Genomic DNA, 57,671 nt, shown 5'->3' with positions numbered 1-57,671 from the left:
CTCGTTCCATATCGTGTTTAATCTCTTCGATACATCGTAGCTGATCTTCTGTTTCCTGATATGGAAAGGACGCTTCAAACTCTCGTTGCATTTCGGTATCCTCAGAAAAGGCGTAACCTTTTTTTGCTTCTCTTTCTGCATATAATTTAATTAAATCGTCAGCAATATCTTCTACAGAAGACTGTACCTTCCGTTTTACTTTTGTCCATTCACTCCCGCCCAACTTATATAGTTTGGGCTCTTTTCCTTCCGATCCAACAAACTTTTGAACTTGATCGATTTGATCAATTGGCACAAACAGTTTATCGTCCCCAGAATATTTAATAAGCATATAATCTTTGTGTAGATCGTTTACTTGTAATGTTTCAATTCCTAGATACTTACCGATACCATGGTTCGCATGGACAACATAATCTCCAACTTTTAGCTCTTGGTAGTTTTTAATACGTTCTGCATTTGATATTTTTTGTTGCTTTCTTTTCCGCTTCGTACGCTTCTTAAAGAGTTCTTGTTCTGTTACCAATACCAATTTATGCATTGGTAATTCGATCCCATTCGTTACATTACCTACCGCAATCACTGGTTTATCAGATGGGAGAACCAATTTATCCGAGATAGGTATCTCCAAATTATAATCTATAAAGATAGAGTGAATCTTTTCAGCTCGCTGCTCATCTGGCGCTAATATAACGACAGAATAGTCTCCTTTTTCCCAACGCTTTAGCTCATTTTTAAATAAGTGCATTTGACCATGGAATTCTTGCATTGGTCTTGAAGATAAATTAATAATATTTTGAGGCTGCGTATTCGGTATATGACGCAAGAAGACCGACATATACACACGAGGCTGCTTAATATTCGCCCAAATACGATACCAATCAAATGAGAATATACTTTTTTTCACCATCTGGTTTGACTCTAAGAGGCTACTATACCAATCAGCTTCCTCCTTATCTAGATGTACAGCTGTATCTTGTATGCGGCTCATCTCATCAAAAATAATCTGTCCATCTTGAGGGAGATAATCTAGTAGACTAGCAGGATTCTGATAAAGATATCCAATATATTTATACATTTCAGGGAAATGTTCGAGGTTTTTTAACCGTTCGATGTCACCTTTGATCGACTCCATTAATTTTTCTTTGGCTTCAGAAGATTTCAACGATTTTAACGTTTCAGACAGTGCTTCCTCTAAACGTTCGCCACCTGCATAAATATCCGATTCCGTTAAAAGTAACTCTGTTGCAGGCCCTACCGTAATATTTTGCAATTTATCTAATGAACGTTGTGTTTCTGCATCGAAATAACGAATAGAGTCTATCTCTTCATCAAATAGCTCAATGCGAATTGGATGTTTTTCGGTTATCGGATAAATATCTATGATTCCCCCACGTCTGCTAAACTCCCCTGGCGTAGTAACCATAGAAGCGCGTTCATACCCCATATCTACTAATGATGCTAAATAATGCTCTACGTCTATCTCTTCTCCAAGCTTAAATGGCAGTTGATAATTATTCCAATATTCCGGTGGGGGAAGTATTCGCTTAAGGGCAGCAACTGGCGCAATTAATATACCCGATTTATTTCTAGTCCAAGCAGTTAATGACTCAATCCGCTGACTTCGCAATTCTGGACTAGCAATTGCAATTTCTGACGCAATTAATTCATTAACCGGATAAAGATGCACATTATCCTCGCCATTGAATGCCGTGAGATCATCGTATAATTGTTGCGCTTGCACCAATTGATGTGTCACTAACAGCACAGGTTTATGGATAGCACCATGAATAATAGAGACAAGCAAGCTTCTCGCGGAACCGGATAGTCCAGCAACAAGTTGTTCTTCCATTCCATCTGATATTCCATTAATTATTGACTGTATATCCTCTTTCGACTGTAAGTAATTCTGTATACCTTTCATTCCTAAACCTCCACTTACCCTAGTAAATAACTAGAAAACCCTTACACCTATTTCATGGCCATCTTCTAGCATTCAGCAGCTTATATATTATCTTCATTTAAACTTATGGTAAAAACGCAAAAATGCCTTGGCTAAAAAACCAAAGCTGCTCTCTCTATTTTACTGTATAAAAAAATCTAATTCATGATAGTGTGGATGATGTCCTAAGGCATCCTCACAATTCTCGCAAATAGCCTTGATTTGTACATCACCGTTAGGTTTATAAGTAACCATCTCTTCTTTTTCCTTTGCTGTTAATTGATCTAACCCCAGCATAGATGTATCAACACGTTGCTGCTTTAGTTGCCCTATTTCCTGACCACAGTGTCTGCACATATACACAATAGACAAACTGGGAACCTCCTCGAATAACTTTAGCTAACAGTTAAAGTTTATCCGAATACCAAGTAAAATATACAAAAAGAGCTTTGTTAATGTGTGTTTCAACTTACTTCTTTTATGCTTATGAGCGGATTACTGATTATATTCATTCATCACTTCTGGAAAAGGAGCTTGCAACCAAGCTTCACATGCATCAGCAGCGCGTTTTATACTATCGCTAACGTCATCAGCTTCCCCTTTAGAAAAATCACTTAGCACATAATTTACAATGGAAATAGTTGAAGCGGTCGGTCTACCCACACCAATTCGTATTCGTTTGAATTCTTTTGTCCCTAAATGGTCAATAATTGAACGAATACCATTATGTCCACCATGTCCACCTTTCTGGCGTAAACGAATTCTTCCAGGAGACAAATCTAAATCGTCAAAAACAATTAAAACATCAGCTATATCTATATTGTAATACTCCATCAGCGGTCTGACAGCGTCCCCTGACAAATTCATGAAAGTCTGGGGCTCTATGAGCATGACCTTCTCACCATGCAGCGTAGCGATCGTATAATCTCCTTTAAATTTTGATTTATTTAAGTCCCATTGATGCCTTCTAAGTAATTCATCAATAACCATAAAGCCAACATTATGTCTTGTATGTTTATATTTTTTACCAGGGTTACCTAATCCTACAATACACTTCATAATCTTCTTCCTTTACTACAAAGTCTTCGTCACCGTTATCATACAATACAACAAACCCTCCTGTACAGGAGGGGTATATTGTAATATAGTTTAAAATATTAATTTTAATCTTCTTTTGATTCGTTCTCAGATTCAGGCTCTGCATCTACTAATTCAGGCTCTGCATTTTCGTCAGGAGCTTCTTCTACATCCTCCAACGTATCCGGCGGTACAATGGTTGCAATAGTAGTATCGGCTTCATCTAATAATTCGAAGTTTCCTGTTGTAGTTATATCTGAAATAGCAATGCTATCTCCTACCTCAAGTTCGGAAATATCTACTACAATTTCTTCTGGAATATCAGCAGGTTTAGCACGAACCTGTAACTCGTACATTGGTTGTTGTAGTACACCGCCATCTTTGGTCCCTTTTGCTTCACCTTCTAGGCGAAGTGCCACTTCAACATCCATTTCTTCTGCCATATTAACGATATAGAAATCAGCATGAATGAGCTCATCTTTCAACGGATCGATTTGATATTCATGTAACATAACATTTACTGGCTTATCATTGCCAACATTAAGTGAGATGATCGCATTTCTTCCTTCATCTCTTACTGTTTTTACTAGTTCAATGCTATCTACTGAAATCGATTTAGGATCGATTGCCTTTCCATATAAAACAGCTGGCACTCTACCGCTGTTTCTTATTTCTTTCGTTGCTGATTTTGTTTGATCCTCTCTTAAAGTTGCTGCTAATTTAACTGCCACGTTGATCACCCTCCAAATTATTTGAAAAACTTGACTTATCAAGATTTACGAATTATCAAAGTCTTACTCTTCTGTTTTTGTCTGTGTAACTCTTGTAGTAGTTATATTAAAAACATCCATAATAGAGAATACCCATATCTAACATACTCTAAACATCTAATCGAACAGGATACTTACAGATTGCAATTCATGTACACGAATAATCGCTTCTCCAATAAGTGGTGCGACGGATAATTCTGTGATTTTTTCAAGTTGCTTCTCTTCCGGTAATGGAATGGAATTAGTGACTACCAGTTCCTTAATTCTAGAATTATCAATTCGCTCAATAGCTGGACCAGATAATACAGGATGTGTACAACAAGCATACACCTCTTTAGCACCATTTTCTACTAAGGCATTAGCAGCAAGCGTAATTGTACCTGCTGTATCAATAATATCGTCTATAAGGATAGCTGTCTTTCCTTCAATATTACCTACAATGTTCATCACTTCTGCCACATTAGGCCTTGGTCTACGCTTGTCTATAATACCGATTGGAGCTTTTAATCGATCGGCCATTTTACGTGCACGTGTAACGCCTCCATGATCTGGAGACATAATGATGATGTCTTCTAGATTTTTCTTTTCAAAGTAGTCGGAAAGAATTGGTACACCTTGTAAGTGATCTATAGGAATATCAAAGAAACCTTGAATTTGCGGTGCATGTAAATCAAGCGTTATTACTCGGTCCGATCCCGATGTCTCTAATAAATTAGCAACAAGCTTTGCTGCAATTGGCTCTCTGGAACGAGCTTTACGGTCCTGTCTAGCATAACCATAGTATGGCATCACAATATTAATTGATTTGGCTGAAGCCCGTTTTAAAGCATCAATCATAATTAATAGCTCCATGATATGCTGGTTTACTGGTGAACAAGTAGATTGAACTACATAGACATCGCAGCCGCGGACGCTTTCCTCAATATTAATTTGAATTTCTCCGTCGCTAAAACGAGACACGGTACATTTTCCCAAATTTGTACCTATATGTGCTGCTATATCTTCTGCTAGTTTGGGATTAGAATTAAGTGTGAATACCTTCAAAGATGTATCCTTGTACGTAGATGCCATGAGTAAGAACCCTCCGTTAGTCTTTTTGTCTGTTTTTTATTTTAGATGCGTATCCTTCTTTATTCGTTTGCCTAGATCTTGCTACTGACAAAGAATCTTCAGGGACATCTTTTGTAATTGTTGAACCCGCTGCAACATAAGAGCCTTTTCCAACAGTTACTGGTGCAATTAGATTCGAATTACACCCAATAAATGCATCGTCTTCAATGGTAGTTAAATATTTATTCTTCCCATCATAGTTTACAGTTATTGTTCCACAGCCGATATTAACATTTCGTCCAACGTCTGCATCGCCAATATAACTTAAATGGGAAACCTTGCTCTTTTCAGCTAGTTCAGTTTTTTTGATCTCAACAAAATTGCCGATCTTAGCCTCATCACCGATAGAACTTGATGGACGAATATGTGCATATGGGCCTACCTTTACATCATTTCCTAGTTTACTGTCACTAGCAACACTTTGTTTAACAATCGTACCTTCCCCAATATAACAATTTGTTATTTCTGAGTGTGGTCCAATTGCACAATTTCCTTTTATAACCGTGTTTCCTTTTAGAATGGAACCCGGATAAATGATCGTATCTGCTTCAATCTCGACATCGGGTTCGATATACGTATGATCAGGATCTATAATAGCAACACCGTTACGTAAATGCTTTTCATTAATACGATGTTTCATTAACCTTTCGGCTTGAGCCAAAGCAACACGATCATTTACGCCCAATGTCTCGTCAAAATTCGTTGTCATAAAAGCACTAACCTTTTCTTCTTCCTTTTGAAGAATTTCAATAACATCCGGCAGGTAATACTCACCTTGCGAATTATCATTCGAAACATTTTGTAAAGCGTGAAATAAAGCTTGATTATCAAAACAGTATGTACCTGTATTTATCTCATCTACAAGAAGTTCTTCCTCATTGGCATCTTTTTGTTCTACAATTCTTTCCACTTCGTTAGTTGCTTTGTTACGAATTACTCGTCCGTAGCCAAAAGGATTTGGGGCCTTAGCAGTTAGTACTGTTGCTTTCGCTCCAGTTCGTTCATGATGCTGAAAGAGATCTTGATATGTTTCACCAGTTATAAGCGGCGTATCTCCACAAACAACAATCGTTGTACCTTCTTTATCTTTTAACAACTCTTCTGCCTGCAGTACAGCATGACCCGTGCCCAATTGTTCTTCTTGAACGACGAACTCACATTCACTCCCGATCCGCTCTTTAACCTTATCTGCTCCAAAACCTACTACGGTTACTACTTTATTTAAATGAACCGTGTTTATCTGATTTATGACATGTTCTACCATTGGTCTGCCCGCTACGGGATGGAGTACTTTGTATAGCTTTGATTTCATTCTCGTACCTTGCCCTGCTGCCAGCACAACAGCATATCGATTCGACATAAAGGAAACCTCCATCATTTCTAATTATCCATTATGAATATATCTTAAAAACCTTTCCATTTCAACAAATAAACCGTGTGAAACAAGGTCTTACATGATGTAAAAGTTTCCATTAAATGCGTATTTAAGCATTTTTATACCTATGTATTCCAATAAAATATTATATAAGTTATGTACTTTCAGACAAAAAAAGAAGGCTAACCTGATGTAGATTAGACCTCTAGTTGTATTAAAAAATGTGCGTTTTACGAAGCTCCAGCTTCTTCATACTTCACTTCAGCTTCACCAGCACGATGGTATTCTTCTAAAACAGCGTCTTGAATCTTTGCACGTGTACCGGAATTAATCGGATGTGCGATGTCTCTAAATTCACCATCTGGAGTACGCTTAGATGGCATTGCTACAAATAGTCCATTGTTCCCATCAATAACACGGATATCATGGACAACAAATTCCTGATCCAAAGTAATCGATGCAATCGCTCGCATTCTACCTTCTGTATTAACGCGGCGCAATCTTACGTCAGTTACTTCCATGATGTATCACCACCTTTTCCCATTTGAATCTATATTAACTAGTTCAACAAAACTATTAAAAGTCCTGCTAAATTATTAAAAAAAATAAAATATTTTCAAATGTAAGGTGATTAACAGGTGATTTTCCTCATATGGTTCCTCCTAAACGCTTCACAAAAGCAGAAATCACACTTATATAACAACAATCACATTAATTCCCGTCCATGCTATTTGTAAGAAAATTACCTGGATGGACATCTATATTTTTTTCTTTCAAATCGACATTGGAAATTTTAATTAACGATGTATAATTCTCTACTACGCGTTCCTCTTCTTCATCGTCTGCTTCAGCTAGTACACCAATTGCTTTTACTTGAGCATTAAACTCCTCTAACAAATTAATCATTCCTGTAATGGTGCCTCCTGCTTTCATAAAGTCATCGATAATACAAACATTAGATCCTTCTGTTAAGCTTCGCTTAGGCAAAACCATTGTTTGAATTTTTCTTGATGACCCAGAAACATAGTTAATACTTACAGATGAGCCTTCTGTTACTTTTGGATCTCTCCGCACGATAACAACCGGCACTCGAAGGAAAGAGGCAACCGAATAGGCTAAAGGAATTCCTTTGGTAGCAACCGTAACCACAACATCAATATCCATTTTGGAGAATGACGATGCAAATACACTTCCAATCTCTCTTACTGTCTTTGGATCACCTAGCAAATCACTCATGTAGAGATAACCACCGGGTAGAATTCGCACTGGATCTTCTAGCTTTCGGCATAGATCATTAATAAAAGCTTTATTTCTCCCATTATTGAACTCAGGAATGTATTGAACGCCGCCGCCAGCGCCAGTAGTTCGTTGTAAATAACCAATGCCCTCTTTTTGAAATACCGTGTCAATTATATCAAGATCTTCACTTACAGAAGCCTTCGTTGTCTCCAAATTGGATACAAAGTAAGGCAACTGCGTATGTTGCCGTGGATTCTCTAGAAAAAAGTTTGTTAAAGCAACCAAACGATTACTTCGTTTCATAACCACACCTCAAAACCGAATATTTCTCTTTAATATACCATTAACATATGCTTTTTATCAATTTTTAACCTAATAATCGAACATAATATACTTCTTCGCAAAATCCTCGCATCCCATTATAAATTCTCCTTGCCTTGCTTTCCTGCTCTACTAAGCCATATACAGTCGGTCCACTTCCACTCATCAGCACACCTTGAGCCCCTGATTGACGCATGGCCTCTTTAATCCGTTGTACTTCCGGATATAACTCAACGGTTATCGATTCTAGCGAATTTCCTGAATGGATGCAAAGTTTTTGAAAATCATTTTCTCGTAACGCTTGGATTATTTTATTTGTCTGCGGATGGGCAAGCTCATTTATAATTATTCGCTGGAATATTGTTTTAGAGGATACGCCGATATCAGGTTTCGCTAAAACAACCCAACACGGCGGAGGCGAAGGGAGTGGCTCAATAATCTCGCCACGTCCTTTCGCAATACCGGTCTTTCCATATATACAAAAGGGCACGTCCGTTCCGATAGTTGAACCTAACCTCGCTAACTCATCATTCGGTATGCCTAATGACCATAATCGATTCAGCCCTCTCAAGACGGCAGCTGCATCTGTGCTACCGCCCCCTAATCCTGCTGAAACGGGTATGTTCTTTTCTATATTGATATGAACCCCTGCTCGGATTCCATATATTTGCTTCAAGGCATATGCTGCCTTAAAAGCTAAGTTTCGCTCGTCACTAGGCACAAACCTGCTTTCCAACGAAATTTCAATACGATCCTGCTTTAGCTCGTATAATTTAATTCGATCTGACAGATCTATCGTTGTCATAACCATTTCTATATTATGGTAATTATCTTCTCTTTTACTTAACACATCGAGTGATAAGTTTATTTTAGCAGGGGCTTTCTCAAATAGCGCCATCACCCGTCACCTTCTTGTACATAGATAATGAAATTGTAACATATTAGAAATCACCAAGCGAATTCAAAGAAAACACATCCATTCAGCTTTCTCTAGCAGCAAAAAGGCAAATCCTATTAGGATCTGCCTTTTTGCTGCATGTTCGCTTCGGCCATTTCAATAGCACGTTTAACCATATTTCCAGCATCCCTAGATTTTATGCCGCCCCAGCCTTCGCTTTGCACCGTGTCGTAAAATCCTAACTCTTTGGCAATTTCTTCTTTCAAATGGTCTGACATCATCCCTCTTCGTCTAGCCACGAAAGAACAACCCCCTTCATTTAAATGAGTAGTAATTCCCTTACGACATGCTTAGTATGGCTTAATAGGTTCTCGAACAATCCCGTTATATGTATACAAAAAAGGAAAAATTTTATGGTTCATCCCAAATAACTTTTGGATAGATTTTAAAGTGATTGTTAAACCTAAATGTACGTCATTAATATATCGAAGTATTATTGACGAATAATTCAGTTATTTTAATGTAAAATAAAAGCAGTAAACCTTTAGGGCTACTGCTCAATCACGGAAGCAATGGTATGTTCGTCTGAAAAACTTAGTTCCACTGTTTCTGTTAAAACGTCTGCATAGCTGTATGAAACACGTTCGAATGCATTTTCTTCTTGGTCAAGCTCAACGATAAAGACAGAAGGATATGTTTCTGCTAATACGCCTGAACGTTCAATCGTTTTCCTTCTGCCACCGTTCGCTTTAAGCTTTAACCGTTCACCAACATGACCTTCAAGACCTTGCTTTATTTCGATTAATGTTTTCGCCACTATACTCCACCTCACTGCAAATAGTGTACCATAAACTTGTACAAATGTCAAATAAAACTTATCATTATAACAAGTTACCAAATTTAATGTCAACAGTTTAATTTGTCGATTAACCCTATTATTTGTATATGTTAAATTTTTATGTATATTTTTTTCAAAAAAGTGGTAGGTATAGTTCGGTAAAACGCTTGTCCTTATTTCATACGGCAACCTTACCTGCCAAGGTAAGTTGCTTAATCCATCGATTCTTGCTCCAAATAAGGCATACCAGTCCGCAACAGTCCTTTTGTCTCTACGCCCCCCATACCCTTATCTCCTGTCAGCGTGTTCCTCAATGCCTCCCAAACACTAACCCTTTCCATAAATGGTGTATAAGCTATCTTTGCTGCGATATATACCGGGTCTAATGCATGTATATTGATCCGTAGTGGCGAACTGGCAAAGTTCGCACCAGCACGTATTAATGACTCAAAGTGAGATTGACATGCTCCCGCAAATATGATGAGCTGGTCTAGGTTAGGGTTAATTTTTCTGGCTTCACGTACTGTCTCAACAAAAAATTTGGAATGTCGATATGCACGAATATCACTTTTCTGCCCTTTATTTTTAGAGAAGGCATCATGGCCGGTAATTACAATAATATCTGGCTGTATCTTCTCCACTAACTCTCCAATTTGAAGCGGCATTTCACGCTCTTGTAAATGAACACCATGCACTTGCAGTCCTATACGCTGATATAGTTCAATACACTTTCTTAAATACATCTGATCGCCATCAAGGTGAAGTACTTTCGCAGGGAGTTGAAAAAACATGGTTTCATGCTGGTATCCATCGGTTGCCTGGTACTCCCGTTTTTCTTTCATTAATTGATAATCTTGTCGAAATAATCGATAGGAGAATTCCTCTTTTTCCTGCTCTCTTTTTCTCCGTTTCTCAAGCTCCCTCTGCTGAACCATTTCCAAATCAGTTACCGGCGCATCTGCTTTGAGACGGATATCCTCGCCATATAATTCAACGTTTTCTCTTTTTACCGAGGCTACTCGAAATAATAAATCATGATTATACGATTGTCTCGTTACTAAATCACCTTTTGCAAAGCTCATACCTTCTCCTCACAGCCTTCCTACCAAGCATTCTGATATAGCCTATGAGGAGGCAGCTAAAACTGTGCGTTTATCTAAAATTCAGCCTTCGTTTTTATCTTCCTTTGGCTGGATCCGATATAAGGTATTAGCCAACAATGCAAACTCTTCCATCGTCAACGACTCTCCACGTCTATTGCCATCAATCCCCGCCTTTTCTAAGTACTGGGTAACCTGTTCTTTCGTAAACAAGCTTTGAAAATGATTGGTTAAATTATTGCGAAGGGTTTTTCTTCGTTGTGCAAAGCTAGCCTGAACCATTCGAAAGAAAAAATCCTCATTATCAACTTGGACAGGTGGTTGAATGCGCTTCACTAACTTCAGAATACTTGAATCGACATTTGGCTGTGGCATAAACGCGCGTTTAGGCACATGCATAACTACTTCTGCTTTTGTGTAGTATTGGATGGCAATACTCAGCGAACCATAGCTTTTATTATTGGGGCCAGCTGCCATGCGTTCAGCTACTTCTTTTTGTATCATGACAGTAAAACTATTCACTGCGAGATCCTCACGTAATATTTTCATAAGAATTGGCGTGGTAATGTAATACGGTAAATTAGCAACAAGATGTATCGGTTGCTCATGCTTAAAGTACGTTGTGATCATATTCGCAACATCGGCCTCTAATATATCTTGATGTAAAATAGTAACATTTGGATAGGGTTCTAATGTGTCTGCAAGAACAGGTAACAGTCGTTGGTCTATTTCAAAAGCGATAACTTGATCAGCATGAATGGCTAATTGTTCTGTTAACGCTCCAATGCCTGGACCGATTTCTATAGCTCCAGCACCTTTCTCAATACCAGCATGTTCAATAATGTTCTCCAAGATATTGCTATCGATTAAAAAATTCTGTCCTAAACTCTTTTTAAAGGAGAAATGATACTTCGATAAAATTTCTTTTGTACGTGACGGTGTTGCTATAAATTTATTCGTTGTCATGCTTATCCTCCTGCCAAATCTGCGCAATAGCTGCCTCAAATTCTTGTTTGGTTATCTGAAACATGGTGAGCCGCTTTAGTAATTGTTTGCCATTCATATGACCAATTTGAAGTATCTCTCCTAAGCGTTTTCTTTTTTGAGCTGCTTGTGCGCCGCCAATTAAGCCATAGTTAATTAAATCTTGTTTGGTAATATCGCTGGTTTGTGTTTCATTCAATTCATAAACTTCTGAGAGAGCTTGTTGAATGGACTTCATCGAGGCATGCTCGATTCCTAAACTTTTATTTATACCAGAATGCTTCGCTGTTGCTTCTTGTCGCGTCAAAAAAGCATGTTTGCAGCCAGATACTGCTTGATCAATAATATGACGAATACGTTCCCCTGGATAATCTGGGTCTGTAAAAATAATGACTCCTCGCTTATCCTTGGCATGTTGTATTTGGGTTAGAATCGTTTGATTAATTGCTGAACCATTTGTTTCAATTGTATCCGCATCAACTGCTTGGCGGACTTTTGCTGTATCATCTCTTCCTTCTACCACTATTACTTCTTTTATCCTCACATTATTTCCTCTTTCTACACTCATTCATTTTAGCCTTTTTTACTTTCCTCTAGTTCGATTAAAGCTATACACTTATTATAATACAAAAAATGCTCTTACCTCTATGGTAAGAGCATTTTTATTAATTAATGACCTTTACAGTAACGGTTTTTCGACCCCAATTGTAGGCAGCTTGTTTCGAAGGTACATGAACATCAATACGATTGCCTACAATATGACCACCGGTATCTCCAGCAATCGCCTCCCCATATCCTTCAACCCAAACTCTTGACCCTAACGGAATAACGCTTGGATCTACAGCAATCACTTTTTTATTCGGATTCGCGTTTAAATTTATACCTGTCGTAGTAAATCCACTACAACCACTACAGCTTGCAGTATAGGCACTTGCAGACATTGTATAGGTTTTTCCGCCTTGCGAACGATCATTTGCGTTTTGTGCGTTATTACTCTCTGAACTTGCTTCGGATTGCTTGGGCTTTTTAGTTGATAACGTAACCAAATTATTATCTTTCTGTTTCGTACCGATAGCTACTACTCGATCTTCACTTTCTTCGATGACGTTCTCATCTACTAGTTCTTTACTTACTTCTTTTCCATTTTCTTTAACAATTTCATAAACTTTCTCTACTTTGCCTTCTTTCCCTTCAGAGAGGACCCTTTTCTCTCCTTTTGGAAGACTGCTATCATTCTTCTCTTCCGTCGAAAAGGCTATTGTTTCAGTAACTTCATCTTTTTCTGTTTCAACACGTACAATCGAGACGGTTGTATCTTTCGTAACTTTTTCACCCAGAGCCGGTTTAATCTTATCCGCTCCATCCTGGTCAAACTTCACCTGAGATTCTTCTAACAAATCGGCTACAGTGCCGCCTGTTGTCCATACTGTTTTCTCTTTTCCGCCATTATTGATGGTAACTTGGTAGGCTTGCTTAACTTTAATATGTAATCCATCTTCTATTGCATCTTCTGGCTTAAAAGAAACATCATCTCGTTGCTTAAAAGAAAGGTTATTTTCTTCTAAGAATTCATTTATTGTATCTACCGTTGTATAGTAATTCTTCTGTTCATCGTCAATTGTAACAGTCACTTGTTTTGCTTGTTTGTACGAGATTTCCATTCCATTTTCAACGGAATCTGCTTTGTTATGAGATAAGTAATCATGTTCTCCAACAGTAATTCCAACTTCAGCTAGTAATTCTTCTACGGTGTTTTTATGCGTCTTTACAGTTTGTTTCTTGCCGTCTTCAGCAATAACCACTTCTGCTTTAGTAGCATCAAATAAGACGAGTCCGGAAAACACAACAAGTGCCAAAACACCAATGCTCGAAATAACCAGCTTCATTGTCGACGCCGGCATTAGCTTTGAAATTATTCGCATGCTTCTGCCTCCCTCTTAATGCATTTTGATTATATTAACACTTATATGCAAAGTCAAAGTAATTCCGTTTACGTTTAAGTTACAATTAGATTACATAGAAAAAAGAGAGCCCTTTTTTATTAGTAAAAATACCTCATAACCATTGATACATAAGGGGTTTATTAGAATCGATTATTTCATAAAAAAAGAAGCTTAACATTTACGTTAACCTTCTTTTTATACCGTATTTTTCCTATTTTTTTACAAATTATTTTTCTTTTTTTACAACCGTCATAAGTTTAAACCAAAGAGAGAAATAGCGTTTTTTGTCGTGTTTTCACAAATTTCGTCCAAGGTTGTTTCTCGAAGTTCTGCTATTTTTTCTGCTACTAATTTAACATAAGCTGGTTCATTTCTCTTTCCTCTATTGGGGTGAGGAGCTAGGAAAGGTGCATCAGTTTCAATTAACAACCGATCCATAGGAACCTGCACCGCTACTTCCTTTGGTAAAGTAGCATTTTTAAAGGTTACTGGTCCTCCTAAAGATATATAAAAATTCATATCTAAACATGTTTGTACATAATCTGCTGAATCGTTGTAACAATGCATGATTCCACCAATCACTTCCGCATTTTCTTGTTTGAGAATATCAATAATATCCTCGGTAGCTTCACGATTATGGATAATAATTGGCATATTTACTTTTTTAGCCAATCGAATTTGCTTTCGAAATACTTCTTTTTGTACATCCTTCGGTGATTTATCCCAATGATAATCCAAGCCCATTTCACCGATCGCCACAACTTTTGGATGGGAAGACAACTCTTCAATCCAAGCAAGCTCTTCACCTGTCATATCAATGGCATCAACCGGATGCCAACCAACTGCTGCATATATTGTTTCATATTGTTCAGCAATTTCAATTGCTAAGGGAATGGTTTCACGATCAAAGCCAACAACCACCATATATTTAACTCCAGCATCAAAAGCGCGCTGAATCGTTTCTTCTCGATCTTCAAAAAAATCTCTTGCGTTTAAATGAACATGGGTATCAAACAACAACTTCTTCACTCCTCAGTTATAAACATAAGCTCTTCTTATTGTTGAAAAGACCAAACTCGTTGAGATTGGTCTTTTCTGCTTCATTATTTTACAACGGAACCGTTTGGTAAGTTTTCTTCTACAGAAGCAAGTACAAGCTTCCCATTTTCATCTTCACCACATAGAATCATACCTTCTGATTTTTCACCACGCAATTTAGCTGGCTTCAAATTAGTGACACAAATTACTTTTTTTCCTACTAAATCATCTGGTTGATAATATTGTGCGATTCCTGAGACTACTTGCCGCTTTTCAGCACCTAAATCCAATTGCAATTTTAATAATTTATCCGCCTTTTTTACTGGTTCTGCTTTAACTACCTCAGCTACTCGCATATCTACTTTCATAAAATCATCAAAAACAATTTCATCTTTATTTGTTACTTCTTGATTGCTTGTCTTTGGCTCTTGAGCCGGTTTTTGCATCATTGCCTTGATGGTTTGTACTTCTTTCTCTACATCGAGTCGTGGAAAGATTGGACTTCCTTTTTGAACAATTGTACCAGTTTTAATCTGTCCTTCCTGATAAAGGCTATCCCACTCTTTTAATGTTTCATCTGTTATATGAAGCTGCCTGAAAATTTCTGCCGGTGCTTCTGTTAAGAATGGTTGAAGCATGACCGCTGCTTTACGTAGATACTCCGCAAGATGGGCCATTACATTTCCTAATCGATCCTTATTTGCTTCATCCTTAGCTAATACCCAAGGTTCTGTCTCATCAATATATTTATTGGTGCGGCTAATCAGATGCCATAACGAAGATAAGGCGACAGAGAACTGCATATTTTCCATCGCTTCCTCTACTTTGCGAATGGATTCATTGCCAAACGCTTCAAGTGACGCTTCAAATTCTGTTTCCTTGGCAGTATATGCTGGAATTTCCCCATTAAAATATTTATTGATCATCGCAATCGTACGATTCAATAAATTTCCTAAATCATTTGCTAGGTCATAATTCGTTCGCTCTACAAATCCTTCGGGAGTGAACACACCATCTGACCCAAATGGTACTTCGCGTAGCAGGTAGTAGCGAAGTGCATCTAATCCATATCTATCCGTAAGCTTAACGGGATCGACTACATTTCCTTTTGATTTTGACATCTTGCCATCTTTCATTAATATCCATCCGTGCGCAAAGACTTTTTTTGGCAATGGAAGATCTAAAGCCATTAACATAATTGGCCAATAAATGGTATGGAAACGAACGATCTCTTTACTCATTAAATGGACATCGGCCGGCCAAAATTTTTGATATTTGCTGTCATCATCCGTCCCGTAGCCTAAAGCTGTAATATAGTTTGTCAATGCGTCAATCCATACATAGATAACATGCTTGGGGTCCCCAGGTACTTTAATTCCCCAATCAAATGTCGTTCTAGAAACAGCTAAATCCTCTAGGCCTGGCTTAATAAAATTATTCAGCATTTCATTCTTACGGCTTTCCGGCTGAATAAATTCAGGGTTATCTTCATAAAATTGCACCAATCGATCTACATATTTACTCATTTTAAAGAAGTAAGATTCTTCTTTCACCTTCTCTACTGGTCCGCCACAGTCTGGACAATGTCCATCCTCTAGTTGTCTTTCCGTAAAAAAGGATTCGCAGGATGTACAATACCATCCTTCATATTCATCCAGATAAATATCGCCTTGCTTAACCAATTGATCAAATATGTTAGCTACAATTTTTTTATGTCGTTCTTCCGTTGTTCGAATAAAATCATCATTTGATATTTTTAACTTTGACCATAAATCCTTTATACCGCTTACGATTTCATCTACATATGTTTGTGGAGAAACACCTTTTTCCGTAGCTTTTTTTTGTATCTTCTGCCCGTGCTCATCCGTTCCGGTTAAATACATAACATCATATCCACGCATCCGCTTATACCTAGCAATCGCATCGCCAGCCACTGTCGAATACGCATGACCAATGTGTAAATTTCCACTTGGATAGTAAATCGGTGTTGTTATATAAAATGTTTTTTTATTATCTGCCATTTATCTTACCTCCTATTTCCACCTGCATCCATAAACTATTACTATTGTAGCTTTTATCCTGCAATTTGCCAAATAGAGTGCAATATCATCTAATTTGGACAATTATTAGAAAAACAAAATCGAATTATGTCGAAAAATATTACTTGTTTATTTCCTATTTTTTCCTATACCTCTTCAGTATTGCCATAATCACAGTGGATAAACCTTGTCATATCAAGGTTTATAAGTTGTTTATAAATAATTAAATTTTCAGGTAAATATTTATTGACAGAAAAAAGAAACACTGGTATTCTATTGCTTAGAGCGATGTCGAAATATGACGATTTTTTTAATACAACAAATTTTAGGAAGAACGAAGGCCTCACTGACAAGTAAAATGCCGCGTTTTTCTAACCTTAGGGGGAAAGAAATTGAAATCTACCGGAATTGTACGTAAAGTTGATGAGCTTGGACGTGTCGTTATTCCAATGGAGCTTCGTCGTACACTGGAAATTCAGGAGAAAGATGCGATGGAAATCTATGTAGAAAATGACAAAATCATTCTTAAGAAGTATAAGCCCAACATGACTTGTCATCTTACTGGCGAGGTCTCAGATGAGAACCTTTCTTTAGCGAACGGCAAACTTGTCCTTAGTCCTGAAGGCGCACAAGAACTGGTTAAAGAGATAGAATCACGACTTAACAAATAAGTATAATAAAGGTATAGTGTGATGGTACATTACACTACATAAAATGAATTATACTTATCGCTATACATGTAATAAAGGTCTGACGTTCATCACTACGTCAGACCTTTTTTATCTATAACAAATTTTATTCTTGAATGTGGTAGGCTTGGTAAACGTCTCGCTTCGGCAATTGTCTTTCCTTAGCGACTAGTTTAATGGCCTCTTTACTTGAATTAGTTTGACTTTCTAAATAATGGTTTACATGCTCAATGATAGATAGATTACTCCACCATAATCGGTCCATATCCTGATCTTCTTCCGCTCCATCCAAAACAATACAGAATTCGCCCTTCATTTCTTTTTCACTAATATGTGAGATTACTTCAGCTAATGTTCCGCGAATAAATTCTTCAAATCGTTTGGTTAATTCTCTAGCAAGGACAACCTGGCGATCGCCAAGCTGCCCATGTAGAGCCTTTAAAGTATCCTTTAAACGATATGGGGACTCATAAAATAATAATGTCGCACGCAGGGGTTTCAGCCGCTCGATCTCCGTTTCTTTTTCTTTCTTTTTTCTTGGCAAAAACCCATAGAAATAAAATTCACTTGTTGGAAGCCCGGATCCAACTAATGCACATAATGCAGCATTAGCCCCTGGCAAGACCACGACGGGTATTCTCTTCCCAATTGCTGCTTGTACAAGGTCATGTCCTGGGTCAGAAATCGCTGGCATCCCTGCATCACTTACAAGAGCAATCGATTCTCCATTTTCTACTTTTGTTAATAATTGATCTTCACGAGCCAACTTATTATGTTCGTGATAACTAATGAGCGGTGTGTTCAAATCAAAATGCCTTAGTAGATTTTTTGTATTCCGCGTATCCTCAGCTGCTATCACAGATACGGATTGGAGAGTTTTTAGCGCTCGATAAGTAATATCTTCTAAGTTCCCTATTGGTGTAGGAACAATATATATTGTTGCCGTTACTTGATCATAACTTTTTTGAATCTGCATGGTTCATCACTTCTTTCAACTTGTCACGAATCATTCGAAATTTCTCTTTTCGTGTCAATTGTTTAATTTCGTATTCCTTTCTCATTGCTTCCGTTTTACTGGCGAACCGTTCAACATAAACAATTTGAAAAGGGCCCCTACCTCTGGTGTATTTTGCACCTTTTCCCTCTTCATGCATCCTGACTCGATGCTCCAAATTATTGGTATATCCAGTATATAATGACCCATCATTGCATTTTAATATATATACCACGTGGTTATTTTCTGTCATATATAATATCCTCAGCTTCTTCTGTATATGATCCATTGGCTTGATAAATATAGAGTGGAGGTAAGATTTTTAAATCTGCCTTCCCATCCCTTGTTCCTTCAATTAATAACATATTTGCTTCTTTTCCCTGCTTTGGATAAACAAATTGCAATCGTTTTGGCTCCAACTTATATTTCCGAAACAAACGGATGATATCGACTAACCTACCAGGACGATGTACCATGGCCACTTTGCCTCCTGGTCGCACATAGCGTTTACAGGCTTTGATAACATCCTCTAATGTACAATATACTTCATGCCTGGCTATCGTTAAATATTCATTATGGTTATGCTCTGTTTTAGATGGTGTTGGAAAATAAGGAGGATTGCAAGTAACTACATCAAAATGACTTTGGAGCAAACGCGTTTGTAAATGGTTTAAATCACCGTGAATCAGCTCAATTTGACTCGTTAACTGATTCATTGCAACATTTCTCGTTGCCATTTGATAAATTCGATCCTGGATTTCAACTCCAGTAATAGAACCCTTTGTTTTTCTCGATAGTAGTAAAGGAATAACACCATTGCCCGTACATAAGTCAAGTATTTTTCCTTTTTTAAATGGAACATAAGCAAAATGAGCCAACAACACGGCATCAAGAGAAAAAGAAAAAGCCGAAGGACTCTGTATAATTTTCATGCTGTTATCTGCTAGTAAATAATCTATTCGTTCATCATCATATAACTCAACCTCAACCATTTAGTATTTCCTTTCTGAATGAACATGAAGCTTATGATTCAGGAGCTGCTTTACTTTCATAGCATTAACTGTAACAAAGGCTGCCCCGAAATCGAGACAGCCATACATCATGTATCTTACTTCGTTTTATTTAGGAAGTCTAAGCAAAAAATGCAATCTTCATTTCTTCTTGGACTGCCGAATTCCAAATTACAAATATGAAAGCCTTCCTCGTATAAACGAGCCAAATTATCATACCCTTCACCAGGAAAACCTTTGTTCACTTCTGCATGATTATCATTGTCTGCGTTGTCCTCTTTTGTATGTTTTAAGTGACTACGTAAATTATGATTCTCCATGGCTAGTCGATGATTCTCTTCTAAAAGGTCGCTCAGTTTACCTTTCAAATCACCTAACTGTTCGTATAATTCGCCAATTTGCTTTTCCATATCTGAAACTTGATCAAAAATTTTCCTGTTCTTCACGCTACTCACCCCGTTATTCTGTGGCTTGCGCTAAAATTCCTTCATCAATTAGTTCATCTAAAGTATATTCGATTACTCTTTCTTTTTCAGGTATTTCGATTTGGATGAGTCGTTCTAAGATGTTTAAACCAACTACTTTACCCTTTCCATATGGTGTCTCCATTGATTGTCCGATATCTGGTAATTCACGTTTGGCTACTTCATAATCATCGTTTTCATATTTTAAACAACACATTAACCTTCCACATAGACCAGAAATTTTTGCAGGATTTAAGGAGAGATTTTGATCTTTTGCCATTTTTATAGATACAGGTTCAAAGTCACCTAGAAAAGTGGAGCAGCATAGCATTCTGCCACAAGGACCGATTCCTCCTAACATTTTTGCTTCATCACGTACACCAATTTGACGAAGTTCTATTCTCGTCTTAAACATTGCGGCAAGATCTTTTACCAAGTTTCGAAAGTCTACACGACCATCAGCAGTAAAGTAGAAAATAATTTTATTACGATCAAATGTATACTCCACTTCTACTAAATTCATATCTAAGTCATGTTCTCTAATTTTTTCCAAGCACGCTTGAAATGCTTTTTGTGAGCGTTCTTGGTTCTCCACTACTGTTAATTTATCCTTATCGTTTGCGAGTCGAATAACTTTCTTTAGTGGAAGAACAACATCCTCCTCATCAACCTGTTTATTGGTAAGGACAACTTTACCAAACTCAATTCCACGGATGGTTTCAACGATGACATAACTATCTAACAGAATCGTCTCTTCCCCCGGATCAAAATAATATATTTTACCCGCTTTCTTAAAGCGAACACCGATAACTTCTATCATTCCTTATCACCTCTGTATTTGAAGTGTGAGCTGCTCCATCACTAAGGTTGGATGGACATTTTGCTTTAACTTTCGCTTTGCCTGCAACACCGTTTGTAAGACGTCTAATAATTGCTCCTGCGAAAAGCGTCTTGCTGCCTTTTCAAGCAATTCATCAGAAGGGGCGAAAAATACCATCCCAGCTTCGTTTTCTATATGGTAATAAAGAATATCTTTGAATGCGAATAGTAGGAGATCCAATCCTTCTTCATGCTCACTTCTTTCCTTGAAATGAGTCACCCAATGCTGATGAATAAATAAGTATACATCCTCTGGATTGGATGAAAGTACCTCTACTAATTGTACCACTATCTTTCTTGCGGAGGCAAACCACTCGTCGTTATTTCTAGTAAAGGCATCGTCTAAATTATTCGTTAGTGCACTCATTAAAACTGCATTTCTATTATGCATCCCTTTTTCTATTAATTGCTTTTGGAAGTTTACTGGATTAAGAGGCTTTAAATCAATGACCTGACATCTGGAACGAATGGTCGGGAGAATTGATTGACTATTGTCTGTCATCATAATCGCCGTTGTTTTTTTATTCGGCTCTTCTAAAAATTTCAAAATACGGTTGGCAGCATTAACGGTTAACGTATCAGCACCTTTGATAATATAAACTTTTTGATCCGATTCTAGACCAGAATACATAAATTCTTTCTGCAAATTCCTGATTTGCTCTATTTTAATCGATTGTCCATCTGGTTCAATCCAATGTACATCCGGATGATTTCCAGATGCAATACGGTGACACGCATTACAATGTGAACATGGCTCATCAGCTGAATTATTCTCACAAAATAACCCTTTAGCGATGAGCAAGGCGATCGCTTCTTTACCCGTGCCTCGTTCACCTTGAAGTAAATAAGCATGGGAAATCCGGTCTTTCTTTATGCTATTTGTTATTATCCTGCTTGCTAACGGCTGTATTTCGGCAACCTCAGGCCACGTTTCCATATGTATCCCCTTCATATTATCATGCTTCTTACGTATATATGTTAACCAGCAGACCTTTAATCTCACCAATTAAACCTAGTAGATCTACTGTCTTTTTTTCGTTATTCATGACTTCTTCGGTTAGTTCCATTAATTTTTCATTAACAGCTTTTACGATGGTTAGGTTTCGACTTTGTTGATCCACCCCAAAACGATGAGACTTTTCCAAGTCCAACCCACTATTAACTGCTTCCTGCAAAAAACCTTTGACTAACCGCTTAAATTTTGCTAAATCTCGGAACGAACGGAATCGAGCTAGCTTGTCTCCCTGCAGACTAATATTTTTTATTAAAACTTGGAATTCTTGCTGTTTAAGTTGTTGGGCCTGGGACTGCAGCGATTTCTGGAAAGTCCGGTTCTCTTCTCCAGCTGGTCTAATATACTTTGTTTCAGGTTGGGGTCTTAAATCTTGACTAATTTTCAAATGCTCAGTCCCTTCCGGCCTACAATCTCTTTTATCAAGACAGCTTAGCCTTAAAATTGATAAAACGATTCGATCGGCAAAATAAACACGGTGGCTCCACCTACTTCTACCTTAACTGGCTTTGGAATATAAGAATCAGCATTGCCTCCCATTGGCGAGATTGGTGCAACCATTTGTTCACGATGCGAACAGTTGTCTTTAATGATATCTAATGCTTCATCAACATATTCGTCTTCACACCCGATCATTAAGGTGGTGTTTCCTTCCTTTAAAAAACCGCCAGTAGTAGCAAGCTTGGTTGTCTTAAAATTCTCTTCACCTAGTGCATCCACCAGACGATTAGAATCTTTATCTTGAACCACTGCGATAAGTAACTTCATTTTTGCCAGCTCCTTTAGATTTTCTTATTTTCCTTAAATAAAGATAAGATATGACGTAAAGCTTCTTCTTCCACATCTTCCATTGGTTGATCCGCATTTATGAATTGAAATCGATTAGGAAATCTTTCTGCAAGTATATGATAAGCATCATAGACATGTTCATGAAATTCAAGATTTTCCAGATCCAAACGATTTTGCTCTCTATTTTTATTCGCCGCGATCCGCTCTAATCCTTTTTTGGGCTCAATATCGAAGAATAAAGTTCGATCAGGCATGCAATCACCAATGGCAAATTGATTAATTTTTAGTACCTCATCCATTCCTAGACCTCGCGCATAACCCTGATATACAAGGCTGCTATCTATAAAGCGATCGCATAACACTATTTTACCCTGATTTAATGCTGGCAACACTTTTTCAAAGAAATGCTGACTTCTTGCTGCTGCATATAACAACGCTTCTGTATGCTCTTCCATCTCTGTGTGAAGCGGATCAAGGATAATATTCCTTATTTTCTCAGCTATCTTGATACCACCTGGCTCTCGAGTAGCAAGTACATCATAGCCTTCATTGCTTAACCGTTGACTTAAAGCATGGTGAATCGAGGTTTTTCCAGCACCTTCCCCACCTTCAAATGTGATAAATAGTCCCCTCAACTTCCTTCTTCTCCTTCTTCCAATCCTATATTTATAAATACTTGGATGTCTTCTGTATACCGGTGTTGCATACGTACTCCTTGTTCACGCAGTAGGAATAGCGTGTTTATATGTGTAGTTGTGATTACTTCCCCTTTTAGTATTAATGCGATTCCAGGTGGATATGGAATAACCGATTCTGCCGCAACATACCCAACTGCATCTTGAAGCGAGAAGTAATTCGTTTGCAACTGATCCATTGTTTGATAAGACAAAGCTAATTCCTGAACCTTCTCAGTAAAAAGTCCTTGTATGTCTATTGTATCATGTCTAGCAGTATTTTTTAATTGATCATTCACGGTTTTTACTGCTTTTTTCAAGCGATTTACTTCAGTAAATGGAGCTAATCCGTGAATGAATAATAATTGGTTATGTGTTGCTAATTCTGGATAAATTTGCTGTTCCTCAAAGTAGCTAGCAACTTGTGTTGCAGTAATCCCTTCCTGCATTTCCAATGTAATTTTTAATGGATCATCTGCTGTTACAATACTCCAGTAATTGGTTTGACTTAACGCCCCTTTGACCTTGTCGACGCTATCTAATATGGCATGTATAGCTTTTGGAGGCATGTTTGCCAGAAAAGCACGTGCGATATCCAACGAAGCCATTAATGGATAAGAAGGGCTACTGGATTGAATCATTTGTAAATAGTGAGCAACTTGCCGTTCAGATACATACCTAGAATTCATATGAAGATACGATCCCATTGTCATCGCTGGAGCCATTTTATGAGCCGATTGAACAACGATATCAGCACCTAGTTTTATAGCAGAAGGAGGCATGGGAGAACCCAAAGAAAAGTGAACACCATGCGCTTCATCAATTAGAACAGGAATGCGATGGGAATGTGCCAGTTCTATCATCTTTTTTAAAGCAAATGTATGTCCAAAGTAATCCGGGTATGTAAGCACGACTGCCTTCGCATTAGGATGCTGTTCTATGGCTCGCTTTAATGTGTTTATATTTGGATTGTTATACCGATGAACAGCTTCATTATAATCTGGCGCAATAAATACCGGGCTTGCTCCACATAATTCTAATCCGTTCATAATTGATTTATGAACATTACGTTGTACAATAACCTTATCAGATGCCTTACATGTAGCTAATATCATAGCCAAATTGCCGGCCGTACTTCCTCCTACTAGAAAAAACGTTTTCTTTGTTTGAAAGAAATCGGCAGCCAACTGTTCCGCATCAGCAATAACCGTTTCTGGTGCATGTAAATCATCCAATCCTGTTAACTCTGTCATATCAAATTTAAGCAGTGTATGAAAATATTGTTTCACTGCTTCAGGAAATATATTCCCGTTTTTATGACCTGGTACATGAAAGGAAATGGGACGATTCACTGAAAATTGTTGTAGTGCATGAAATAACGGCATTCGTTGTTGGTTCATTTATCTTCGCCTCAATATGATGAAATTAACTGATCATATCTTATCATATCAGCACTAGACTTTCATTTAGATAACAAAAAAAGCCTTTGCGGACAAAGACTTTACCGATCTAGGAATATAGTTTTGGTTTGTTGATATTTTTTAATTTATGGAGATAATAGTTATACTTTTCTTCACGTGGTTCCGTATGAATCATATTATGCTCACATTCTGAACAGATAAACAATGTGTACAAATGAATACCTGATTCCTTTTCTTCTTCACAAATACCACAACGTTCATGTGTTAAGCTTTGTTTCATTTCTCCACCTCCGTTATGAATTAGTATCTCCTAATCTAACGGATCTTATACAAAAAAATCTTTGAAAATGAATTGAAAATAGTAAGCTTTAAGAATTTCTTTTATATTTGCATTTAATCAATCATGAAATAATAAACAAATGAATTGCTGATAACGATGCCAACCCGAAGATGCCTAGAAATCCAGCTATTACCGCTGTGAATAAATTTATTGGAATATGCAATCCAATTGCCCCACCGAACACATTAATAAAAAACAGAAATAATATCCCGATTCCAAGCTTTACCGTCGTATGTCCAATAAAGCGCATTGGTTTTACGGGCGCCCCTACAAATAATAGGATAATAATTAATGCAACCATAATAGAAATTACTAGTGTCGAATTCAAACTAATCAACCCCTCTTTCTTGTCCCTTTCTACTACTTATGCATAAAATGAAAGAAAAAGAACCAGACATAGTAAAAACACTACACAGTATACATTGCGTTCTTCTAATCAGATATTAGAAGTCTCTGTATTCAATTTCACTGCCGTTCCTTCAAGTAGGAGGTGGATCAAATGAAACAATGATAATTTCATCAATAAAGGAATTAAATCCTATTAAATGAAAATTTACTTGCTCAGCTTCACAGGACACCTTTCTTGTAACTACTTCCGAAAATAACTCACCCGGTGATAATTGTAGTTTCTTTTCATCTAGCTTAATTGGTATCTCTACATCTGCAATATTCTTAATCTTTATTTCTATGTTAGTAACACATGCTGCATCAAAAGATAAAAGATCAGCATCAATATCTAGAAGATCTTTTGTAGTTGCGTTGACTACCTTTCCGTATGATTCAGTTTCACTCATAAACCAAGCCTTTGTAGTAGATGAAGATATAGATATACATAGTGTATAAACGAGTATGCAGCTAAGCAGTATAATAAAAGCTCTTCTCCTTTCCACTACACGCTCACCCCTCTAACTCGCATTACTCATACGTTGCACCATCATCTGTTTGTTTACCAATCACATGAAAAGTTGCATCATACTGTGCACCTTGGTATTCATTGCCCGCACTCTCATCTAACTTAATAGCTATCATAATATCAATATATTGACCTTCATCAAGTTGCCAGAAGGAATCTTCACTCCCCTCACCGAACGTAATCTCACCTGAATCAACCTCTTCGTCTGTTAATAGTTCTCCAGAAAGTTCTACTCCTTCAGTATTAGCAGTTGTAAATGTCCGTTCATTTGTTTCCCCATTAAATAGATTTTCTAATTGTATTTTTGATTTTTCATAGGTATCCTGATCGGGAGTAGTTGTGTACTTCATAGCCATGTATCCAACCTCATATGCATCTAAGGATGCTTTATCAATTGAATGTGTATAAGTAGCATTTAGATACGTATCTAAGTCACCACTGTTCTCAATAGTCACCCAATTTCCATATTCAAGCTGTGAGGGGGCAAATTTAATTCCGGAAAAAATCGGTGTTTCTATATTGCTATCATTATTAATTTGTAATACTCCATTCTGCATGTCACCTTGCGCCTCTGTTTCTGAAGTAAACCAAGAGTATGTTCCTATCCCAGCTGAAGCTACCAAAATTCCAGCAAAAGTCGTACCTAATAATGTTTTCTTTAATTTTTTCATAAAAGTTCCTCCTCATATCTTTTTAATATTCTGTTTTGATGGATGCCTTTTTGCGGATTTCTGACTCCTTTCATACACCTCCAAACAAATATATCCAGTAAAAGGGAGAAGGATAAGCAGAATAAACCCTACCGGTCCACTGATAAACTTAGAAATAAAACCTACATTCGGAATCATAAATACCTGTTTTCCTATAACATTCTTTGCAGACACCAGCGTCTCATCAACAACATTATTATTGTCCCCCTTTGTAACAAACTGGATATTCCCCTGTTGCAAAATCACTTCACTTACTCGGTGAGTAATATATTTATCCGCTGCTTCTTTAAAGGTAATAACGTCATTTTCTTGAATCTCTGATGCTTCCAATCTTTTTACAATGACCATATCACCAGTTTCGAATGTCGGATTCATACTATTAGACAAGACTGTAAAAGGCTGAAAACTAAACAAAGAAGGAGGCTGTCCAGGATTACGAAGCAATTGAATCACAATAAATAGAACGAAGATAACCATTAGAACAAATAAAAGACGCAGCAATATCTTCAGTGCTCTCCTAAATTTATCTTTGATTTCAACCATCCTCTCCCTCCTGACAGCTCATTTTTATAAATAGGAACTCACACACCGAAGTGTGTAGCATTCCCAATTCATACTTTTCTCTCTAATTATTTGGTTCTAGCCCTATTGATTTAAGAAAATCATTCAACCCTTTATTTCCTAATTTTTCTAACGGGGTTTTATTCTCTGGTGCGTCAAAACCAATATCTAAGAAATTCATTTCAATGAAACGAATGTCTGCTTCATCAACAATTCCGTCCTTGTTTACATCCGTTTTATCATTTTCTTTACCATAATGGGCTACAACACGCATTACATCATGGATGTCGACAACTTTATCGCCATTGATATCTCCAGCAGTGTTCATGTCTGGATGCACTCGCTTGGATTCGCCAATAACTTCACCATTCTCTTCTATCCCTACTTCTGTCTCCAATACATTATTTAAATGACCGGGGACTTCAACATAGACATTGTACGTTCTTTCAGATACCGGAAGCCCCTTGATCGTAAAATTCCCCTGCTCTGTAATCGTACCTCTGTATTTTTTACCATCTTGATCTTTTGCATATATCTTAACGCCCATTTCTTCATAATCTTTCTGTAATACAAATCCATCCTCATGAAGAAATGCTTCTGGCTCGATAAAACCTGTAATAGTAGAATGCTTTGGAACAATCGTATACTTGTCATGTGAGAAAACAGAGATCGATACTGGTTCTGATTCACCGGCTTTCTCATAACTAAAATCGTCAACAGATAGACTTGTTGCGCCACCGTAATAGTGGTCATCAATTAATTCAAATGTGACATCAAGAAATTTCATATCTTTATCAATGCCTGAAAACGCATTACCTTCGATAGATGCTCCTACTTTCACAAAATCTGTCCAATAGTCTTCTCTAAATGAAGGTTCGTTCAAGTTTATTTCTAAGTCATTCTCTTCTGCATATGCTGCAAATGCTTCATTTACCTGAACTCCATCAAACTGATAAAGATCCTTCGCATACTCTACTTCAAATTCCCCAGACATTAACGCCTTCACGTTGTTTAGACTTAATGTCAAGGTAAATGTATTGCCTTTCTTTATTTCCTCTTTGTCATAAGTAGACATGCCATAGGCTGTTCCTTCTTCAACAAATGTGTACCTCGTTTTATTAACAATATCGGCATTCGTAGCTAAATCAACAGGCAATAAATCTAAATTTACTGGTCCATTCTCAATTTCTTCAGGCAATAAACCAAACTTCATATTTCCGTTTGCTTCAACTGGAATCTGACCTGGAAATGGAGAATTCTGATAATAGGCGACAATATTTTCCGATTGATCATAATCCAAGCCTTTTGATTTTAAAACATCAATTGTAGAATCATACACATTCGTATGAACCCATAGAGCATGATGCCCATCCTCATCTGTATACATAGACTCATCCACTTCATGTACTCCTGGTTCCAAATCATTAAACGTTAATTCCGGTGGTGTATTATCGACAATAGCAACATTCTGTATGGTGTACGTATCTCCATTCTCATCGTGACCAATCACTTCAAGGATATAATCATCTTCTGGTAATTTGACTCTTTCTTCTGCTATTGGATTTTCTGTGTCATCGGTAAATGGAAAAACGCTTCCCATAAATGCTTGCAACACGTAATACTCTCTACCAACTTCCATATTACTGCTATCTAATGTACCGACTAATCCAATCGGCTCTTGTGTTTCTCCATCTTTCACAATAACATCCATTGTTTCGATTGGACTTTTTATTTTTAAGGCCATATTGATAAATGGAAGTAAAAATGGATGAAATGTCCATTCATTTGGAACTGCTTGGCGGTCTAAATCGACATAATCAATCCCTTTATCGGTAACACGAACAGCGAATGGTACTTGGAAATTCTCTTCACTAGCTTCGTTTTCAACATGGATATATCCCTCAAACATGCCATATTCTGCATTTTTTGGTACTTGAATCGTTGCATTGATTTCCTCTGATTGTTCAGATCCAACAGTTATTGATTCAGGTACGTTTAACTCGATCCCTTCTTCATTTCCGTGTAGGAATTCAACATTTATGGCATATGATTTCTCCTCGGCTGAGTGATTCTCAATGCGAATATCTTTCTTTTCTTCCAAACCTTCCCCTTCCTCTAAATAATAGCTGCCATAGCCAATGGAACCAGTAACCTCGTCGATCATAGTGGTTTCTTCCCCATCCAACATCTCTGTTTTATCAAGGACTTTAACCGATGTATTAGTATGAACAGCATTATAAGCATTAATTCTCCCCGATCCTACTTCATAGACAGAGTAATTTTCTTTTAGATCAACAGAGGTATTCATTAAGGCGGCTTTTACTTCAAAGGGACTGTAATTTGGATTCTCTTGTAAAATAAGTGCTGCTGACGCTGCAACATGTGGAGAAGCCATGGATGTACCCTGTATACGTGCATAAGCTAAATCATAATTATTATGTTCTGGATCATTAACATAGGATGGGTAAGTAGAGAAAATTGCCACCCCAGGTGCAACAACATCTGGCTTGATATCATAATTTTGTGCTGCAGGTCCTCTCGAACTGAAATCTGCTAAATGGTCACCTTCTGATTCCGTATTTGTTAACTCGCCAAACGTTAGTAAAAGTTCATCTGAAAGAACCTCTTTCAAAGCCTGTCCATCCTCATTAGAAAGACGGAATGCTGGAAGATAGGCTGTACTTTCTCCAATATAATAAGGGATTTGCCCGTCTTCATTATTGAATACAATGGCAGCTTCTGCACCTGCATCTTTTGCATTTTTAACTTTTTCATCAAAGGAAATCTCGCCACGCTTTATTAATGCAATTTTCCCCTCTACATCAACCGCTGCAAAATCCTCAGCATACCCCAGCCCTGCGTCAACTATAGAAAAGGATTGATCTTTGAACGCTTCTAGATTATCTGTGAAATTTTTTGCTAACAGTTGCATATCTGTTACCGTCACATCTCCTGCTGTAGCGCTAAACGTGGGGATAGTCTGTGACACATCACTTGCTCCAACAGAAATAGGAAATGCAGCGGCCCCAGGCGATCCTACTGTTTTCTCACCTGGTCCAGCATTACCTGCTGCTACTACTGTTACTACATCAGATAATACAGCATTATTAACTGCTAAAGATGTAGGAGACAAAGGATCATTCGCATTAGATCCTAAGGATAGATTGATAACATCCATCTCATCTTTAACAGCCTTATCAATTCCTGCGATAACCCCATTGGTTGGCCCAGAACCATAAGGACCTAAAACACGATAGTTATATAAATCCACTTCAGGAGCTACACCTTTGACCGCATAATCAACATCATTGCTCTTTGTACCAGCAATCGTCCCAGATACATGGGTGCCATGTGATGTGTAATAACTTACGCCACTAATAAATTCAGCTTCACCAGATTCTCGCCAATCTTTATAGGTCGTCTCCATTGGATCAGCATCATTATCGATATAATCCCAGCCTTTAACCTGGCTAGGATCGATTTCAGCTGGGTTTTCTCCTTCCGTAAAACGATAACCTTGATAGGCATCCGTCAAATCAGGGTGGTTATAATCAATACCAGTATCAATTACCCCAACTTTAATTCCCTCCCCTTTGATGCCTTCATCATGTAATCGGTCTACACCAATTTGCGGGACACTATCTGCCATTTTTGGTTCCACTTTCTTTTGATCAACTTTAGGTAATTCTAAGCGAACGGTTTTATCCTTCCAAACACGCTTAACAACACCCGTTTGAATTAAATCTTTAACTGAATTTCCAGGCAATGTCATTGCCACACCATTTATTGCATGCCGATACTCATGTGTAATAGAAGGCCCATCAGTAGATTTTGTTTTCTTCATTTTTTTTAGGACTTCTTTAAATTGTTTATGTGATGATTCTACTTTTTCTTTTGCTTGCGATAAAGTAACCTTGCTACGTGACCTCATTGCCTTTGCTTTTGCTACCTCAACCTTTGCAGGATCCTGCTTAAATTCAACAATTACTTTTACGGGCTCTGAACTTTCTATATTAATATCTGGGTGTATAGTAAAACCTTTATCGGCTTCTAATTCATGGATAGCCTTGCGCTCTTCTGCAGTTATGTTACTTAATAGATTATTTATTTCCTTATCTTTATTCGACGAAGCGAATGTGTGACCAGGAAGTAGATACATGATAAGTAAAAAAATAGATAAATAAATTGTGAACAATTGCAATCTACGTTTTAACATAGCCTACTATTCCCCTCTCTTTTTTCTACTAAAATTAGATTTGAATCACTTTCCTCCTTTCATGTAGTGGACTTCAAGTAAAATTCCTTCTTATTAAATATGTTATATCTACTTTTTAATACTGTAAATTGGGGTAATTCTGTTATTTCCGAAAATTTAAAATAGTAAATTCGGATTACTATTCCTAGAAATACAATAGGTTTAAAAATTTACTCTAATCAGTCGTACTATATTCTAATCGTCAATCGTATTCTGGCCTACGTGTAATTATAAGAGCTAAATTCACATCAAAAGCACTATTAATAATTACCCCAAGTCAGCTATAATTGGTATAAAAAAGCCGGTTATTGTATTGACAGGAGCTTTCATTAATCCTCATACAAAGATTATGATTATTTAATGATGAAGATCTTCTAATAAGGGGGCACACAGCGATGTATGAAGGGAAAATCTTAAAATTTTACAGAGAAAAAGCAAAAATCACCCAAGAGCAACTTGGGCGAGGAATTTGTTCTGTGACACATATTAGTAAAATAGAAAGAGGGTTAACGGAGTATTCTCCTGAAATCACTATGTTATTAGCTCAAAGACTTAACATTAATATGGAGCAGGAAACTGCCAATTTAATCAATTTAAAAAAGAAGTTAGACCAGTGGCACGAGATGATAATATCTCAAGATTATAGCAGTGCTACTACCATTTATGATGAATTCCAGGAAAATGAAATGATAATTATTTCAGAATATTATCTTTACTATTTGCTTCTAAAAGGAATCTATCATTTGAAGCAAGGTTTTATTAAAGAAGCAGGAACATTAATTAAAACACTGCAAAAAAAGCGCAATAAACTCAATAATTATGAAGAAAATCTTATGAAACATGTGTTAGGTATCTACTTTATGATGACAGACGATCATTTAAAGTCCATCCATCTATTAAAAAGTATTCAATTCGATATTTATTCAAATGCATTAGTTTATTATGACTTAGCCGCAGCTTATCATCATATTCACTCCCCCGTGCTAGCATATTATTACGGAGAAAAAGCACTTAATGCTTATAAAAAGAAAAATTATTTTCTCGGGGTTATTGATACAGAAAATTTAATGCTAATTGAAGTGGAGTCGGGTCAACATCGTAATTTCAAAGAAACAAAAGAACAATATCAAGATTTAATTCGTCTTTGCGATCTGTGTAACTCACCAGATAAAAAGGGGAAAATACTACATAACTTTGCCTATGAACACTTAAAAAGAAAAAAATACCATGAAGCAGGAAAATTATATAAAGCATCCATGGATTTAAAAGAAAAGAAGAGTAATATTTATTTACTGTCACTAGAAGGATATGTTCGATGTGCAAATGAAGGGGATTTTTTAGAAAAAGACCAATTAATATCCTTAATTGAAGAGGGCTTATCCATTGCTTCAGAAATAAAAGAACCCCTATATAACCATGTGTTTTTGCTACATTATTACACCATATTTGATCAAGAAAAACAGTATTATCATTACTTAACAGAAAAAGCATTACCTTATTTTAAAGAACATGGATTTTTCGTTACCATGAAACGATATGAAAAGGAATTATTTAATTACTTCCTAAAAACTGAACAATGGGAAAGAGCTGTGCAAACGGCAGATTACATTATTAACAAGGTTGATGATACATATATATTTTAGTTTTTCCGAACACAGCATCTTTATTATCTACACCTACCTAGAATTAGGTACAATACCGTTTGTTTCTATTACTTATTCTGCCATTCCCAGTCAAACCATCTACCATGCCCATCGGTTTCACCTAGATTATACATATGCTCTTCGCCATTAATGTAAGCGTCTATATGTAAATTGCGGTCTGACATATTATTATAGATATGAATAACATCACGATGCTTGGCTATTTGCTGTAAATTATCCATCAATTTATTTTTTACTTCTAATGGTATTTGATTAGCTACATGCGTGTGAAATATACAAACAATGCTATCGGCTGGTGCTTGTTTCGATAAGTCAACGATTCGTTTCACACCATCTCCTTCTAACAGACATGGAGGGCTTTTCTTCAGCTGCTCAACTGCAGATGCTAGAAGTTCTACCCGCTCTTGATTTTCTGGCCAAATAAGCGCACGTAACCAATTATAATCGGAGGCTTTTGTTACATCACAACAATGCAAATCCACACCGACTCGAGAAACAATAGAAGGCCGAATCGCTAAATGCGGTGGCTTCTTCCCCTTCCTCACTCTTGAAGTGATGTGTAATGCAGCGCTTGGGTTTCCATATATTATACCATCCCCATAGGAATAACTATATTGTTCTACCAGTAATTGCAATCCTGCGCTTGTTCCTATTTCTATTAAAGACAATGGTTTATTTGTCTGCTTAAAAATGCCACAGAATATTGGATACAAGTACGCACATCTTCTGACTTCATTGGTCTGCACCCGCTTTGATTCAAGAATATCGATAATCGATGATTGATGGGTAGTACAAAAGTCTTTAAACTCTGGGAATACTTGTTGATAATCAGCAGGATTTTCTACTAAACTCGGGTAAAATGCTTGCAAGGAATGGTCTCTCCCCTGAAGCAACAGATAATGCACGGCTCCTAAGAATAAATTCGGCTCTGGCTGGCCTTTTGCTGCATGACCGCTTAAGCGTAACATATCCATATCTTCAGAAATCTTCCACGCCAAATGCTCATAAAGTGGACTGCTATCCTTCGCTTCTTGGGCAAATAATTGATAGCGTTTAGCATGATCACTCATATTCATTCCCCCTATTTTTAAAAGTATCATACGAAAATATAAAAGCAGCCAAGTAGGAGATGTGCTGCAGTTGTAAATTTCTATGAGCAACTACTTCCTTACCTATAGAAAAAGACAAGTACATCACTGCCTTGTCTTTGCTGTCCAAATCAATTAACTTTTGGATTTAATGATAGGTCGCCCGCAATTTTCGATGCCTTGCTTCACGTAGTAAAAATAGATACTTAGCTTGAGCAAAAGCTTCCCAATAGTTTCCATCCATAGAGGGATCAATGCTTCTAGATACCATCGATTCAATTTGCTTCCACTCTTTTTCCAACCGTATCATTGTTTCTAGTAATTGTCCGTCCATCTCTTTTTTCTTTATTTTTTTAGCCATTTATTCACCTAATTCCTACAGATCTCTTCTACCCTCAAGCGCTTTTGATAAGGTTACTTCATCTGCATATTCCAAGTCTCCCCCAACAGGCAGCCCATGAGCAATTCTTGTTGTCTTGATGCCAGATGGCTTTACAAGTCTGGAGATATACATTGCTGTAGCTTCCCCTTCAATATTTGGATTTGTAGCCAAAATCAATTCTTCAACTTGTTCATCTTTCAGTCGATTAATTAAATCTGGTACATTAATATCCTCTGGCCCAATGCCATCCATAGGAGATATAGCACCATGAAGTACATGGTACTTGCCATGATACTCTTTCATTTTTTCCATGGCAATAACATCCTTTGGATCTTGTACCACACAAATAATCGATTGATCTCGTGTTGTATCTTGACAAATGGAGCAAGGATCCTGATCGGTAATATGACCACAGGTAGAGCAATGGGTTAGTTCTCGCTTGGCATTAACCAAGGAATTAGCAAAATCCATTACGTCATCATCCTGCATATTCAAAACAAAGAAAGCCAGACGGACTGCTGTTTTTGGTCCGATTCCTGGCAATTTAGTAAAACTGTCAATTAGCTTCGAAATTGGTTCTGGATAATACATTTATACGCCTCCAAGAATTAGAACATTCCAGGCATATTCAACCCTTTCGTGAATTGTCCCATTGTATCATTTGTTTTATCATCAATTTGTTTTAGAACATCATTGGTAGCTGTCAGAATTAAATCTTGTAGCATTTCTGCATCATCTGGATCAATAACTTCTTCATTAATTTGAATATCTGTAATCTCTTTTTTTCCATTTGCAGTTACAGTAACCATTCCGCCACCTGCAGATGCTTCAAAAGACATCTCATGTAATTCATCCTGTGCTTTCATCATCTTCTTTTGCATTTTTTGCATTTGCTTCATCATATTTCCCATATTTCCTTTCATGGAAATACCTCCTTTTAATAATAGATACGTTCATTGGTTAATCGTGAATTTCAACCACATCGTCCCCGAACAGTTTTCTCGCTTCTTCTACAAGAGGGTCAGCAGTACTTTCTTCCTGAATTGTCGTTGTTTTTTCTTGATTCGATATATATTCTGTGCGTAATTCTTTCCAATCCGTTTCCGGTATTGGTATGATTGTTAACGATTTTCCCATGACATTTGCCAATACGGATTCTATGGTTTCCTGGTTATCTAAGAACAAGGAACAATGGATTTCATATTTAAACGCGACTACAAGCACCTTATCTGAAGCTGCCGCTGGTTTGCTGTCTTGTATGGTAGCGTGAGCCGGTGCGTTTGCTTTTTTTAAATTGGACAAAAAGGCCGCCCATTGTGAATGTACTTGTTTTAATGCGGATTTCTCTGCCTGCTTGAGGACATCTCTAATTCGCTCGTATGGAATCTTATAGCTATTCTTAGATGATCGAGATGGTGCTTTCCGTGTTTCACGCTGCGGTGCAGGTTGCGCACTTACTACAGGGTTTTCCTTCAGTAAGTTCACCTCTTTTTCTAATTGCCCAAGTTGTGAGGTTAATCTAGCTATCATCTCTGAATCCGCAGGTTGAGCTGATTGGGCTTGATTGTCTTTTCCATTTGTAATGGATAATATAGCAATTTCAATGTATACTTTAGGGCTATTTGTCCACTTAATTTCCTGTTGACATTGATTTAGTTGATTCATTGCTTCTTGAATCCAACTATTCGTTACCTTCGCGGCTAATTCTTTAAAAGGTTGATCTGCACGTGCTCGTTCAAGAAGCGCTTCTAGGGTTGGGGCACTTTTATAAAGTAATACATCTCGTAAGAAATAGATCATATCATAAACAAACCGAGCTGGGTCCTTCCCCTTTTGAATCAACTCATTCAGCTGCATAAGCGCATGTTGTACATCCTTTTCATACATTGCGCGGACAATACTTGTTAGTGTTTGTTGCGATACGCCCCCTGTAACCGCTAAAACATCTTCTAGTTCAACCGATTCCTCACTATAAGATATCGCTTGGTCTAAAATACTTAAGGCATCTCGCATACCGCCTTCAGCCGCTAAGGCTACCGTATCTAATGCTTCTTTAGATACAGCGGTTCCCTCTACATCAAGAATCGTTTGCATGCGTTCTACAATCGATTGATTTGAAATAGGCTTAAAGTCAAACCGCTGACATCTAGATAGAATCGTCAACGGGATCTTGTGGGGTTCTGTTGTAGCTAAGATAAATACGACATGCTGTGGCGGTTCTTCTAATGTTTTTAACAATGCATTAAACGCATTTACGGATATCATGTGTACCTCATCTATGATATATACTTTATAAGGTACTACACTAGAGGCATATTTTACTTTATCTCTAATTTCACGTATATCTTCAACACTTGTATTCGATGCAGCATCAATTTCAATGACATCAGAAATAGAACCGTCTTGTATTCCACGGCATGCTGCACATTCATTACATGGTTCTTTGACTGGCGAACGTTCACAGTTAATCGTTTTAGCAAAAATCTTCGCAGCACTAGTTTTCCCTGTACCACGTGGGCCAGAAAACAAGTAAGCATGGGAGAATTTTTCCTGTACAATCGCATTCTGTAATGTCCGTGTTATATGGGCTTGCCCGACCACGTCAGCAAAATTCCTTGGACGCCATACGCGATATAATGCCTGATAGCTCATGATACGATTCTCCTTTAAAATCTCTTTCTAATTATACTCTATTTTAGGGGGGAATGTGAACCATGGCGGTACAACAAATAAGAAAAAATCAATCCCATTATCTAACATTTCGACTATAACTCGTGTCGTTTTTAATCATTTGCTTTATAATTAGTATTGAATATGTAGAAAAGGAGACTAACAATGACTTTATTAAATGAAATTCTATCCTTTAACAAAGCGTTCGTTCAAAATGAAGAATATGAAGATTTTGAACGTAATAAACTTCCGAATAAGCGTGTACTCATACTCTCTTGTATGGATACAAGACTAGTAGAATTATTACCTAAGTCAATGAATATTGCGAATGGTGATGCCAAGGTTGTAAAGACAGCGGGGGCACTTGTCTCCGAACCATTTGGTAATGTTATGCAGAGTATTATTGTAGGAGTCTATGAATTAAACGTTGATGAAGTATGCGTCATTGGCCATTATGATTGTGGAATGGGAAATGTTAAAGCAGATCAAACAATAGAAAAAATGAAGAAACGTGGGGTTACGCAAGAAAAACTAGATACCTTACAAAATGCTGGAGTAAATCTAGATCAGTTCTTAAATGGTTTTGCAGATGTAGAAGACAGTGTAAAAACAAGTGTATCGACCATTCGTAATCACCCACTCATTCCAGATAATATCCCTGTTCATGGATTAATTATTGATCCAAATACCGGAAGGCTTGATCTTGTTGAAGAAGGCTATACAAAGTAATTAAAAAACCTCTGACTATAATGAGTCAGAGGTTTTCTTTTTATATGTAAACCGTGCACCCACCGTTGATACAACAACCCTATGCGTTACTCAAGTTCATGGCTCTACCTAGGCTTCCCCGCGGCACACAGGAATGACCACTTACTGCTGCTTCCTTCCGGACCTGACAGGGTTCATGGGTTCCTGTTGCGCAGGACCTAAGCGTCAACACCACTCTCTTGAGGCAGACCATAAAGTCATTGTACCTCGGGTGGGGATTCGGCCTCGCTATAGCGGATTGCGAGTACAGGGCACCGCTACCTCCCCACTTAGCACGGCATTAATCATTATACCTATATTATATTAAAAATGCAATGGTAGAGCATGGAAAATTAAGAGTCTGAGTCAAAAGTATATTATTCATATAATAGACCGCCAATGATTTCACTTGATCATTTCGATTTCGGATTAATCGTAACAGTTTCTATCTTCGCTCAGCGTTTCATTACTACACTTTTATATTTTCCGGCTTATATTGCCGTCTCTCCCTTACTTGTTTTTTTTCTGCTGCCTAAGCTCTTTGAAAAAATTCTTTAAAAGGTCGCCACATTCTGTTTCTAATACTCCACTTGTTACTTCTACTTGATGGTTAAACCTTTCTTCCTCTAAGAGATTCATTAACGTACCTGCACAACCAGCTTTCGGATCTTTAGCTCCATATACAACACGCTTTATTCGTGATTGAACGATTGTCCCAGCACACATAGGGCAAGGTTCTAATGTTACATAAAGTGTGCAATCTTCTAATCGCCAACTACCAATAAATTCATTTGCTTGTTGAATTGCTATTAACTCTGCATGAGAAAGAGTTTGTTGAGAAGTCTCTCGAAGATTATATCCTGAGGCAATTACTTCCCCTTCATAGGTTATAACTGCTCCAATTGGTACTTCATTTTGGTTGGCTGCTTTTTTTGCTTCTTCTATTGCAACGTGCATGAACGTTTCATCTGACAATTTTATCACAACCTTTCTTTAAAAGTTTGAAAACCTTGAAAAAGGTAATAATTAATAAGAAAAGCATAAAGCACTTGCCTCTAGCAGCTCATCATAGTTTTAAATGGTAACACTGGTAATCCCTTCTCTTAGAAAGGAGTAATCGCATTGGATACATCATTAGAAAATACGGCTGTTCTTTTTGTTGATATTATTAATGATTTTCGATTTGATGGTGGAGATAACTTATTAGCAAATACAAAAGAAATATTACCTGACTTAAAAAATTTACGGATATATGCGAAAGAGAATAAATTACCTATCATCTATATTAATGACCATTATGGTCTATGGCAGGCTGATTTTCACAAAATTATCGATTATTGTCATAACGATCGCAGTCAAGAAATCATCGAAACGTTAAAACCAGATGATCAAGATTATTTCTTAATTAAACCACAGCACTCTGCCTTTTTTCAAACCCCATTACAATCCTTGTTAAATGAATTAGGAAAGACACATCTATTAATGGCTGGCATTGCTGGTGATATTTGCATTCTATTTACTGCAAAGGATGCCTATATGTACGGATACAACATGCATATTCCAAAGAATTGCATGGCATCCGAAGGAAAAGACAATAATGATTATGCTTTGTATTTATTAAATTCTGTCATGAAAGCTGATATCTCAGCGATATAATTGGAATAACAAAGATTCCCTTCTCATAGATTGTAAGTAGCACATCTATAAACTGTAGGTTTTGAACAACCTCATAAAGGAGGGAATCGGTATGCAAATACATGTAATTACCTCAGGCGAGTCACTGTACGGAATTGCCAATACGTATAACACAACTACGCAGGCGCTTATCGATGCAAATGAACTTGATGCTCCAAATAATCTTGTTGTCGGCCAGGCTTTAGTGATCCCGATCATTGGACAATTTTATTTTGTTCAACCTGGTGATAGTTTATATTCCATTGCCCAACAATTTGGTATCTCTTATCAAGAATTAGCACAAATCAATAATTTCCCACCAGGTAATATCCTGCCAGTCGGATTTAGGCTTTATATACCGCCAGTCTCTAAGTCACCTATCACGACAAACGCCTATATTGAGCCAACCGGTGGAACCGTATCAGAAACATTAGAAAACGCAGCCACAAAAACAACACCTTACTTAACCTATTTAGCAATTTTCAGCTATCGTGTTGGTCGTGATGGAAGTTTGACACCGCCCCCATTGAACGGGTTATCAGAGATTGCCCAACAGAATAACGCAGCGAAGATGCTTGTGGTAACAAACCTGGAAGAAGGCGAATTCAGCCAAGAACTTGGTCATATTATTGTAACCGTTCAAAGTGTCCAAAACACACTACTGGATAATATCGTCAATACAGCTACTACTGGCGGATATAGCGATGTTCATTTTGACTTTGAGTTTCTTCCGCCAGAGGACAGAGAGGCGTACAATAACTTTTTACGGAAAGCAAAAGAGCGTTTATCACAAGCCGGTTTACTGATGTCAACTGCATTAGCACCAAAAACGAGCGCTACCCAGACCGGGCAATGGTATGAAGCACATGATTATGCAGCACATGGAGAGATTGCAGACTTTGTCGTGCTCATGACATATGAATGGGGGTATAGTTATGGACCGCCAATGGCTGTATCTCCACTAGATCAAGTAAGAGAAGTTGTTGAATATGCCTTAACGGAAATGCCAGCTGATAAAATCTTATTGGGGCAAAATTTATATGGTTATGATTGGACATTACCTTATGAAGAAGGTGGTGAAGCTGCACAAGCAGTTAGCCCGCAACAGGCAATAACAATAGCGAGGGAGAACAATGCAGAAATAAAATTTGATGAAGGCTCGCAAGCTCCCTATTTCACTTATACGGATAACGAAGGCAATCAACATGAGGTCTGGTTTGAGGATGCCAGATCCATCCAAGCCAAATTTAATCTAATTAAAGAGTTAGGATTATTAGGCATATCCTATTGGAAGCTGGGCCTTGCTTTCCCACAAAATTGGCTGTTACTGCAGGATCAATTTGACATCGAAAAAATGGAACCATAAAAAAAGAGGAGCTCTATGCATCAAGCAGAGCTCCTCTTTCTTTTCGATTATTTATTTAATACACGAACTGCTTCGCGATTAAATGCCGGTATATCATCAGGTTGACGACTTGTAACAAGTTGATCCTGACAAACCGCTACTTCTTCATCTACTACCTTTGCACCAGCATAGTCCATATCTACTTGAATCGATTTAAATCCTGTTGCTTTTCTTCCTTCTAACGTTTTAGCCGTAATTAATAACTGTGGACCATGACAGATAGCGAATACCGGTTTCTTCTCATCCATAAAATGCTTTGCAAATGTAACAAAACGATCATCTGCACGTAACATGTCTGGAGAAAAGCCACCGGGAATAAATAACGCATCAAAATCACTCGGGTTCACATCATCAATTCCTTGATCAATCGTGACAGTGGTTTCTTTCTGCTTTCCTGTTACATTGTTTCCTTTTTCTTTTTCAATGGTAACAACTTCATGACCAGCCTCTTTAAAAGCCTTTACTGGATCCGTATATTCTACATCCTCAAACATATCTGTAATGACTGTTGCTATTTTCTTACTCATTGATATCCACTCCTTTACGATTGCTACATAATTACATATTCCCAAGTACATTAAAATTAAACATATAAAAAGGCTGACATTCAATCATTTCAGAACGTCAGCCTTTGTGAATTTATTCTTCTAATGTTGAGGTATCACCTGTTGGCAGTCCTAACTCCCACGATTTTAATAAACGTCTCATAATCTTACCACTACGGGTTTTCGGGATGGTATCTTTCACTTCTAATTCCCTCGGAGCAGCATGCGCACTTAATCCGGTCTTCACAAACCTGCGAATATCTTCTAACAATTCTTCGGAGTCTTGATAACCATCATTCAATGTAATAAACGCTTTAATGATTTCCCCACGCTCCGGATGCGGTTTACCAATTACGCCAGCCTCTGCTACAGCTGGATGTTCAATTAATTTACTTTCCACTTCAAATGGCCCCACTCGCTCTCCAGAAGTATTTATAACATCATCCAAACGTCCTTGGAACCAAAAATATCCATCTTCGTCTTTATACGCACTATCTCCGGAAACATACCAGCCATGTATGAAATAACTTTCATACTTACTCGGATTTTTCCATATCGCCCGCATCATAGAAGGCCAACCCTTTTTAATAGCTAAGTTGCCCATTTGATTCGCCGGTAACTCATTTCCTTCATTATCAATAATTGCTGCATCTACACCTGGTATAGGTTTGCCCATGGATCCAGGACGTATTTCCATAGACGGTACATTAACGATCAATTGCGCCCCTGTTTCTGTCATCCACCATGTATCATGAATCCGTAAGTTAAATGCTTTGAGTCCCCAAGTCACCACTTCTGGATTTAATGGCTCCCCGACACTCATAATATGCCGTAATGAAGATAAGTCATATTTTTTCACAATATCTTCACCAGCACTAACTAATTTTCGTAGAGCTGTTGGTGCTGTATACCAAACCGTGACACGATACGTAGCGATTGTATTGTACCAGTCATCTGGTGTAAACCGACCACCTCTTATGACATTGGTTACCCCATGTAACCAAGGTGCGAAAATGCCGTAACTGGTTCCTGTTACCCAACCTGGATCTGCTGTACACCAGTAGACATCGTCTTCTTTCAGATCTAACACCCAGTCGCCAGTAGCATAATGTTGAATCATCGCATGATGCACATGATAAACACCCTTCGGTTTCCCTGTAGAACCGGAAGTATAATGGAGTAACATTCCATCTTCTAAGTCAACCCATTCGATTTCTGTTTTAGCTGAAGTGTTCTCCATTTCCTTATTGTAATCAATATATTGTTCTCCAGTTTCCTGATGATCTCCAACAAGTACAATTTTTTCTAAAGCTGGTAGGTCGTTTTGAGGAACGCGATACAATAAATCCGGCGTAGTAATTAAGACTCGAGCCTCGCTGTCTTGCAGTCGATCTCTAACTGCTTGCTCCATAAACGCTTCAAATAAAGGTCCTGCAATAGCACCTACTTTCAAAATACCAAAGAAGGCAGCATAGAACTCTGGACTTCTCGGCATAAATAAAAATACGCGATCGCCTTTTTTCACATCATATTTACGAAGTACATTAGCGAATTTATTACTTTCATCACGAAGAGTTGCAAATGTAACCTTTTCTTCTCTTTCTGGATCTGAATAAAGCAATGCTACTTGATCTTTTTTCTTTGGGTTTTCTGCATGGCGATCTAACGCCTCGTATGCCATGTTTACTTTTCCCGTTTCATTCCAAGTAAAATGTTTCTTCAATGCTTCCCATGAGAATGTCTCTCGAGTTTTTTCATAGTCTGTTAGATTGTGGTTACCTTCTCTAGCTGGTATCTTTTGCATATCCATCCAATCACCTCGTTATTAGAATTGAAATCGGTTACATCTATCGTTTATACTAGACGATTCATTTAAGACCTTATGTTTTGTATAATGAAACCGATTAATTAACAATGTATTAAAAATTATGCAAACTTTTTGGTAACTAGTATTTATTTTAGAACATTCCGTGACAATTTTAAAGTAATACGTACGTTAAATTAAATGAACGTCTGGATGATTATAAAAAACACGTCTATTTCGAAAATAGACGTGTGTATATCTAAGCAGTTTGCTCCGCTTGATCTTTTTCATTTCGTTTATCGCTTTCTGAAATAATATAAGCACAAGCAGCATCACCAGTAATGTTTAGAGAAGTACGTAGCATATCTAATAATCTATCAACACCAATAATTAATGCAATACCATCCACAGGTAAGCCCACTTGCTTAAGAACCATTGCTAACATAATGAGTCCAACACCAGGAACTCCAGCAGTACCAATGCTCGCTAGGGTTGCTGTTAAGACAACCATTAACATTTGGCTGATTCCTAATGGCTCTGCATATACTTGAGCAATAAATACAGTAGCTACCGCCTGCATAATCGCAGTACCATCCATATTTATAGTAGCACCTAATGGCTGAACAAAGCTACTAATCGACTTTTTCACTCCTAGTCTTTCTTGTGCCATTTTCATAGAAACTGGCAGCGTTGCACTTGAGCTTGATGTACTGAAGGCAACAGACATAGCAGGGAAAAATAGTTTATAGAACTTTATTGGACTAGCTTTTCCTAATCCTTTAATAGCTAAACTATACGTAACAGCCCCGTGAATGAGTAGTGCTAGAATTACAGCAACCATATACATTGCCATTGACCCTAAAGCATCTAATCCGGCTTCACCAATCGCTGATGCAATTAAAGCAAACGCACCATAAGGAGCCGTTTTCATTATTGCATTAACTAGAAAAATTAAGATTTCATTTGCTTGTTCAAATAACTTGTGTATTCCACTTGTTTTCTCACCAAGTATTGCTAAGGCGACTCCAATAAACACCGCAAAAGCAATAATTTGTAGCATATTCCCTGTAGACATTGCTTCGATTGGGTTCTCGGGAATAATATTTATAAATGTATCCATAATTGGTGGCGCAGCTTCTTCTTCATAACTTGCATTTTCTGTATCAAACGTGCCTGCTTGACCAGGTTCTAGAATTAACCCAACTCCAAGACCAATAACTAAAGCTACAGCGGTAGTAACCAAGTAAAAACCTATCGTTTTAATCCCGATTTTCCCAAGCTTAGAGGGATCACCAAGACCAGCCGTTCCCAGTACTATTGATACAAAGACGATCGGTACTACAATCATCATGATTAGATTTAAGAATATTTCTCCAACTGGATTTAATACATAGGTATCAATCGCAGAAAAAAAGTCATTAGATGAAAACGTTAAACCAATACCTGCAATTACACCTAAAACAAGTGCAATCAGTATTTTTTTCGTTAAATTCATAGCATTCGTCCTTTCTTGTTGATTGTCTTTTCTGAGAATTCTGGTGAAAGGTGGAATAAGGAAATGAGAGTATCTCATGCAGAATTACTAAGTTGGGACTTTTAAAAGTTTAGAGTTGCTTTATTATTTTATCATCTTTTAGGCGAAATGAACAGACCTTGTTTTAAGAATACGGTGATATCAGGGCTTTTAGGCGTATACTTTCCCTATCTGCATATGCCATGTTGACGTTAGTAAACAAATAAATGATATCAAGTATGTAGCTAATCATCCTTCTAGTTCATCAAATTCAATTTGTGGTGGCTCTTTTTTAAATAAGCCTGTCGATACACCTAAATACAATACACCAAGTAAAGCCCAAATCAGACCAATGATAATTGAGTACCAATCTAGATTACTCCAAAGATACAGAACAAAGCCCAAACCAATAAGCGGCCCTATTAAATTACTTAAAGCAAAGTTTAAAGAACCTTCCTTTTTATATTTAAAGTAATTTTTGATTACACATATATTTACAAAAGAAAAAGCAGTAAAGGCCCCCACATTAATAAGGGATGTAGCTGTCCGTAAATCTAGAAAAAGTGCAGATAAAGCTAACACTCCAACTAGTAAAATGTTTGGTATTGGTGAGTTAAATTTGGGATGTAAATAGCCAAAAAACCGTTTAGGTATTACCTCGTCCCTCCCTAACGCATATAATAATCTTGAAGCACTTAACTGTGCTGCCAAGCCTGATGCAAATACGGAGAATAAAGCTCCCGCAAGAAAAAACGAAAGAAATAGATTTCCACCTATTATAGAAGCGATTTCGGGAGAAGCGCCTTCGATATTCTGTAATACGGAAACATCAGGGAATAGGGATTGCATAAAGTATGTAACAGAAAAGAAAAACACCCCACCAATTGAAGCAACCAGCAAAATAGCTTTAGGAATCGTCTTTTTAGGTTTCATTGTTTCTTCAGAAAGTGTAGTTATTGCATCAAACCCTATAAATGATAAGGCGAGGAGGGCTGCTCCAGCAAATACACCTGAAAATTCCATATTGGCAGGGAATAATTCATTTAATGAAATAAAGTGTTTCGGCCCTTCTACAATGGCACGAACATTAAGGTAAATAAAAATAGCACCCATTAAAAACTGAAATACAACAAGCAAGACATTGATAGAAGCAGCGATCTTCACGCCAAAGGTATTTAAAATACTAATAATCGTAATCAAGCCAACGATCCAAACCCACCCAGGAACCCCTGGGACTCCCGTTGAAAGATAAATTTTGGCAAGTAAGGAATTGATCATAGGAAGTGCTAAATAAGCTATAAAAGTCACCCATCCTACAATAATTCCGACATATGGATTTATTGTATTTTTTGTGTAGGTATAGACAGAACCAGCGGTTGGGTATTTTTTGACTAATTTTCCATAACTTAATGCCGTAAAGAGAATGGCAATAAATACGATAATGTAAGCCATAGGCACATGCCCTGAGGATACATCAGAGGCAATTCCAAAGGTATCAAATACAGCAAAAGGTGACATATAAGCTATTCCTATCGCTACCACATGAATTAATTTTAGATTTCGTTGAAGTTGTGCTGTCTTACTCATAAAAACATCCTTTCTAGATGGTTTTCCATTAACTAAAATGCTAACTAATCAGGGTCTCCCCTTATTGGATGCGCTTTCAAATAATGGGATTATGGATAGGATGCAGGGAGGTGTCATACTTTTTTATCGCCTTTTTTACCTTTATCCCTGCTATAAAACTATCCTAATTACCTAGTCTATGATTTTGTTTTGTTAGACGTATGATTACAATCGTAAACAACTTGGCCATCAACAATTGTAAGTTTTACCTTAGATACCAACATTTCTTCGGCAGGAACCTCGAAAAGATTTCTATCTAGAATAACAAGATCCGCAAGCTTTCCAACCTCCAAGGTTCCTAATTCATTTTCTCTAAAGGTTCCATAAGCAGGGCTTTTGGTATAATCTTTCAATGCTTCTGCTAGAGAAATGCGTTCATGCTCATGCCATGGCGTCCCATCACTTGAGATCCTTGTTACTGCTCGATAAATTTCCAATAGAGGGTTTAATGTTGCAACAGGAAAATCGGTGCCGAGCCCTACAGTTACTCCGCTGCTTTTTAATGTATTAATTGGAAAGACGTATGGCTCTCGCTCTTGACCAATAAGGGAAGTATACGTTTCTCTTTCACTTTGAGCCATCAATTCCGGCTGCATAGAAGCGATAACACCCAACTCATGAAAACGTGAAATGTCGTCCTTCTGAATAACCTCTACATGTTCAATCGTATGTCTGGAGTCTCTTTCCCCATTAACTTTTTGTGCCTCTTCGAATGCATCTAGAGCTAAACGGACAGCCCCATCACCGATCGCATGAAATCGAATTCGAAATCCTTCTTTATCCGCTTTAATGACTTTTTGCTTGATTTCTTCCGGTGAATAGACTAATTCTCCGCACGTCTCTGGATCGTCTGCATAAGGGCCAACCAAATAGGCTGTACGACTTGTTATTACCCCGTCAATAAATCCTTTTAAGCCTGAAAATTGAAGTTTACTCGATGCATATTCCCGATGTAATTGTTTGAGCATTTCCAGGTCAAAATCAATAGACGGAAAAATATGTATCCTCGTTGTTAATTGATCTTTTTCATCAAATTCCTTAAAAAGCTCATAATATTTCTCATTATTATCTCCGTACATATCATTGACTGATGTCACTCCCACCCTGGCAGAGAGAGTAAGAAATTTCTCCAATAGTTGCTTTTCCTTGTCTTTTGAATAATTAAATGCCTTTCGATCAACCAATTTAGTTGCTTTTTCGTATAATATACCAGTTGGTTCACCATTCTCGTCTTTGTTAATAAACCCATAAGGTGGGTTCTCTGTATCACGATGGATGTTGCAAAACGCTAATGTTTTGCTATTAACCCACGCATAATGCATTTCTGCATGATTGAGTAAAACTAGCCGATCTCCAATGACGTGATCCAATGAATAGCGATTTGGCAATTGCTTACCATCCCAGTAACTAGCATCCCAACCGAATCCTATAATCCATTCTTCATCTGGGTGGTCATCCGCATACCTCTTGACCATTTGTACAGCCTCATCTTCAGACCGAGCTTCCGATAGATCCACACCGTTCTCAAATATCGTCCCCATCATCAGATGTAAGTGAAAGTCATGAAAACCTGGTAAAATTAATTGATCTCCATAGTGATATACTTTCGTATTTGGTCCCAAAAACGGATCCACTTCTGTCTTTGAGCCGATCGCTGCAATCTTATTATCAACAATTGCAATATATGCGGAGATTGGTTTATCTAAAATCCCCGTAAAAACAGCGTCACTTGACAGGATAATATCCGCTTCGTTTTGTAAACACATAACTAATTCCTCCAATTTCATCTATAGTTTATTAATGGTTAGACTCGTATTCATTATCTAAAAAGATATCGGAAGTAGATTGTTTCGATTCTTTTATTTGTTTTAAAAGATATATAAATCCCACAACTAGCCAAAGTCCGCCTAAGAAAAAAGAATACCACCCTAAATTCAGCCATAAACACAAAATAAAGACAGCCCCAATTGACGGAATGATCAGATATTTTATTGTCCCTTTAAATGAGCGGTTTCTTTTCTTAATAAAATAATGGCTGATTACAGAGATATTAACGAAAATAAACGTGAAAAAAGCGCCAAAGTTAATAAGTGATGTCGCAGTAGTTAAGTTAAACAACAAAGATGATAGTGCAACGAAGGCAACAATCAAAATATTATAGACTGGCGTATGGAATTTTGGCGAGATATAACCAAAAATTTTCTTAGGCAAAATGTTTTCTCTCCCCATCGCGTACATAATTCGAGAAGCGCTGGAGCTGGATGCAATTGCAGAGGTTAGACTTGGAATAATTCCCGTGACTACAAAAAACGTTTTAAAAAAGATGCCACCTATTAAGTAGGCGATTTCGTACTGAACAGACTGCGGGTCCGTAAACGAACTTATATTTGGATATACCAACTGCAGTAAATAGGTGACGATAACATAGAGAATGCTGCCGACTATTGGAATAATGAAAATAGCCTTTGGGATTGTCTTTGTAGGATTCTTTGTTTCTTCTGATAAAGCTGTAACTGCATCAAATCCTAAATAGGTGAAACAAAGGATCGGAATTACTCCAATCAAACCCGACAATGGAACTTCCTGATCATAAAAAGGCAAAATGGAGAAAGCTGTTCCTGCTCCTTCACCTTTAAGTAAATAATGTAAAGCGAAAACCACAAAGAGAACAAACACCAACAGAGATATAAGAAACACATACGTATTGAAATTTGCCGCAAATTTGATACCAAGAATATTAACTGCCGTGAAAATGATTACGAAAAGAATGATCCAAACAAACATTGGGATACTAGGAAAAAATGCTTTTAAAGCTATTCCTAAAAGTAAGGAGCTTATCATCGGACTTAACATATAATCTAACAAAATAGCCCAACCAACTAAAAAACCTAAATGGGGATGAATGGCTTTTTTTGTAAATGTATAGGCAGCTCCAGCAGAGGGATATGCCTTTACTAATTGTGCGTAACTATATGCAGTGAATAGCATTACAAATAGCGCTATAATATACCCTGTAGCTATCATTCCATCGCTTTGAAAGGCAGCAACACCATACGTTCCAAATACTGTACTAGGCGCCATAAAAGCTAATCCAAAAAAAACTACATGTCTAAAGGATAATACTCGCTTTAGGTCCGCGGTACTTTTTTCTCCCATTCCCCCACCCTTTCACAAATATAAATGTACGGACATTCAGAAAGTGATGAACAACAAATGATATAAAAGACATCCATTAGCTGCTTAATCATTGCTACAATCTGATTCCGGCATAGAGTAGTATCTTGATGAAAACTGAACCAAAACCATTTCTATCTTAAGGACTTACCTAACAACCTCTATAAATAACAATAGAGAATTGTCAGGTAAGGGGTTTTTACTCCAAGTTAATCCATACGCTCTTAACCTCTGTATAATTATCTAATGCATAGGATCCCATTTCACGACCGATACCGGATTCCTTATAACCTCCAAAAGGCGCAGCAGCATTTGTGAGATTGTAGCAATTCACCCATACCGTTCCAGCCTTTAACTTCCTAGATAACTTGTGTGCATTTCTTAAATCTTCCGTCCAGAGACCTGCTGCCAAACCATAAGAACTACAATTGGCACGTTCAATTGCCTCATCAACTGTACTATACGGCATCGCTACAACAACAGGTCCAAATATTTCTTCTTTTGCTATGGTCATATGATCTTCTACATCTGAAAACACGGTTGGTGTAACAAAGTATCCTTTTTCTGACTTTTCTCCACCAGTTAACAGATTCGCCCCTTCCTCAACACCTTTATTTATATAAGAAATAACTACTTCTTGCTGCCTGGCGGATACTAGTGGCCCCATGGCTGTATTTTCGTCTAAGCCATGACCTAGCTTAACGTTATGAGCATAATCTACTAACTTATTAACAACCTCATCGTAAAGATGGTCTGGTATAAACACTCTAGATCCTGCACAACATATTTGCCCCTGATTAGCCATAATTCCGCTAAATACACCTGGTATTGCTTTATTCAGATCTGCATCAGGCAAAATGATATTTGGTGATTTTCCACCGAGTTCCAATGTAACCCGTTTTAACGTATTAGCAGCTTCCTTCATGATAGATTGGCCGACGGGGGTAGAGCCTGTGAAAGCAATTTTATTTACCTTCGGATGTTTCACAAGTGCTTCGCCAGCCGTTTTGCCAAAGCCATTAATAATATTTATGACGCCTTTAGGGAACCCGGCTTCTTCAATCAGCTTAGCCAAGTACAAAGCGGACAACGGGGTTTGCTCCGCAGGCTTCAATATAATCGTACACCCTGTTGCTAGAGCCGGGGCTATTTTCCATAAAGCCATCATAATAGGGAAATTCCAAGGTATTATTTGGCCAACCACACCTACAGGCTCATGGTGCGTATAATTAAAATATGATTGTGAAATAGGAATCGTTTGTCCAGTCATTTTAGTCGTCCAGCCAGCATAATATCGAAGCTGTTCAATAGCATTGGGTAAATCACTTTGGGTCATTTCTTTGATCGATTTCCCATTGTCTAAACTATCTATCTGTGCTAGAACCTCAAAATCGTGTTCCATCAAATCAGCTAATCGATGCATTAATTTCGATCTTTCATAAGAACTAATTGCCGGCCAATCCCCTTCTTCAAAGGCTGTAGACGCGGCATGAACAGCCATATTAACATCGAGTTCGCCAGCTTCATGAACAGTTGCTAATACTTCTCCTGTTGCTGGATTAATCGTTTCAAACAAATTGCCGTCTATGGATTCATGCCATTCCCCATTGATAAATAATCTTTTCGGTTCGTTTAAAAATGCTGTTACTTTTGGGTGCAATTCTAATTCATGTTTAATCACAAGTAGACCTCCTGTTTACCAAAGATTAGAGTATGCCTAGTTTTTAAGTTTTTGTGAGAAAGCAGTTAATGCGTCGTCCAAAATTTGGATGATCTTCTCTACATCATTTTTATTGACGATCAGAGGAGGAGCAATAGCTACAATATTCATTCCTGGTTCAAAATCAAATGGTCTAATTAACAGCCCTCTTTCATAGCAATTTTCTACAAGCGTAGTAGCTGCTTTTACAGAACCATCAAAGGGAATATCAGCTTTTGGATCCTCCATTAAATCAAACCCAGCTAATAAGCCTTTGGTTCTTCCATTTGTTACAAAATGATACTTATCCTCCAGATAGTGAAGTCCTTTCTCAAGCTCTTGCCCCATTAGACTTGCATTACTAACAAGACCATCACGTTCTATAATTTCAATATTTTTTAATCCAACGGCACAAGCTGTTGGGTGTCCGCTGTATGTGAATCCGTGTGCTAACATGTCGTCATACTCGGTAATCGTATCGCGGATGTGTTCTTTCATGATTACACCGCCTAGTTGGGCATATCCGCTAGTTATTCCTTTTGCAATTGACATAAAATCAGGAACAATCTCCCAGTGATCAACACCAAACATTTTTCCAGTTCGTCCAAATCCACAGATAACTTCATCAGCGATGAGATGAATATCAAATTCATCACAGAGTTTTCTTACCGCTTTGAGATATCCTTCAGGAGGGATATGGACTCCTCCAGCACCTTGAATAGGCTCGACAATGACAGCAGCGATCCTATCTTTACCTTCCTTTTCAATGATGCTTCTAATACTTCCTTCATACTCAGGATGATCTTTGGCACCAAGCTCACATTCAGTAAGATGGGCTTTGGCATTATCGATATCCGGATCGATGGACCCGGAAAAGTTGCGGTAAGCATCGATTCCTGTTGCTCTTTGTGCTGCAACGGTTACACCATGGTAGCCTCTTCTTAAAGAGATAATCTTTCTTTTTTCCGTATAGCCCCGTAATTGCCAGTAAAATCTGGATAGTTTGAATGCCGTATCATTGGATTCTGAACCACCAGAAGTAAAAAATATTGTATTTAGGTCTCCTGGTGCTAAAGCTGCTATCTTTTCAGCTAAACGGACAGTTGGCTCATTGGCATAACCATAGAAAGTAGAAGCGTAAGCAATATTGGTCATTTGTTGATAAGAAGCATCTGCCAATTCTTTTTGTCCATGACCTAAGTTAACATTCCACAACATCGACACTCCGTCGATATAAGTGTTGCCTTTCATATCATGAAGATGAATACCTTTACCTCCAGAAAAAATAAGTTTTGGACCATGTTGAACCTGTGCCTTAGGATTCGTAGATGGATGCAGAAGATGCTTCCGATCTAAGATTGATAATTCACTTGCTAATTTTTCAGGATTTGAATGTTGGGCTAGTTTGCTTTTACTCATATAACCACTCCTTAATAAAGATAAATTTACACCGTGTTAGCTAGTTTTTGTATAACATACAGAAGGGTATTTGCGCCTTTTTCTATATCATCACCTAAAGTAAGTTCTTGCTCATTATGACTGATCCCGTGAATACTAGGCAGAAAAATCATGCCGCTATTAGCTAATCGGGTCATATACTTAGCGTCATGACCTGGACCACTGAATAGTTTTAAAGAGGAATACCCCCATTTTTGGGCTGCCTCATTAATAGCTTCGGTTACAGTTGAAGAAAATCTAACGGCATCCGAGTGCCAGTCTGTAGTAATCGTTACCTCGACATTATTCATTAAAGCAATGGTACTTAGCTGTTCCTTCAACCTTTCAATAGCATAGGATCTTATTTCATCATCTTCATGACGAATATCGATCATAAATTCGACTTCGCCTGGTATTACATTTGTAACATTAGGTTTGACATGCAATTTACCAATTGTTGTTTTTAATCCTTCCATTTCTTTCGTTAACTCGTTTACTTTTGTAATCATTTTGGAGGAAGGAACAAGCGCGTCTCTTCGGTTACTCATAGGTGTAGGTCCGGCGTGATTTGTTTCACCTGTAACGGATACATTTAGCCAGCTCATCCCCTGAATACCTTGAACAATACCTATCGACTTATTTTGATTATCGAGAATTGGTCCTTGTTCAATATGAAGTTCTATAAAATTTTTTATATTTTTTATTCGATTTTTCTCTATTCCTAAGTACCCACTGTCTATCAGCGCTTTTTCAAAGGATACATTATCGTCATCCTTAATATTGTAGATGAATTCCTTTGCTAAGCTTTCGGTTAATCCTCCAGAACCAAGCATAGGAGGCTCAAACCTTGCGCCCTCTTCATTAGTGAAATTGATAATTTCTATTGGGTAATCGGTTTCAATATTATGCTCATTTAATACCCTGATCACCTCCAACGCTGTTAAAACACCTAAAACTCCATCAAAACGCCCTCCGCAAGGCTGTGTATCTAGATGAGAGCCAACAGCTACAGCGGGGCCATCATGGATTTTACCTTCTCTTCTTCCATAAATATTGCCGAAATCGTCATATCTCACTTGCAAATCTTCTTGGCGCAGCCATGTAACATATTTATTACGCATCGCTTGATCTTCTTTTGTTAGGGCAAGCCGATTTAACCCTCCATTCTTAGTAGCACCAATTGAGGAGCTTACTTTTATTGTTTCTAGTAAACGATTTCTATTAATTCTCAACATCAATGACTCCATATCTTACCTCCTCATTATTAATCATGCAATTTTCATGCCAAAAATAAAATTGCAAAAAACATGAGAAATTAGATTTTTAGTTTGAGAATTGATACGATATAGTTTAAATTCGAGTTGATTTTGGATCGAATCGAATCAATTTCGGTTCATCCTATAAAGGGGAGAGGGATATGGACAAAAAATTTTTTGAAGATAGTCACTTTCATCATATTTTTAACCATTTAAAGGATGGCATCTTTATTGCTGACTGCAATGGGGTTGCACTATGGATTAATGATACAAGTACGAAACAAATGGGGGCGCCGCGCTCTCAGGTGATAGGCAGAAATGTGAAGGAGTTGGAAAATAACGGACTATTTACGCCATCTGTCACAAAAATTGTCTTAGAAAAAAAAGAGACCGTCACAAAGGTTCAAACCTCGAAAGGGCGGCAATATTTAGCAACTGGATATTTAGTCAACATCAAAACCGATAATACGAAATATATCCTAGTACAGGTTAAAGACATCACAGAAACAGTGAGAGCTTCATTTAAATTAGAAAAAGCAGAAACACTTTTGCAAAAATATTGGGAAGAATTACAATTAATGAAGGAAAAACAAAACGAAGTAAATAAAAAGCAAGTAGTCATCGGAAAAAGTAAGAAGCATGAGGAAATGTTGGATTTAATAAGCAGGGTATCCAAAGTCGATGCAACCATTCTCCTAAATGGGGAGACAGGTGTCGGAAAGAGCATGATAGCTGAGGAAATTCATAAAAGAAGTAACCGACCTGACAAGCCGTTTGTAGAAATCAATTGTGGAGCAATACCAGAAACATTGCTGGAATCGGAGTTATTTGGTTATAAGAAGGGGGCATTTACAGGCGCAAATAGTGGGGGAAAAGTTGGTTTGGTAGAGAAGGCAAATGGGGGAACTCTTTTTCTCGATGAAATTGCAGAACTGCCATTGGCGCTACAACCAAAGCTGCTTCAACTATTACAAAATAAATCATTTATTCCAATTGGTTCAACAGATCTGAAGAAGGTAGATGTGCGAATTATAACTGCCACCAACCAAAACCTTTTAAAAATGGTAGAGGATAAACAATTTCGAGAGGATTTATATTATCGACTTAATGTTGTTTCGATCCATATTCCAGCGTTAAGAGAACGGAAAGATGATATCCTTCCTCTGGTTTACCATTACTTTGACTTGTTTAAAACCAAGTATAAAACAACATCTAACCTGAGCAAAGACTTGTTATCATACCTAAAAAATTACAGTTGGCCAGGCAATATTCGTGAGTTGGAAAACATGGTAGAAAGATTAGTAGTTACCGCAAAATCAACTACTATTGAAAAAACAGACCTATCAGAAGAAGTGCTGGAGGAATTTCACCATAAGAAAAAACCTGCTTTTAGTTTAAATGGGCAAAGCCTCCCCAGTTTTTTAGGTCAAATTGAAAAGAAAGTCATTCAGGAAGCACAAATGGAGCACCAATCAACAAGGAAAGCTGCTCAATCTCTAGGAATAACCCAATCTTCTTTCATGCGAAGATTAAAAAAATACAACATTTAATATAAGCTTCTCCCGTTCCTAACGGAGTGAACCGAAATTAACTCAATCCTATAATTAAGTCTATAACGATTATTTTCAAATAGAAAGGATGCTGATAAGGATAACAATCTAAATCAATTGGAAGGCATTGAAAATGGCATTAAATTTGCATAGATGTTAAAGATACTTATTTTAAGGGGGATGGACATGGTAGTTGACCTATATAGTACACCTAAACAAGACGGATATAGAATGCCTGGGGAATTTGAAAATCATAAAGGTACATGGATGCTTTGGCCGACCAGAACAGACACTTGGAGATCAGGAGCTAAACCTGCTCAGAGAGTTTATAGTAAGGTAGCTAAGGCAATCTCAATGTTTGAGCAAGTTACAATGTGTGTAGGGGCAGAACAATTTGAAAATGCTCGTGCACTTTTACCGGACGATATCCGTATAGTGGAACTATCATCTAATGATGCCTGGATGCGCGATATTGGACCAACGTTTGTTACTAATGATAAGGGCAACATTCGAGGCATAGACTGGGGGTTTAATGCCTGGGGCGGTATAGAGGAAGGTCTTTATTATCCATGGGATAAAGACCTTCTTGTAAAACAAAAAGTGTTGGAAATTGAACAAATCAATAGATATGATGCGAATGACTTCATACTAGAAGGTGGAGCAATTACCGTAGATGGGCAAGGAACACTTATTACGACTGAACAATGTCTCCTAAATCCGAATCGAAACCCGCAGTTGACAAAAGAAGAAACCGAAGAAAAGTTACGCCAATACTTAGGTATTGAGAAAGTCATTTGGTTAAAAGGTGGTTTAATCGGCGATGAAACAGATGGCCACGTGGATGAAGTGGTGTTTTTCGTCCGACCAGGTGAAGTTGCCATTGGTTGGACAGACGATCCAGATCACCCACAATATCCAGTGCTTCAAGAAGCCATTACGATACTCCAAGAGGCTACGGATGCCAAGGGGCGGAAGTTGAAGATTCATAAATTGCACCTGCCCCAACAAGTGACTTTGAGTGAATCAGAAAGCCTAGAAATCGATTTTTCCAATCACAGTTTTGAACGAACATCCGAGAAAACCTTTATAGCAACATATATTAATTGTTATTTATGTAATGGTGGAGTGATTTTACCAACATTTGATGATCCTCAAGATGTTTATGCGATTGAAAAGTTTAAAGAAATGTATCCAGATCGAAAAATAATTCCAATCAACACCCGGGAAATATCCGTCGGTGGTGGTAACATCCACTGTATTACTCAACAGCAGCCGTTACCTTATAACGGTAAATAATTGGAAAATGCATTTATGAAAAAATCCCAGTGAGAGCAATTGCTCCCACTGGGATTTCATTGTTACGTTACATTTCTAACTCGAAATCTTTAATATAGGCTTTTGGTGTCATAATTGCTTTCCCATCCCACTTATCTAACGGTCTGCCTTCTTTTACGCGGTTTGGGGTATCAGGATTAGCAAGGGCTTGGCGGGCAACACCAATAAAATCCGCTTGGCCTTTTTCGATCACAGTTGAAGCTTTTTCTGGATCACCTAATTGACCACAAGCAATAACTGGTTTCCCAGAGAATGCTTTGGCAGCTTCAGACATCGTCATCGTACCTTCACCGAATCCTGATGTGGCTGCGTCATCATCCGAAATATGAATATAATCAATATCGGTTTTACCTAATTCAGAGAAGATAATCTCAGCATCTGCTTCTCCCCCTGGCCATTTATAACTGCCATTTGTCGCTTTCAATTGAGAAATCCGAATGCCAAGGATCATGTTTCCACCGATAGCTGCTCGAACTTCTTCAATTAATTCTTTTAAGAAGCGAAGACGATTTTCTACACTTCCACCATATTGATCTGTACGATGATTGCTAATTTCCGATAGAAATTCATCTAGTAAATAACCATTTGCGCCGTGCAGCTCAACCCCATCGAATCCAGCTTGCTTGGCATAGATAGCGGATTGTGCAAAGCTTTGCTTGATTTCAGTCATTTCTTCTACCGATAGCTCTTTGGCAGTAGGAAATGGACCACTGCCACCAT

56 protein-coding genes and 1 other RNA gene (2 of these 57 only partly in view) are annotated in these 57,671 nt (G+C 37.6%); 7 read left to right on the top strand and 50 right to left on the bottom strand.

Annotated elements, in window-relative coordinates; genetic code table 11:
• The 17 genes from mfd to metG all read right to left on the bottom strand — a co-directional run.
• On the bottom strand, positions 1 to 1,921 hold the 5' portion of the coding sequence (mfd, locus tag JKP73_RS07420) for a transcription-repair coupling factor (protein WP_200411057.1). The gene continues 1,601 nt to the left of window position 1, outside the view; the window shows 1,921 of its 3,522 coding nt (coding positions 1–1,921); its start codon is at positions 1,919 to 1,921; the stop codon falls past the left edge of the window.
• 159 nt (positions 1,922 to 2,080) lie between these two features.
• Positions 2,081 to 2,302 carry an anti-sigma-F factor Fin gene (gene fin, locus JKP73_RS07415; protein WP_306465020.1) on the bottom strand — a complete coding sequence of 74 codons (222 nt, stop codon included), beginning with the start codon at positions 2,300 to 2,302 and terminating at the stop codon, positions 2,081 to 2,083.
• A gap of 132 nt (positions 2,303 to 2,434) precedes the next feature.
• Positions 2,435 to 2,998 carry an aminoacyl-tRNA hydrolase gene (pth, locus tag JKP73_RS07410; protein WP_021290357.1) on the bottom strand — a complete coding sequence of 188 codons (564 nt, stop codon included), beginning with the start codon at positions 2,996 to 2,998 and terminating at the stop codon, positions 2,435 to 2,437.
• A 104-nt stretch (positions 2,999 to 3,102) separates the two neighbouring features.
• Positions 3,103 to 3,747 carry a 50S ribosomal protein L25/general stress protein Ctc gene (locus tag JKP73_RS07405; protein WP_021290356.1) on the bottom strand — a complete coding sequence of 215 codons (645 nt, stop codon included), beginning with the start codon at positions 3,745 to 3,747 and terminating at the stop codon, positions 3,103 to 3,105.
• A gap of 156 nt (positions 3,748 to 3,903) precedes the next feature.
• The gene (locus JKP73_RS07400) at positions 3,904 to 4,857 is read right to left on the bottom strand and encodes a ribose-phosphate diphosphokinase (protein ID WP_021290355.1); all 954 of its coding nucleotides are present in this window, start codon (positions 4,855 to 4,857) and stop codon (positions 3,904 to 3,906) included.
• A gap of 16 nt (positions 4,858 to 4,873) precedes the next feature.
• The gene (glmU, locus tag JKP73_RS07395; RefSeq protein WP_021290354.1) at positions 4,874 to 6,256 is read right to left on the bottom strand and encodes a bifunctional UDP-N-acetylglucosamine diphosphorylase/glucosamine-1-phosphate N-acetyltransferase GlmU; all 1,383 of its coding nucleotides are present in this window, start codon (positions 6,254 to 6,256) and stop codon (positions 4,874 to 4,876) included.
• A 245-nt stretch (positions 6,257 to 6,501) separates the two neighbouring features.
• Positions 6,502 to 6,792, bottom strand: a complete 291-nt coding sequence (spoVG, locus tag JKP73_RS07390; RefSeq protein WP_021290353.1) for a septation regulator SpoVG — start codon at positions 6,790 to 6,792, stop codon at positions 6,502 to 6,504.
• Positions 6,793 to 6,982: 190 nt separating this feature from the next.
• On the bottom strand, positions 6,983 to 7,813 hold the full coding sequence (gene purR / locus JKP73_RS07385; RefSeq protein WP_021290352.1) for a pur operon repressor: 831 nt from the start codon (positions 7,811 to 7,813) through the stop codon (positions 6,983 to 6,985).
• Positions 7,814 to 7,877: 64 nt separating this feature from the next.
• Positions 7,878 to 8,729 carry a 4-(cytidine 5'-diphospho)-2-C-methyl-D-erythritol kinase gene (ispE, locus tag JKP73_RS07380; protein ID WP_021290351.1) on the bottom strand — a complete coding sequence of 284 codons (852 nt, stop codon included), beginning with the start codon at positions 8,727 to 8,729 and terminating at the stop codon, positions 7,878 to 7,880.
• 116 nt (positions 8,730 to 8,845) lie between these two features.
• The gene (locus JKP73_RS07375) at positions 8,846 to 9,028 is read right to left on the bottom strand and encodes a small, acid-soluble spore protein, alpha/beta type (RefSeq protein ID WP_021290350.1); all 183 of its coding nucleotides are present in this window, start codon (positions 9,026 to 9,028) and stop codon (positions 8,846 to 8,848) included.
• A gap of 251 nt (positions 9,029 to 9,279) precedes the next feature.
• Positions 9,280 to 9,546, bottom strand: coding sequence for a biofilm formation stimulator Veg (gene veg / locus JKP73_RS07370; protein WP_021290349.1), 267 nt, complete (start codon positions 9,544 to 9,546; stop codon positions 9,280 to 9,282).
• 233 nt (positions 9,547 to 9,779) lie between these two features.
• Positions 9,780 to 10,649, bottom strand: coding sequence for a sporulation peptidase YabG (gene yabG, locus JKP73_RS07365; protein ID WP_021290348.1), 870 nt, complete (start codon positions 10,647 to 10,649; stop codon positions 9,780 to 9,782).
• Between the two features lie 81 nt (positions 10,650 to 10,730).
• A complete protein-coding gene (gene rsmA, locus JKP73_RS07360) occupies positions 10,731 to 11,633 on the bottom strand; it encodes a 16S rRNA (adenine(1518)-N(6)/adenine(1519)-N(6))-dimethyltransferase RsmA (RefSeq protein WP_021290347.1) in 903 nt (300 codons plus the stop codon).
• Positions 11,620 to 12,195: a ribonuclease M5 gene (rnmV, locus tag JKP73_RS07355; protein ID WP_021290346.1), complete on the bottom strand. Its 576-nt coding sequence runs from the start codon at positions 12,193 to 12,195 to the stop codon at positions 11,620 to 11,622. Before rnmV ends, rsmA begins: the two co-directional genes overlap by 14 nt.
• 121 nt (positions 12,196 to 12,316) lie before the next feature.
• Positions 12,317 to 13,573, bottom strand: a complete 1,257-nt coding sequence (locus tag JKP73_RS07350) for a resuscitation-promoting factor (RefSeq protein ID WP_200411056.1) — start codon at positions 13,571 to 13,573, stop codon at positions 12,317 to 12,319.
• 270 nt (positions 13,574 to 13,843) lie between these two features.
• A complete protein-coding gene (locus JKP73_RS07345) occupies positions 13,844 to 14,614 on the bottom strand; it encodes a TatD family hydrolase (RefSeq protein ID WP_021290344.1) in 771 nt (256 codons plus the stop codon).
• Between the two features lie 83 nt (positions 14,615 to 14,697).
• Positions 14,698 to 16,653, bottom strand: coding sequence for a methionine--tRNA ligase (gene metG, locus JKP73_RS07340; RefSeq protein ID WP_021290343.1), 1,956 nt, complete (start codon positions 16,651 to 16,653; stop codon positions 14,698 to 14,700).
• Between the two features lie 410 nt (positions 16,654 to 17,063).
• On the opposite strand from metG, the gene abrB reads away from it, so the two are divergent.
• Positions 17,064 to 17,342: a transition state genes transcriptional regulator AbrB gene (abrB, locus tag JKP73_RS07335; RefSeq protein WP_021290342.1), complete on the top strand. Its 279-nt coding sequence runs from the start codon at positions 17,064 to 17,066 to the stop codon at positions 17,340 to 17,342.
• A gap of 124 nt (positions 17,343 to 17,466) precedes the next feature.
• On the opposite strand, the gene rsmI is transcribed toward abrB, so the two are convergent.
• The 16 genes from rsmI to JKP73_RS07255 form a co-directional block, all read right to left on the bottom strand.
• A complete protein-coding gene (gene rsmI, locus JKP73_RS07330) occupies positions 17,467 to 18,336 on the bottom strand; it encodes a 16S rRNA (cytidine(1402)-2'-O)-methyltransferase (RefSeq protein WP_021290341.1) in 870 nt (289 codons plus the stop codon).
• On the bottom strand, positions 18,314 to 18,607 hold the full coding sequence (locus JKP73_RS07325; protein ID WP_200411055.1) for a GIY-YIG nuclease family protein: 294 nt from the start codon (positions 18,605 to 18,607) through the stop codon (positions 18,314 to 18,316). Before JKP73_RS07325 ends, rsmI begins: the two co-directional genes overlap by 23 nt.
• Complete coding sequence (locus tag JKP73_RS07320; protein WP_021290339.1) at positions 18,594 to 19,346, bottom strand: tRNA1(Val) (adenine(37)-N6)-methyltransferase; 753 nt, start codon at positions 19,344 to 19,346, stop codon at positions 18,594 to 18,596. The genes JKP73_RS07325 and JKP73_RS07320 overlap by 14 nt, the downstream gene beginning before the upstream one ends.
• 116 nt (positions 19,347 to 19,462) lie before the next feature.
• Positions 19,463 to 19,810: a DNA replication initiation control protein YabA gene (gene yabA / locus JKP73_RS07315; RefSeq protein WP_021290338.1), complete on the bottom strand. Its 348-nt coding sequence runs from the start codon at positions 19,808 to 19,810 to the stop codon at positions 19,463 to 19,465.
• A gap of 13 nt (positions 19,811 to 19,823) precedes the next feature.
• A complete protein-coding gene (locus JKP73_RS07310) occupies positions 19,824 to 20,648 on the bottom strand; it encodes a PSP1 domain-containing protein (RefSeq protein ID WP_021290337.1) in 825 nt (274 codons plus the stop codon).
• A gap of 6 nt (positions 20,649 to 20,654) precedes the next feature.
• Positions 20,655 to 21,644, bottom strand: a complete 990-nt coding sequence (holB, locus tag JKP73_RS07305) for a DNA polymerase III subunit delta' (RefSeq protein WP_021290336.1) — start codon at positions 21,642 to 21,644, stop codon at positions 20,655 to 20,657.
• Between the two features lie 28 nt (positions 21,645 to 21,672).
• Positions 21,673 to 22,107 (bottom strand): YaaR family protein, encoded by a 435-nt coding sequence (locus JKP73_RS07300; RefSeq protein ID WP_021290335.1) that lies wholly within the window; start codon positions 22,105 to 22,107, stop codon positions 21,673 to 21,675.
• Positions 22,108 to 22,157: 50 nt separating this feature from the next.
• Positions 22,158 to 22,487 carry a cyclic di-AMP receptor DarA gene (gene darA / locus JKP73_RS07295; protein WP_021290334.1) on the bottom strand — a complete coding sequence of 110 codons (330 nt, stop codon included), beginning with the start codon at positions 22,485 to 22,487 and terminating at the stop codon, positions 22,158 to 22,160.
• Between the two features lie 14 nt (positions 22,488 to 22,501).
• Positions 22,502 to 23,143, bottom strand: coding sequence for a dTMP kinase (gene tmk / locus JKP73_RS07290; RefSeq protein ID WP_038241565.1), 642 nt, complete (start codon positions 23,141 to 23,143; stop codon positions 22,502 to 22,504).
• Complete coding sequence (locus JKP73_RS07285) at positions 23,140 to 24,582, bottom strand: aminotransferase class I/II-fold pyridoxal phosphate-dependent enzyme (RefSeq protein WP_200411054.1); 1,443 nt, start codon at positions 24,580 to 24,582, stop codon at positions 23,140 to 23,142. The genes tmk and JKP73_RS07285 overlap by 4 nt, the downstream gene beginning before the upstream one ends.
• Positions 24,583 to 24,691: 109 nt before the next feature.
• Complete coding sequence (locus JKP73_RS07280; RefSeq protein ID WP_021290331.1) at positions 24,692 to 24,883, bottom strand: sigma factor G inhibitor Gin; 192 nt, start codon at positions 24,881 to 24,883, stop codon at positions 24,692 to 24,694.
• A 121-nt stretch (positions 24,884 to 25,004) separates the two neighbouring features.
• On the bottom strand, positions 25,005 to 25,271 hold the full coding sequence (locus JKP73_RS07275) for a pro-sigmaK processing inhibitor BofA family protein (RefSeq protein ID WP_021290330.1): 267 nt from the start codon (positions 25,269 to 25,271) through the stop codon (positions 25,005 to 25,007).
• 151 nt (positions 25,272 to 25,422) lie between these two features.
• Complete coding sequence (locus JKP73_RS07270) at positions 25,423 to 25,737, bottom strand: hypothetical protein (protein ID WP_200411053.1); 315 nt, start codon at positions 25,735 to 25,737, stop codon at positions 25,423 to 25,425.
• Positions 25,738 to 25,858: 121 nt separating this feature from the next.
• Positions 25,859 to 26,527 carry a hypothetical protein gene (locus JKP73_RS07265; RefSeq protein WP_200411052.1) on the bottom strand — a complete coding sequence of 223 codons (669 nt, stop codon included), beginning with the start codon at positions 26,525 to 26,527 and terminating at the stop codon, positions 25,859 to 25,861.
• Positions 26,528 to 26,539: 12 nt separating this feature from the next.
• A complete protein-coding gene (locus tag JKP73_RS07260) occupies positions 26,540 to 27,109 on the bottom strand; it encodes a signal peptidase I (protein WP_200411051.1) in 570 nt (189 codons plus the stop codon).
• Between the two features lie 82 nt (positions 27,110 to 27,191).
• A complete protein-coding gene (locus JKP73_RS07255; protein WP_200411050.1) occupies positions 27,192 to 31,343 on the bottom strand; it encodes a S8 family serine peptidase in 4,152 nt (1,383 codons plus the stop codon).
• A 434-nt stretch (positions 31,344 to 31,777) separates the two neighbouring features.
• On the opposite strand from JKP73_RS07255, the gene JKP73_RS07250 reads away from it, so the two are divergent.
• Positions 31,778 to 33,025, top strand: a complete 1,248-nt coding sequence (locus JKP73_RS07250; RefSeq protein WP_021290325.1) for a helix-turn-helix domain-containing protein — start codon at positions 31,778 to 31,780, stop codon at positions 33,023 to 33,025.
• Positions 33,026 to 33,093: 68 nt separating this feature from the next.
• Here JKP73_RS07250 and JKP73_RS07245 read toward each other — a convergent pair whose 3' ends face one another.
• From JKP73_RS07245 to dnaX, 5 genes are all read right to left on the bottom strand, one after another.
• The gene (locus tag JKP73_RS07245) at positions 33,094 to 34,122 is read right to left on the bottom strand and encodes a DUF2332 domain-containing protein (RefSeq protein ID WP_031335306.1); all 1,029 of its coding nucleotides are present in this window, start codon (positions 34,120 to 34,122) and stop codon (positions 33,094 to 33,096) included.
• A gap of 160 nt (positions 34,123 to 34,282) precedes the next feature.
• Positions 34,283 to 34,495 carry a YaaL family protein gene (locus tag JKP73_RS07240; RefSeq protein ID WP_021290323.1) on the bottom strand — a complete coding sequence of 71 codons (213 nt, stop codon included), beginning with the start codon at positions 34,493 to 34,495 and terminating at the stop codon, positions 34,283 to 34,285.
• 15 nt (positions 34,496 to 34,510) lie between these two features.
• Positions 34,511 to 35,107, bottom strand: coding sequence for a recombination mediator RecR (gene recR / locus JKP73_RS07235; protein WP_021290322.1), 597 nt, complete (start codon positions 35,105 to 35,107; stop codon positions 34,511 to 34,513).
• Positions 35,108 to 35,124: 17 nt separating this feature from the next.
• A complete protein-coding gene (locus JKP73_RS07230) occupies positions 35,125 to 35,439 on the bottom strand; it encodes a YbaB/EbfC family nucleoid-associated protein (protein WP_021290321.1) in 315 nt (104 codons plus the stop codon).
• Positions 35,440 to 35,476: 37 nt separating this feature from the next.
• Positions 35,477 to 37,168: a DNA polymerase III subunit gamma/tau gene (gene dnaX / locus JKP73_RS07225; protein WP_021290320.1), complete on the bottom strand. Its 1,692-nt coding sequence runs from the start codon at positions 37,166 to 37,168 to the stop codon at positions 35,477 to 35,479.
• A 183-nt stretch (positions 37,169 to 37,351) separates the two neighbouring features.
• Between dnaX and JKP73_RS07220 the strand changes: the two genes are divergently transcribed.
• On the top strand, positions 37,352 to 37,915 hold the full coding sequence (locus JKP73_RS07220) for a beta-class carbonic anhydrase (RefSeq protein ID WP_021290319.1): 564 nt from the start codon (positions 37,352 to 37,354) through the stop codon (positions 37,913 to 37,915).
• Positions 37,916 to 37,966: 51 nt separating this feature from the next.
• Here JKP73_RS07220 and ffs read toward each other — a convergent pair.
• Together ffs and tadA are read right to left on the bottom strand one after the other, a co-directional pair.
• Positions 37,967 to 38,232: signal recognition particle sRNA large type (ffs, locus tag JKP73_RS07215), an RNA gene on the bottom strand.
• Positions 38,233 to 38,443: 211 nt separating this feature from the next.
• On the bottom strand, positions 38,444 to 38,908 hold the full coding sequence (gene tadA / locus JKP73_RS07210; RefSeq protein ID WP_021290318.1) for a tRNA adenosine(34) deaminase TadA: 465 nt from the start codon (positions 38,906 to 38,908) through the stop codon (positions 38,444 to 38,446).
• 147 nt (positions 38,909 to 39,055) lie between these two features.
• Between tadA and JKP73_RS07205 the strand changes: the two genes are divergently transcribed.
• Together JKP73_RS07205 and JKP73_RS07200 are read left to right on the top strand one after the other, a co-directional pair.
• Complete coding sequence (locus JKP73_RS07205) at positions 39,056 to 39,589, top strand: cysteine hydrolase family protein (protein ID WP_021290317.1); 534 nt, start codon at positions 39,056 to 39,058, stop codon at positions 39,587 to 39,589.
• A gap of 91 nt (positions 39,590 to 39,680) precedes the next feature.
• Positions 39,681 to 40,973 (top strand): glycoside hydrolase family 18 protein, encoded by a 1,293-nt coding sequence (locus tag JKP73_RS07200; protein ID WP_021290316.1) that lies wholly within the window; start codon positions 39,681 to 39,683, stop codon positions 40,971 to 40,973.
• A 47-nt stretch (positions 40,974 to 41,020) separates the two neighbouring features.
• Here the strand turns inward: JKP73_RS07200 and JKP73_RS07195 are convergent, their stop codons facing one another.
• The 9 genes from JKP73_RS07195 to JKP73_RS07155 form a co-directional block, all read right to left on the bottom strand.
• A complete protein-coding gene (locus tag JKP73_RS07195) occupies positions 41,021 to 41,539 on the bottom strand; it encodes a type 1 glutamine amidotransferase domain-containing protein (RefSeq protein WP_038241574.1) in 519 nt (172 codons plus the stop codon).
• A gap of 112 nt (positions 41,540 to 41,651) precedes the next feature.
• The gene (gene acsA / locus JKP73_RS07190) at positions 41,652 to 43,367 is read right to left on the bottom strand and encodes an acetate--CoA ligase (protein WP_160806950.1); all 1,716 of its coding nucleotides are present in this window, start codon (positions 43,365 to 43,367) and stop codon (positions 41,652 to 41,654) included.
• A gap of 253 nt (positions 43,368 to 43,620) precedes the next feature.
• Entirely contained in the window at positions 43,621 to 44,856 is a 1,236-nt protein-coding gene (locus JKP73_RS07185) for a dicarboxylate/amino acid:cation symporter (RefSeq protein WP_021290313.1), read from the bottom strand.
• 267 nt (positions 44,857 to 45,123) lie between these two features.
• Positions 45,124 to 46,461, bottom strand: coding sequence for an APC family permease (locus JKP73_RS07180; protein WP_021290312.1), 1,338 nt, complete (start codon positions 46,459 to 46,461; stop codon positions 45,124 to 45,126).
• A 176-nt stretch (positions 46,462 to 46,637) separates the two neighbouring features.
• Complete coding sequence (locus tag JKP73_RS07175) at positions 46,638 to 48,266, bottom strand: amidohydrolase (protein ID WP_021290311.1); 1,629 nt, start codon at positions 48,264 to 48,266, stop codon at positions 46,638 to 46,640.
• 31 nt (positions 48,267 to 48,297) lie between these two features.
• Entirely contained in the window at positions 48,298 to 49,656 is a 1,359-nt protein-coding gene (locus JKP73_RS07170) for an APC family permease (RefSeq protein ID WP_021290310.1), read from the bottom strand.
• A 217-nt stretch (positions 49,657 to 49,873) separates the two neighbouring features.
• Complete coding sequence (locus JKP73_RS07165; protein WP_370457703.1) at positions 49,874 to 51,352, bottom strand: aldehyde dehydrogenase family protein; 1,479 nt, start codon at positions 51,350 to 51,352, stop codon at positions 49,874 to 49,876.
• A 39-nt stretch (positions 51,353 to 51,391) separates the two neighbouring features.
• The gene (locus JKP73_RS07160; RefSeq protein ID WP_200411049.1) at positions 51,392 to 52,792 is read right to left on the bottom strand and encodes an aminotransferase family protein; all 1,401 of its coding nucleotides are present in this window, start codon (positions 52,790 to 52,792) and stop codon (positions 51,392 to 51,394) included.
• 26 nt (positions 52,793 to 52,818) lie between these two features.
• Positions 52,819 to 54,057: a M20 family metallo-hydrolase gene (locus JKP73_RS07155; RefSeq protein WP_200411048.1), complete on the bottom strand. Its 1,239-nt coding sequence runs from the start codon at positions 54,055 to 54,057 to the stop codon at positions 52,819 to 52,821.
• Between the two features lie 170 nt (positions 54,058 to 54,227).
• Between JKP73_RS07155 and JKP73_RS07150 the strand changes: the two genes are divergently transcribed.
• Positions 54,228 to 55,616 carry a sigma-54 interaction domain-containing protein gene (locus JKP73_RS07150; RefSeq protein WP_200411047.1) on the top strand — a complete coding sequence of 463 codons (1,389 nt, stop codon included), beginning with the start codon at positions 54,228 to 54,230 and terminating at the stop codon, positions 55,614 to 55,616.
• 186 nt (positions 55,617 to 55,802) lie between these two features.
• Positions 55,803 to 56,912, top strand: a complete 1,110-nt coding sequence (gene aguA / locus JKP73_RS07145) for an agmatine deiminase (RefSeq protein WP_188942856.1) — start codon at positions 55,803 to 55,805, stop codon at positions 56,910 to 56,912.
• A 67-nt stretch (positions 56,913 to 56,979) separates the two neighbouring features.
• Here aguA and JKP73_RS07140 read toward each other — a convergent pair whose 3' ends face one another.
• Positions 56,980 to 57,671, bottom strand: the 3' portion of a protein-coding gene (locus tag JKP73_RS07140) for an oxidoreductase (RefSeq protein WP_021290304.1). The gene runs 400 nt beyond the window's last position; 692 of the gene's 1,092 nt are visible here — the last part of the coding sequence; its start codon lies beyond the right edge, outside the window — the gene reads right to left on this strand; it ends in the stop codon at positions 56,980 to 56,982.

This window comes from Virgibacillus salexigens, from assembly GCF_014905415.1.
GTDB classification, from domain to species: Bacteria; Bacillota; Bacilli; order Bacillales; family Amphibacillaceae; genus Virgibacillus; species Virgibacillus salexigens.
Note: the sequence above shows the minus strand (reverse complement) of the source record. Positions and strands in the feature narration are given on the sequence as shown.

Coding starts and splice junctions, on each gene's coding strand:
- pth (WP_021290357.1), bottom strand. CDS start 2,998: ATGAAGTGTATTGTAGGATTAGGTAACCCTGGTAAAAAATATAAACAT.
- JKP73_RS07400 (WP_021290355.1), bottom strand. CDS start 4,857: ATGGCATCTACGTACAAGGATACATCTTTGAAGGTATTCACACTTAAT.
- glmU (WP_021290354.1), bottom strand. CDS start 6,256: ATGTCGAATCGATATGCTGTTGTGCTGGCAGCAGGGCAAGGTACGAGA.
- spoVG (WP_021290353.1), bottom strand. CDS start 6,792: ATGGAAGTAACTGACGTAAGATTGCGCCGCGTTAATACAGAAGGTAGA.
- purR (WP_021290352.1), bottom strand. CDS start 7,813: ATGAAACGAAGTAATCGTTTGGTTGCTTTAACAAACTTTTTTCTAGAG.
- ispE (WP_021290351.1), bottom strand. CDS start 8,729: ATGGCGCTATTTGAGAAAGCCCCTGCTAAAATAAACTTATCACTCGAT.
- yabG (WP_021290348.1), bottom strand. CDS start 10,649: ATGAGCTTTGCAAAAGGTGATTTAGTAACGAGACAATCGTATAATCAT.
- rsmA (WP_021290347.1), bottom strand. CDS start 11,633: ATGACAACGAATAAATTTATAGCAACACCGTCACGTACAAAAGAAATT.
- JKP73_RS07350 (WP_200411056.1), bottom strand. CDS start 13,573: ATGCGAATAATTTCAAAGCTAATGCCGGCGTCGACAATGAAGCTGGTT.
- metG (WP_021290343.1), bottom strand. CDS start 16,653: ATGGCAGATAATAAAAAAACATTTTATATAACAACACCGATTTACTAT.
- rsmI (WP_021290341.1), bottom strand. CDS start 18,336: ATGCAGATTCAAAAAAGTTATGATCAAGTAACGGCAACAATATATATT.
- JKP73_RS07325 (WP_200411055.1), bottom strand. CDS start 18,607: ATGACAGAAAATAACCACGTGGTATATATATTAAAATGCAATGATGGG.
- JKP73_RS07320 (WP_021290339.1), bottom strand. CDS start 19,346: ATGGTTGAGGTTGAGTTATATGATGATGAACGAATAGATTATTTACTA.
- JKP73_RS07310 (WP_021290337.1), bottom strand. CDS start 20,648: ATGATAGAAGTTATCGGTGTTCGCTTTAAGAAAGCGGGTAAAATATAT.
- holB (WP_021290336.1), bottom strand. CDS start 21,644: ATGGAAACGTGGCCTGAGGTTGCCGAAATACAGCCGTTAGCAAGCAGG.
- darA (WP_021290334.1), bottom strand. CDS start 22,487: ATGAAGTTACTTATCGCAGTGGTTCAAGATAAAGATTCTAATCGTCTG.
- JKP73_RS07285 (WP_200411054.1), bottom strand. CDS start 24,582: ATGAACCAACAACGAATGCCGTTATTTCATGCACTACAACAATTTTCA.
- JKP73_RS07280 (WP_021290331.1), bottom strand. CDS start 24,883: ATGAAACAAAGCTTAACACATGAACGTTGTGGTATTTGTGAAGAAGAA.
- JKP73_RS07270 (WP_200411053.1), bottom strand. CDS start 25,737: ATGAGTGAAACTGAATCATACGGAAAGGTAGTCAACGCAACTACAAAA.
- JKP73_RS07265 (WP_200411052.1), bottom strand. CDS start 26,527: ATGAAAAAATTAAAGAAAACATTATTAGGTACGACTTTTGCTGGAATT.
- JKP73_RS07260 (WP_200411051.1), bottom strand. CDS start 27,109: ATGGTTGAAATCAAAGATAAATTTAGGAGAGCACTGAAGATATTGCTG.
- JKP73_RS07255 (WP_200411050.1), bottom strand. CDS start 31,343: ATGTTAAAACGTAGATTGCAATTGTTCACAATTTATTTATCTATTTTT.
- JKP73_RS07250 (WP_021290325.1), top strand. CDS start 31,778: ATGTATGAAGGGAAAATCTTAAAATTTTACAGAGAAAAAGCAAAAATC.
- JKP73_RS07245 (WP_031335306.1), bottom strand. CDS start 34,122: ATGAATATGAGTGATCATGCTAAACGCTATCAATTATTTGCCCAAGAA.
- JKP73_RS07240 (WP_021290323.1), bottom strand. CDS start 34,495: ATGGCTAAAAAAATAAAGAAAAAAGAGATGGACGGACAATTACTAGAA.
- recR (WP_021290322.1), bottom strand. CDS start 35,107: ATGTATTATCCAGAACCAATTTCGAAGCTAATTGACAGTTTTACTAAA.
- JKP73_RS07230 (WP_021290321.1), bottom strand. CDS start 35,439: ATGAAAGGAAATATGGGAAATATGATGAAGCAAATGCAAAAAATGCAA.
- dnaX (WP_021290320.1), bottom strand. CDS start 37,168: ATGAGCTATCAGGCATTATATCGCGTATGGCGTCCAAGGAATTTTGCT.
- JKP73_RS07220 (WP_021290319.1), top strand. CDS start 37,352: ATGACTTTATTAAATGAAATTCTATCCTTTAACAAAGCGTTCGTTCAA.
- JKP73_RS07200 (WP_021290316.1), top strand. CDS start 39,681: ATGCAAATACATGTAATTACCTCAGGCGAGTCACTGTACGGAATTGCC.
- JKP73_RS07195 (WP_038241574.1), bottom strand. CDS start 41,539: ATGAGTAAGAAAATAGCAACAGTCATTACAGATATGTTTGAGGATGTA.
- acsA (WP_160806950.1), bottom strand. CDS start 43,367: ATGGATATGCAAAAGATACCAGCTAGAGAAGGTAACCACAATCTAACA.
- JKP73_RS07185 (WP_021290313.1), bottom strand. CDS start 44,856: ATGAATTTAACGAAAAAAATACTGATTGCACTTGTTTTAGGTGTAATT.
- JKP73_RS07180 (WP_021290312.1), bottom strand. CDS start 46,461: ATGAGTAAGACAGCACAACTTCAACGAAATCTAAAATTAATTCATGTG.
- JKP73_RS07175 (WP_021290311.1), bottom strand. CDS start 48,266: ATGTGTTTACAAAACGAAGCGGATATTATCCTGTCAAGTGACGCTGTT.
- JKP73_RS07170 (WP_021290310.1), bottom strand. CDS start 49,656: ATGGGAGAAAAAAGTACCGCGGACCTAAAGCGAGTATTATCCTTTAGA.
- JKP73_RS07160 (WP_200411049.1), bottom strand. CDS start 52,792: ATGAGTAAAAGCAAACTAGCCCAACATTCAAATCCTGAAAAATTAGCA.
- JKP73_RS07155 (WP_200411048.1), bottom strand. CDS start 54,057: ATGGAGTCATTGATGTTGAGAATTAATAGAAATCGTTTACTAGAAACA.
- JKP73_RS07150 (WP_200411047.1), top strand. CDS start 54,228: ATGGACAAAAAATTTTTTGAAGATAGTCACTTTCATCATATTTTTAAC.
- aguA (WP_188942856.1), top strand. CDS start 55,803: ATGGTAGTTGACCTATATAGTACACCTAAACAAGACGGATATAGAATG.